This is a genomic window from Rhizobium sp. 25PS6, assembly GCF_032464655.1.
In the GTDB taxonomy this organism is placed as follows: Bacteria; Pseudomonadota; Alphaproteobacteria; order Rhizobiales; family Rhizobiaceae; genus Rhizobium; species Rhizobium laguerreae.
This window is the reverse complement of the sequence record NZ_JAWDIV010000010.1, coordinates 220,908-262,877: the sequence shown is the minus strand read 5'-3', so window position 1 is coordinate 262,877 and position 41,970 is coordinate 220,908. Positions and strand designations below refer to the sequence as shown.

The 41,970-nt window shown below is 61.2% G+C and carries 43 protein-coding genes, 1 tRNA gene and 4 pseudogenes (1 of these 48 cut by a window edge); 16 read left to right on the top strand and 32 right to left on the bottom strand.

Annotation, left to right across the window (positions count from 1 at the left end):
• Window positions 1–227: 227 nt before the first annotated feature.
• The 7 genes from RWK44_RS16910 to RWK44_RS16880 form a co-directional block, all read right to left on the bottom strand.
• Window positions 228–764: a glyoxalase superfamily protein gene (locus RWK44_RS16910; RefSeq protein WP_131663024.1), complete on the bottom strand. Its 537-nt coding sequence runs from the start codon at window positions 762–764 to the stop codon at window positions 228–230.
• Window positions 765–954: 190 nt separating this feature from the next.
• Window positions 955–2,133 (bottom strand): GGDEF domain-containing protein, encoded by a 1,179-nt coding sequence (locus RWK44_RS16905; RefSeq protein ID WP_316029128.1) that lies wholly within the window; start codon window positions 2,131–2,133, stop codon window positions 955–957.
• 172 nt (window positions 2,134–2,305) lie between these two features.
• Complete coding sequence (gene pyrC / locus RWK44_RS16900) at window positions 2,306–3,352, bottom strand: dihydroorotase (RefSeq protein WP_131663022.1); 1,047 nt, start codon at window positions 3,350–3,352, stop codon at window positions 2,306–2,308.
• Window positions 3,353–3,424: 72 nt separating this feature from the next.
• Complete coding sequence (locus RWK44_RS16895; RefSeq protein ID WP_316029127.1) at window positions 3,425–4,057, bottom strand: nucleoside triphosphate hydrolase; 633 nt, start codon at window positions 4,055–4,057, stop codon at window positions 3,425–3,427.
• On the bottom strand, window positions 4,054–4,836 hold the full coding sequence (locus RWK44_RS16890) for an ATP-binding cassette domain-containing protein (RefSeq protein ID WP_003556145.1): 783 nt from the start codon (window positions 4,834–4,836) through the stop codon (window positions 4,054–4,056). Before RWK44_RS16890 ends, RWK44_RS16895 begins: the two co-directional genes overlap by 4 nt.
• A 2-nt stretch (window positions 4,837–4,838) precedes the next feature.
• Window positions 4,839–5,903, bottom strand: a complete 1,065-nt coding sequence (locus RWK44_RS16885; RefSeq protein ID WP_077977436.1) for an ABC transporter permease — start codon at window positions 5,901–5,903, stop codon at window positions 4,839–4,841.
• Window positions 5,904–6,058: 155 nt separating this feature from the next.
• Window positions 6,059–7,078, bottom strand: a complete 1,020-nt coding sequence (locus tag RWK44_RS16880) for a sugar ABC transporter substrate-binding protein (protein ID WP_168283774.1) — start codon at window positions 7,076–7,078, stop codon at window positions 6,059–6,061.
• 228 nt (window positions 7,079–7,306) lie between these two features.
• Between RWK44_RS16880 and RWK44_RS16875 the strand changes: the two genes are divergently transcribed.
• Together RWK44_RS16875 and RWK44_RS16870 are read left to right on the top strand one after the other, a co-directional pair.
• On the top strand, window positions 7,307–8,554 hold the full coding sequence (locus RWK44_RS16875) for an ROK family transcriptional regulator (protein WP_222060428.1): 1,248 nt from the start codon (window positions 7,307–7,309) through the stop codon (window positions 8,552–8,554).
• Entirely contained in the window at window positions 8,538–9,008 is a 471-nt protein-coding gene (locus RWK44_RS16870; protein WP_168283772.1) for an RbsD/FucU family protein, read from the top strand. The genes RWK44_RS16875 and RWK44_RS16870 overlap by 17 nt, the downstream gene beginning before the upstream one ends.
• 112 nt (window positions 9,009–9,120) lie before the next feature.
• Here RWK44_RS16870 and RWK44_RS16865 read toward each other — a convergent pair whose 3' ends face one another.
• A complete protein-coding gene (locus tag RWK44_RS16865; protein WP_168283771.1) occupies window positions 9,121–9,603 on the bottom strand; it encodes a RidA family protein in 483 nt (160 codons plus the stop codon).
• A gap of 19 nt (window positions 9,604–9,622) precedes the next feature.
• Window positions 9,623–10,057: a cupin domain-containing protein gene (locus RWK44_RS16860; RefSeq protein WP_168283770.1), complete on the bottom strand. Its 435-nt coding sequence runs from the start codon at window positions 10,055–10,057 to the stop codon at window positions 9,623–9,625.
• Window positions 10,058–10,173: 116 nt separating this feature from the next.
• Here RWK44_RS16860 and RWK44_RS16855 point away from each other — a divergent pair, with 116 nt between their 5' ends.
• The 4 genes and pseudogenes from RWK44_RS16855 to RWK44_RS16840 all read left to right on the top strand — a co-directional run bounded on the left by RWK44_RS16855 (window position 10,174) and on the right by RWK44_RS16840 (window position 14,776).
• Window positions 10,174–11,706: a winged helix-turn-helix domain-containing protein gene (locus RWK44_RS16855; protein WP_168283769.1), complete on the top strand. Its 1,533-nt coding sequence runs from the start codon at window positions 10,174–10,176 to the stop codon at window positions 11,704–11,706.
• Between the two features lie 52 nt (window positions 11,707–11,758).
• Window positions 11,759–11,924, top strand: a pseudogene (locus tag RWK44_RS16850) (RbsD/FucU domain-containing protein); the annotation flags it as partial.
• A 249-nt stretch (window positions 11,925–12,173) separates the two neighbouring features.
• Window positions 12,174–12,848 (top strand): hypothetical protein, encoded by a 675-nt coding sequence (locus RWK44_RS16845; RefSeq protein ID WP_168283768.1) that lies wholly within the window; start codon window positions 12,174–12,176, stop codon window positions 12,846–12,848.
• A 383-nt stretch (window positions 12,849–13,231) separates the two neighbouring features.
• A complete protein-coding gene (locus RWK44_RS16840; protein WP_168283767.1) occupies window positions 13,232–14,776 on the top strand; it encodes a putative bifunctional diguanylate cyclase/phosphodiesterase in 1,545 nt (514 codons plus the stop codon).
• Between the two features lie 156 nt (window positions 14,777–14,932).
• Here RWK44_RS16840 and RWK44_RS16835 read toward each other — a convergent pair whose 3' ends face one another.
• The gene (locus tag RWK44_RS16835; protein ID WP_316029126.1) at window positions 14,933–15,835 is read right to left on the bottom strand and encodes an alpha/beta fold hydrolase; all 903 of its coding nucleotides are present in this window, start codon (window positions 15,833–15,835) and stop codon (window positions 14,933–14,935) included.
• Window positions 15,836–16,019: 184 nt separating this feature from the next.
• On the opposite strand from RWK44_RS16835, the gene RWK44_RS16830 reads away from it, so the two are divergent.
• Entirely contained in the window at window positions 16,020–16,601 is a 582-nt protein-coding gene (locus RWK44_RS16830; protein WP_131639857.1) for a TetR/AcrR family transcriptional regulator, read from the top strand.
• Window positions 16,602–16,627: 26 nt separating this feature from the next.
• On the opposite strand, the gene RWK44_RS16825 is transcribed toward RWK44_RS16830, so the two are convergent.
• From RWK44_RS16825 to RWK44_RS16805, 5 genes are all read right to left on the bottom strand, one after another.
• Window positions 16,628–17,722, bottom strand: coding sequence for an alkene reductase (locus RWK44_RS16825; protein WP_316029125.1), 1,095 nt, complete (start codon window positions 17,720–17,722; stop codon window positions 16,628–16,630).
• Window positions 17,723–17,748: 26 nt separating this feature from the next.
• Complete coding sequence (locus RWK44_RS16820) at window positions 17,749–18,147, bottom strand: DUF2147 domain-containing protein (protein ID WP_316029124.1); 399 nt, start codon at window positions 18,145–18,147, stop codon at window positions 17,749–17,751.
• A gap of 178 nt (window positions 18,148–18,325) precedes the next feature.
• Window positions 18,326–19,330 (bottom strand): NADP-dependent oxidoreductase, encoded by a 1,005-nt coding sequence (locus tag RWK44_RS16815; protein WP_316029123.1) that lies wholly within the window; start codon window positions 19,328–19,330, stop codon window positions 18,326–18,328.
• A 33-nt stretch (window positions 19,331–19,363) separates the two neighbouring features.
• Complete coding sequence (locus RWK44_RS16810) at window positions 19,364–20,227, bottom strand: alpha/beta fold hydrolase (protein WP_316029122.1); 864 nt, start codon at window positions 20,225–20,227, stop codon at window positions 19,364–19,366.
• 126 nt (window positions 20,228–20,353) lie between these two features.
• Entirely contained in the window at window positions 20,354–20,482 is a 129-nt protein-coding gene (locus RWK44_RS16805) for a hypothetical protein (protein ID WP_316029121.1), read from the bottom strand.
• A gap of 156 nt (window positions 20,483–20,638) precedes the next feature.
• Between RWK44_RS16805 and RWK44_RS16800 the strand changes: the two genes are divergently transcribed.
• The 3 genes and pseudogenes from RWK44_RS16800 (at window position 20,639) to RWK44_RS16790 (ending at window position 21,950) form a co-directional block, all read left to right on the top strand.
• Window positions 20,639–21,220 carry a TetR/AcrR family transcriptional regulator gene (locus RWK44_RS16800; protein ID WP_316029120.1) on the top strand — a complete coding sequence of 194 codons (582 nt, stop codon included), beginning with the start codon at window positions 20,639–20,641 and terminating at the stop codon, window positions 21,218–21,220.
• Window positions 21,217–21,576, top strand: coding sequence for a nuclear transport factor 2 family protein (locus RWK44_RS16795; RefSeq protein ID WP_131661724.1), 360 nt, complete (start codon window positions 21,217–21,219; stop codon window positions 21,574–21,576). Before RWK44_RS16800 ends, RWK44_RS16795 begins: the two co-directional genes overlap by 4 nt.
• A pseudogene (locus RWK44_RS16790) lies at window positions 21,573–21,950 on the top strand (TfoX/Sxy family protein). Before RWK44_RS16795 ends, RWK44_RS16790 begins: the two are co-directional and overlap by 4 nt.
• A gap of 150 nt (window positions 21,951–22,100) precedes the next feature.
• Here RWK44_RS16790 and RWK44_RS16785 read toward each other — a convergent pair.
• Complete coding sequence (locus RWK44_RS16785) at window positions 22,101–22,841, bottom strand: SDR family NAD(P)-dependent oxidoreductase (RefSeq protein WP_316029119.1); 741 nt, start codon at window positions 22,839–22,841, stop codon at window positions 22,101–22,103.
• A gap of 99 nt (window positions 22,842–22,940) precedes the next feature.
• On the opposite strand from RWK44_RS16785, the gene RWK44_RS16780 reads away from it, so the two are divergent.
• Complete coding sequence (locus tag RWK44_RS16780; protein WP_168258770.1) at window positions 22,941–23,591, top strand: TetR/AcrR family transcriptional regulator; 651 nt, start codon at window positions 22,941–22,943, stop codon at window positions 23,589–23,591.
• A 291-nt stretch (window positions 23,592–23,882) separates the two neighbouring features.
• Here the strand turns inward: RWK44_RS16780 and RWK44_RS16775 are convergent, their stop codons facing one another.
• From RWK44_RS16775 to RWK44_RS16760, 4 genes are all read right to left on the bottom strand, one after another.
• Window positions 23,883–24,920, bottom strand: coding sequence for a 4-hydroxyproline epimerase (locus tag RWK44_RS16775; RefSeq protein ID WP_020048267.1), 1,038 nt, complete (start codon window positions 24,918–24,920; stop codon window positions 23,883–23,885).
• 15 nt (window positions 24,921–24,935) lie between these two features.
• Entirely contained in the window at window positions 24,936–25,646 is a 711-nt protein-coding gene (locus tag RWK44_RS16770) for an SDR family oxidoreductase (protein WP_131663006.1), read from the bottom strand.
• 9 nt (window positions 25,647–25,655) lie between these two features.
• Window positions 25,656–26,906 (bottom strand): NAD(P)/FAD-dependent oxidoreductase, encoded by a 1,251-nt coding sequence (locus RWK44_RS16765; RefSeq protein WP_131663005.1) that lies wholly within the window; start codon window positions 26,904–26,906, stop codon window positions 25,656–25,658.
• 151 nt (window positions 26,907–27,057) lie between these two features.
• On the bottom strand, window positions 27,058–28,335 hold the full coding sequence (locus RWK44_RS16760) for an alpha/beta hydrolase (protein ID WP_316029118.1): 1,278 nt from the start codon (window positions 28,333–28,335) through the stop codon (window positions 27,058–27,060).
• 202 nt (window positions 28,336–28,537) lie between these two features.
• Here RWK44_RS16760 and RWK44_RS16755 point away from each other — a divergent pair.
• Window positions 28,538–28,920: pseudogene (locus RWK44_RS16755) on the top strand (hypothetical protein).
• Window positions 28,921–29,320: 400 nt separating this feature from the next.
• On the opposite strand, the gene RWK44_RS16750 reads toward RWK44_RS16755, so the two are convergent.
• From RWK44_RS16750 to RWK44_RS16725, 6 genes are all read right to left on the bottom strand, one after another.
• Complete coding sequence (locus RWK44_RS16750) at window positions 29,321–30,217, bottom strand: aldo/keto reductase (RefSeq protein ID WP_316029117.1); 897 nt, start codon at window positions 30,215–30,217, stop codon at window positions 29,321–29,323.
• 308 nt (window positions 30,218–30,525) lie between these two features.
• The gene (locus tag RWK44_RS16745; protein ID WP_131661733.1) at window positions 30,526–31,161 is read right to left on the bottom strand and encodes a TetR family transcriptional regulator; all 636 of its coding nucleotides are present in this window, start codon (window positions 31,159–31,161) and stop codon (window positions 30,526–30,528) included.
• Window positions 31,162–31,180: 19 nt separating this feature from the next.
• Window positions 31,181–31,852, bottom strand: coding sequence for a class I SAM-dependent methyltransferase (locus tag RWK44_RS16740; RefSeq protein WP_131661734.1), 672 nt, complete (start codon window positions 31,850–31,852; stop codon window positions 31,181–31,183).
• 295 nt (window positions 31,853–32,147) lie between these two features.
• Complete coding sequence (locus tag RWK44_RS16735; protein WP_017958775.1) at window positions 32,148–32,450, bottom strand: hypothetical protein; 303 nt, start codon at window positions 32,448–32,450, stop codon at window positions 32,148–32,150.
• A gap of 154 nt (window positions 32,451–32,604) precedes the next feature.
• A complete protein-coding gene (locus RWK44_RS16730; protein ID WP_131661735.1) occupies window positions 32,605–32,976 on the bottom strand; it encodes a cell surface protein in 372 nt (123 codons plus the stop codon).
• A 189-nt stretch (window positions 32,977–33,165) separates the two neighbouring features.
• On the bottom strand, window positions 33,166–33,486 hold the full coding sequence (locus tag RWK44_RS16725) for a hypothetical protein (protein WP_168337632.1): 321 nt from the start codon (window positions 33,484–33,486) through the stop codon (window positions 33,166–33,168).
• A 198-nt stretch (window positions 33,487–33,684) separates the two neighbouring features.
• Between RWK44_RS16725 and RWK44_RS16720 the strand changes: the two genes are divergently transcribed.
• Window positions 33,685–34,383, top strand: coding sequence for a class I SAM-dependent methyltransferase (locus tag RWK44_RS16720; protein WP_131661737.1), 699 nt, complete (start codon window positions 33,685–33,687; stop codon window positions 34,381–34,383).
• Between the two features lie 72 nt (window positions 34,384–34,455).
• Window positions 34,456–34,899, top strand: a pseudogene (locus RWK44_RS16710) (hypothetical protein).
• 186 nt (window positions 34,900–35,085) lie between these two features.
• Here RWK44_RS16710 and RWK44_RS16705 read toward each other — a convergent pair.
• Both RWK44_RS16705 and RWK44_RS16700 read right to left on the bottom strand, forming a co-directional pair.
• On the bottom strand, window positions 35,086–35,418 hold the full coding sequence (locus RWK44_RS16705; RefSeq protein WP_168337631.1) for a eukaryotic translation initiation factor eIF-2-beta/eIF-5 family protein: 333 nt from the start codon (window positions 35,416–35,418) through the stop codon (window positions 35,086–35,088).
• A gap of 29 nt (window positions 35,419–35,447) precedes the next feature.
• The gene (locus tag RWK44_RS16700) at window positions 35,448–35,630 is read right to left on the bottom strand and encodes a hypothetical protein (RefSeq protein ID WP_017958768.1); all 183 of its coding nucleotides are present in this window, start codon (window positions 35,628–35,630) and stop codon (window positions 35,448–35,450) included.
• Between the two features lie 202 nt (window positions 35,631–35,832).
• Here RWK44_RS16700 and RWK44_RS16695 point away from each other — a divergent pair, with 202 nt between their 5' ends.
• Both RWK44_RS16695 and RWK44_RS16690 read left to right on the top strand, forming a co-directional pair.
• Window positions 35,833–36,354 carry a hypothetical protein gene (locus RWK44_RS16695; RefSeq protein WP_316029116.1) on the top strand — a complete coding sequence of 174 codons (522 nt, stop codon included), beginning with the start codon at window positions 35,833–35,835 and terminating at the stop codon, window positions 36,352–36,354.
• A 177-nt stretch (window positions 36,355–36,531) separates the two neighbouring features.
• A complete protein-coding gene (locus tag RWK44_RS16690) occupies window positions 36,532–36,777 on the top strand; it encodes a DUF982 domain-containing protein (protein WP_012755837.1) in 246 nt (81 codons plus the stop codon).
• 308 nt (window positions 36,778–37,085) lie between these two features.
• Here RWK44_RS16690 and RWK44_RS16680 read toward each other — a convergent pair whose 3' ends face one another.
• From RWK44_RS16680 to RWK44_RS16665, 4 genes are all read right to left on the bottom strand, one after another.
• Window positions 37,086–38,957, bottom strand: a complete 1,872-nt coding sequence (locus tag RWK44_RS16680) for an adenylate/guanylate cyclase domain-containing protein (protein ID WP_316029115.1) — start codon at window positions 38,955–38,957, stop codon at window positions 37,086–37,088.
• Window positions 38,958–39,572: 615 nt separating this feature from the next.
• A tRNA-Arg gene (locus tag RWK44_RS16675) sits at window positions 39,573–39,649 on the bottom strand.
• A gap of 122 nt (window positions 39,650–39,771) precedes the next feature.
• Window positions 39,772–41,289 carry an ATP-binding protein gene (locus tag RWK44_RS16670; protein ID WP_168283751.1) on the bottom strand — a complete coding sequence of 506 codons (1,518 nt, stop codon included), beginning with the start codon at window positions 41,287–41,289 and terminating at the stop codon, window positions 39,772–39,774.
• 366 nt (window positions 41,290–41,655) lie between these two features.
• Window positions 41,656–41,970: the final stretch of a methyl-accepting chemotaxis protein gene (locus RWK44_RS16665; RefSeq protein WP_168283914.1), read on the bottom strand. It continues 1,683 nt past the right edge of the window; only the last 315 of its 1,998 coding nucleotides appear in the window; its start codon lies beyond the right edge, outside the window; its stop codon occupies window positions 41,656–41,658.

The window sequence follows — 41,970 nt, the reverse complement described above, 5'->3', positions numbered from 1 at the left end:
TGTCCAAGTCCTTGGGCACGGGAGACACTTGGAACGGCCGCAGAGTTATTCACCGCGCGGACGCGCGGTTGCTGGATTCCTGTGACGAGCACAGGAATGAGGGTGGGACATGGCGCCATCCCACGCCAGCGTCCCGGAGCGCCGGCAATCAAGAGAGCCTCATCCTTGTACATTGGAGGTGCCGCGGCTCTCATTAGCCGACGCGCGGTGAAAGGGGAGTTGACCGTCTACGTCTGCTGGCAAAAGGCGATGCGGTTGCTGAAGGGGTCGGTGACGGTCATCTCGAGGCCCCAGGGTGCTTCCTCGACGCCGGGCTTCATGTAGCGGTAGTCCTTGCCTGAGAGTTCGGCGTGATAGGCCCGCACATTGGCGACGCGGACGAAGGCCTTGGCGCCGGGGCTGGCGTCGCCGGAATGTTCGCTGAGGTGCAGCGCCATGCCGTCGCGCGAGACCTGGCAATAGAGCGGGAAGTTTTCGCCGAAGCGGTGCTCCCAATCGAGATGGAAGCCGAGGAAGCCGCAATAGAATTCCATGGCCTTTTCGACCGAGAAGATGCGGAAGATCGGCATCGGCGGTTCGATGCCGATCGCGGAGCGGGAGGTGCCTGCCTCTTCTATTTTCGCCGAGAGGATATTCCATTGATCGAGCCCGAACTGCCGGGCGACGATTTCGAGCGTCTCGCTGTGGGTCAGCGAAATATCGCAGTCGGCAAGGGCCTGCCGCAGTGTCTTTGCCATGAGCTTGGCATCGCGAAAATCGCGCATGATGTCATCCTTCCGTTGGCGGCAAACAGGAAGATCAGTGCCCGCGTCTGCTGACCCGTTCGCCATCGATCGCCAAACGGCAAGGGATGTGAAGGATGTTGTCTGGATGCATTCACCATAACGCAGAAGCGTCGCGGGGCGGCTGGCCGCATCCGGCCGAAGACGATAATATGAGAGGGTTTATCAGGAATCAAGACGCGGTGCGCGTTGCCTCGACAGGAACCGCCGTGAGGTAACTGGCAAGTTCGACCCGGTTGCGGCCGGCGCGCTTGGCGACGTAGAGAGCCTTGTCGGCGGCACTCAGCATGGCGTCGAAATCCAAGCTCTTCGAGCGGCCGGGGGCGACGCCGACGCTGACCGTGCATGTCAGCACCTCGTCGTCGATATGGATCTCGCGCGCTTCGAACGCCCGGCGGATGCGCTCGGCCGTGAGTTCCGCCCGGCCGGGCATGATCTCCTTCAGCACCAGCACGAATTCCTCGCCGCCGAACCGGGCAGCGGTATCGCCGGCGCGGCAATGGGCCGAAAGTTCGCCGGCGAAGACAGTGAGCACGCGGTCGCCGGCGGCATGGCCGAAGCGATCGTTGACGGATTTGAAATGATCAATATCGAAGACGATGACGGCCGTGGTCGTTCCCATCGGGCGCGTGCCGTATTGGTCGAAGAGGGCGCGGCGGTTCAGCAGGCCGGTCAGCGGGTCGGTGATCGCATCGAGACGGTGACGGGCAGCGAGCCGCCATTGATGCAGCGCCAGCGACAGCGCGCCGATCCCGGTCATGCCGGCGATGCAGACGGCAAGGCTCAGATCTTCGGCCCAGTTGCTGGGGGCTTTGCCGAGCACCAGCTTGCCGTCTGATATCAGCACGGCGGCGCAGAGAACGAAGGAGATCGCCGTCAACGTATAAAGCGCTGTGATGCCGAGGAGCGGTGCGGGTGCTTCGGCACGGGCGAGCCAATATTGCCGGGCGGTGGCAAAGAGCAAAAGGGCGATGGCGAGATTGTCGGCGATGAAGGCCAGGCCGTCATAACCTGACAACATCGGCACGACGGAGAAGATCATCGCCGCAAGCGCACGGATCCCGATGGCGATGAGAGACACGCGGCCGGTGAGGAATTGTTTGCCTGCCCCCCAGATGGTGGCAAAACCGGCATGAAACAGCACGAAACTGCCGATGCCGAGCCATTTCTCCGGCATGCTGACATAGGCGCTATAGACGAAAATGCCGCTGACGACGAGGACAAGGCCGACGGTGGCGGTCAACAGCACGGTTTCCGAACGACGGACAAGCCAGCTGCCCATCAGCGTCACCGCAAGGCAGGCCGCGGAGACGCCGAGCGCCATCAACAGGGAGTTATAGTCAAGCATCATGCTTTCAGTCTCCGCAGCTATTGTCGCTTCGAATGGCAGCTTATCGGTCCGCGAGGAGGAATGTCTTATGCATCCGTTAACAAATGATGCACTGCACAATGCAAATGCTACGCGTTTAACATCGCGTCGAACTTTTAAATGAATATTCTATTTAAAATTGAAAACTGAAAGCTTACGCCTGCTGCATCACCTGCCAATGCAGGGGAAACATCGGATCGAACACCGTCACGGGACCGGCGCCGGTTTCAATCCTCGCGGGAAAGGCGACCGGCTCGGCCTGCCGCGACAGGGTAATGCGCTCCTCGTTCGGCTGAAGCCCATACCAGGCCGGCCCGTGCAGCGACACGAAGGCTTCGAGCCGCTCGAGGACGCCCTCCTGTTCGAAGACATGGGCGAGGCAGCTCATCGTATTGACCGAAGTATAGATGCCGGCGCAGCCGCAGGCGCATTCCTTCAGCGGATCGACATGCGGGGCGGAATCCGTGCCGAGGAAGAAGCGCGGATCGCCGCTGACGGCCGCTGCACGCAGAGCCAGCCGGTGGTTTTCGCGCTTGGCGACCGGCAGGCAATAATAATGCGGCCGGATACCGCCGACGAGGATGGCGTTGCGGTTGATGATCAGATGGTGGGTGGTGATCGAGCCGGCGAGATTGCCCTTGGCCGCCTTGATGTAATCGACGCCATCGGACGTCGTCACATGCTCCATCGTCACCTTCAGTTCCGGCAGGCGCTGCCGCAGCGGATCGAGTACGGTCTCGATGAAGACGGCCTCGCGGTCGAAGATATCGACCTCCGGCGTCGTCACCTCGCCATGGACGCAGAGCGGCAGGCCGATCTTTGCCATGCGCTCCAGCACCGGCATCGCCTTTTCCATGTCGCGGACGCCGCCATGCGAATTGGTGGTGGCGCCGGCGGGATAAAGCTTGACGGCGGTGATGAGGCCGCTGTTCTTCCCCTCCTCCACGTCATCGGGACTGGTATGTTCGGTGAGGTAAAGCGTCATCAGCGGCTGGAAATGATCGCCTTCCGGCAAGGCCTTGAGGATGCGCTCGCGATAGGCCTTGGCGTCAGCAGTGGTGACGACCGGCGGCACGAGATTGGGCATGATGATGGCGCGGGCGAAGGTGCGGCTCGTATCGGCGATCACGCCTTCCAGCATGGCGCCGTCGCGCAGATGCAGGTGCCAGTCATCAGGACGGCGGATGGTGATCGATTGCATGGCAGGCCTCCGAAACGATGCGTCTGCCGTCTCGATAACACTATCTTTTACATGAAAACAATCGCCGCGGCATCACGCCAGCGCGATCTCCAGCGTCACATCGGCCGGGCGGCGGTTTTCGAGGATCAGCCGGCCGTTCGGCAGGTCATTGCCGTAGACCTTGGCGCTGGCGGCCTCCTCGCTGAGGTTGTAACCGCGCCAGCGCGCCCAGAGCCGCTCCTCGAGCACCTCGATCGGCGGCGCCAGCATGATCGAAAAGTCGAAGACGCCTTCGAGTTCGGCCCATTTGCCCAGAGAAAACAGCAGGTAATTGCCCTCGACGATGATGAAGCGGTGATCGGGGGAAACGGGACGGGCCGACGCAATGGCGAGTTCGCGGGAACGGTCGAAGACCGGCACCAGAACCTCCTGATCGGCCAGGCGGACGGCGCGGATGATATCGAGGAAACCGCGGACATCGAAAGTCTCGGGGATCCCCTTGCGTGCCAGCAGGCCGCGTTCGATCAGGATGGCGTTGTCCATGTGGAAGCCATCCATCGGCAGGACTTCGGCGCTTTCGCCCCTGGCCTTCAGCGCTTCCGCCAGATTGTCGGCCATGGTCGATTTTCCGGCACCCGGAGGTCCGGCGATGGCGACCAGGAAACGCCTGGAATGGCCGGCGCGGTCAAGCACCTCGCCGGCGATTTCATCGATGCGTGCGTTCATGCGGCGACCGGCTCCGTCGGCACCGCCTTGGCGCCGGTCATGAAGGCGACGGCGTCGGACATGGTGTATTCCTTCGGATCGATCACCGTCAGCCGCCGGCCGAGGCGGTGAATATGGATCCGGTCGGCCACTTCGAAGACATGCGGCATGTTGTGGGAGATCAGCACGATCGGCAGGCCGCGGGCGCGCACGTCGAGAATCAGCTCCAGCACGCGGCGGCTTTCCTTGACGCCAAGCGCTGCCGTCGGTTCGTCCATGATGATAACCTTCGAGCCGAAGGCGGCGGCGCGGGCGACCGCGACACCCTGGCGCTGACCGCCGGAGAGCGTTTCCACCGCCTGGTTGATGTTCTGGATGGTCATCAGGCCGAGTTCGGACAGCTTGTTGCGCGCCAGCTTTTCCATGGCCGGCCGGTCGAGCATGCGGAACATGGAACCGAGCACGCCCGGTTTGCGGATCTCGCGGCCGAGGAACATGTTGTCGGCGATCGACAGCGCCGGCGACAAGGCGAGATTCTGATAGACGGTCTCGATGCCAGCGTCGCGCGCTTCCATCGGCGAGCGGAACTGCACCTGCCGGCCTTCCAGCGTGATCACCCCCTCGTCCGGGGTGACGGCGCCCGATATCGCCTTGATGAGCGAGGATTTGCCGGCGCCGTTATCGCCGATGACGGCGAGGATTTCACCCGGATAGAGGTCGAAATCGGCATTATCGAGCGCGGTCACGCGTCCATAACGCTTGACGAGACCGCGGGCGGTGAGAAGGGGTTCGCGAGCCATGATTACACCGAAACCTTTCTGATCCACTGATCGATGGCGACGGCGGCGATGATCAGCACGCCTGTCAAAAGGACTTTCCATTGCGGGTCGGCGCCGAGCATGTTGAGGCCCATCGAGACGACGCCGACGATCATGGCACCGAAGAGCGTGCCGAGAATGGAGCCGCGGCCGCCGAACAGCGAGATGCCGCCGATCACCGTCGCGGTGATCGCCTGGAGGTTAAAATCGGTCACCGCCGAGGACGGCGAGATCGAGCCGTTGCGGCCGATCGAGACCCAGGCGGCCAAGCCGGCAATGACGCCTGATATGGCGTAAACGGTGAGCAGCACCTTCTTGGTCTGAATGCCGGAGAGCTTGGCTGCCTCCGGATCGTCGCCGACGGCATAGACATGCCGGCCCCAGGCGGTGTGATTGAGGACATACCAGAGCACCAAGACGAGCAGCACCATGGCGATGACGCCGAGGGTCAGCACGGCGCTGCCGAGCTTGAAGCTCACGGCGAAAAGATGCAGCAGCGGCGCCTTTTCGTCGACGTCGGTATCGCGGATCGTCTCATTGGCGGAATAGATGAAATTCGTCGCCATGACGATGTTCCAGGTGCCGAGCGTGACGATGAAGGGCGGCAGTTTCATATAGGCGACGAGGAAGCCGTTCAGCAATCCGCAAAGGCCGCCGACGACAAGCCCGGCGACCACTGCAATCGGCGTCGGTATGCCGTAAGTGATGGCGACATTGCCCATGATAACCGCCGAGATCACCATGATGACGCCGATCGAAAGATCGATGCCGGCGGTCAGGATGACCAGCGTCTGGGCGGCGCCGAGAATACCGACGATGGCGATCTGCTGCAGGATCAGCGTCAGCGTATAGGACGAGAAGAACCGTTCGCCGATGGTGAGCCCGAAGATGATGATCGCCAGCACCAGCACGATCAGCGGCACGGCGGCCGGTGTCGAGTGGAGAAAATGCTGCGCGCGCTTGATCAGCGAGATATTCTCGTGCTCGAAGGAGGCGACGCTCTTGTCGCTGTCGTCGAGGACGCGTTCAAATTCCTGTGTTCCGGTCATGGTTCCTCCTCCGCAACCGCGCGCCGAACTCGCGCGGGGGCCGTCACCGATATCCATCCGGTCTTTGCTGAGCCGGTTCGTGAGGCGACGGCACATCGTCCGTCGAAAACGGCCGGGGATCAAGCCCCGGCCGGTCTGCTTTCAACAATCAGGGCTCAGCCCCAGCACTTGTCGGTGCCTTCCTTGGTGTCGATCGACTTGACGCCGGAAACCGGCTTGTCGGTGACGAGCGAGACGCCGGTGTCGTAGAAGGACTTGCCTTCGGTCGGCTTCGGCTTTTCACCGTTGTCAGCGAACTTCTTGATCGCTTCGACGCCAAGGGCTGCCATCATCAGCGGATATTGCTGCGAGGTGGCGCCGATGACGCCTTCCTTGACCGACTTCACACCCGGGCAACCGCCGTCGACCGAGACGATCAGCACGTTCTTTTCCATGCCGACGGCCTTCAGCGCCTGATAGGCGCCGACCGCGGCCGGCTCGTTGATCGTGTGGATGACGTTGATGCTCGGATCTTTCTGGAGAAGGTTTTCCATGGCCTTGCGGCCGCCTTCTTCATTGCCGTTGGTCACGTCATGACCGACGACGCGAGCATCGTCCTCGTCGCCGATCTTGTTCGGGTCCTTCGGATCGATGCCGAAGCCCATCATGAAGCCCTGGTCGCGCAGAACGTCGACCGTCGGCTGTGACGGGGTCAGGTCGAGGAAGCCGACCTTGGCATCCTTGGCCTTGTCGCCCATCGTTTCCTTGGCCCACTGGCCGATCAGCTTGCCAGCGAGCAGGTTGTCGGTGGCGAAGGTGGCGTCGGCGGCATCGGCCGGCTCAAGCGGCGTGTCGAGAGCGATGACCAGCAGGCCGGCATCACGGGCCTTCTTGACCGAAGACACGATGCCCTTGGTGTCGGAAGCAGCAATCAGGATGCCCTTTGCGCCGTCGGCAATGCAGCTTTCGATCGCGGCCACCTGGCTTTCGCTGTCACCGTCGACCTTGCCGGCATAGGACTTCAGCGAGACACCGAGTTCCTTGGCCTTAGCCGTCGCACCTTCCTTCATCTTGACGAAGAAGGGGTTGGTGTCGGTCTTGGTGATGAGGCAGGCGGAAATGTCAGCCGCCATCGCCGGAGCGGAAAAGGTGACACCAAGCGCGAGCGCGCCGAAAGCGAGAACAGATTTCTTCATGGAACTCCTCCCAGAGTTTGCCGGCGCCGCCCCTGCGGGGCCGGAAGCTTAAGATATGACACTTCGCCGTGGATCGCTAATGCCTCCCAGCGGTCCCGTGCCCTTGACGACGGCAATTAAGAGCGAAAAGAAATTGGCTTGTCAATAAATAAATCCAATTGAATTATTAATTCGATGTGGCATGCTCCATCGAATTAGGGCATAGGCCAACAATCGGGAGGAGCGGCCATGTCGTCCTTGGATGGACCGGCAAACATACCGGTCCCGCCACCAATTCTGAATCCGGCCGGCGGTGCAAACCAGGTCAGGGTACGAGCCTATAACGAACGGCTCGTGCTGTCGCTGGTGCGTCTCTACGGCGCGCTGTCGAAGGCCGATATCGCGCGCCGCAGCGGGCTGTCGGCGCAGACCGTCTCCGTCATCATGCGGGTGTTGGAAAAGGAAGGGCTGCTGTCGCGGGGAGAACCGGTGCGCGGCCGTGTCGGCCAGCCGTCGATCCCGATGCATCTCAACCCCGACGCCGTCTATTCCTTCGGCCTGAAGATGGGCCGGCGCAGCGCCGACCTGGTGCTGATGGATTTCGTCGGCCGCATCCGCATGCAGCTGCATAAGACCTATGCCTATCCGCTGCCGGATGAAATCCTCGCCTTCGTCACATCAGGCATCCGCGAACTCGAAGAACGGCTCGACGACAAGCAGCGCGGCCGCATTGCCGGCCTCGGCATCGCCGCGCCTTTCGAGCTCTGGAACTGGGCCGAAGAGGTCGGCGCGCCGGCCGGCGCCATGGAGGTCTGGCGGGAGATCGACCTGCAGGCCGACATCGCCTCCCGCGTCTCCCATCCGGTCTTCATGCAGAACGATGCGACCAGCGCCTGCGGCGCCGAACTGGTCTTCGGCGTCGGGCCATCCTATCCGGATTTCGTCTATTTCTTCATCGGCTCCTTCATCGGCGGCGGCATCGTGCTCAATTCGGCGATTTTTTCCGGCCGCACCGGCACGGCGGGCGCGATCGGGCCGCTGCCGGTGCGGGGCAAGAACGGCGAGACGAAGCAGCTGCTCGAAATCGCCTCGATCTTCGTGCTCGAAAACATGCTGCGCGAGCGTGGCATCGATCCCGAGCCGCTCTGGTATTCGGCCGACGACTGGGTGGATTTCGGCGAGCCGATGGAAGCCTGGATCCAGGACAGCGCCAAAGCGCTGGCGCAGGCGATCGTTGCCGCCGCCTCGATCCTCGATTTCAGCGCGGCCGTGATCGACGGCGGCTTTCCCAGCTGGGTGCGCAGCCGCGTGGTGCAGGCCACCATCGACGAAGCGGCCAAGCTCGACCTGCAGGGCGTCGTCATGCCCGAAATCATCGAGGGCGCGGTCGGCGCCCAGGCACGCGCCATCGGCGGCGCCAGCCTGCCGATCTTCGCGCGTTACCTCACCGATCAGAACGTACTCTTCAAGGAGGTAGACCATGCTGAAAGGACTTGATCCGCTGTTGAGCCCGGAGCTGCTTTTGACGCTTCGCGCCATGGGCCACGGCGACGAGATCGCGATCGTCGACGGCAATTATCCGGGCGTCGAACATGCCCGCCGGCTGATCCGGCTCGACGGCCACCGCCTCATCCCGGTTCTCAACGCCGTGCTCAGCGTGCTGCCGATCGACGATTTCGTGGCGGAGGCGATCTTCCGCTCGACCGTCAAGGCCGAGCGCGACAGGCTCGACCCCGTGCATGAGGAGATGATCGACTGCTGCGCCCGCCACGAACCGCACCGGCAGGTGGTGCCACTGATCGGCCAGGATTTCTACGGACGAGTGAAGACTGCCCATGCGGTGATCCAGACCGGCGAGCCCAGGCTCTATGCCAATATCATCCTGCGCAAGGGCGTGATCTATCCGAAGGAGGCGGACGCCCATGCCGAGGTTGATCCCTTCGTCTACTAAAGCATGATGCCGAAAGTGTGAGCGGTTATCGGACGACATCATGCTCTAACTATAATGTAGAACAGATTCGGATTTTGGGCCGACCGGGCCTAAAACCATCCTGTTCTAGCGGTCACCCGTCTATTTCGACTTCCGCTTCACAGTTTACGGGCGCATTTAAAGGGATGGCCATGCCGATGGACGAGCGGGCGTGGGCGCCAACGCTGGGGCCGTACAGCTCCAGTATCAGATCGGAATAGCCGTTTGTGACCAGCGGCGTCTCATTGAAACCCGGAGCAACATTCACCATGGCGAAGACGCGCAGCCAAGCCGTGACCCGATCAAGGTCTCCGACAGCACGTTTGAGACTGGCGAGATGGGCCAGGGCAACGAGCCGGGCTGACGCGTAACCCTGCTCTGCCGAAACATCCGCTCCGACCTTGCCAAGCGGGTCTGCCAATGTCCCATCGCGGTTGCACGCGACGTGACCCGAGATGTAAGCGCGGCTGCCGCGCAAGCGAACCCAGGCGAAGGGCATATGCAGCCCCTCGCGAACTTTCAAAGGTTCGGGTAATTCCAGACCCATTTCGGCCAGACGTTGTTCGATGATGGCCATGGTGCACCTCCCGGTGTGGTTAAGGTACGATGTTGTCGAGCTCCGGCATCAGAACGACGCTCTCGTTGGCTGCGGGGTCGTTGCGGGCACCGAGGAACTCGGCGCTTTCGGTGCTGCGATTGACGGCCACGTGGGGAACGCCGGCCGGAATGAACAGATAGTCACCGGCGTGGACCAATTCGCACCGCTCGAGCTCCGGCCCCGACCAGATCTCGATTTCTTGGCCCGCAGTCATCAGAAGGGCCGTCTCGTGTCCCTCATGGCGATGGGCCTTGGTTCGTCTGCCTGCCGGTAGCGAAATCATCCCCAGCCACAGCATGCTTGATCCGACGCTTTGTGCCGAGATGCCCGAGCGATAGACCGACCCTTGCTCGGCGACATGGCTGCCGCTCCCGCGTACGACTTTCGCGGTTAATCCGTGGGGATTTTTCGGGTGCGTTGCTTCGTTCTTCATCGCTCTCACCACTTCAGCCGCTGCACTGGAACAGACTCTGCGCGCTCGGCCGGCGCAAGTCCTGAAGCGGGGCCGAAAAATTCCGAAAAGTTGCGAAATCGCGTATCATCTCGGCCATGAACACCCAGCACCTTGCCTTCGGCCACTTCGAGTTCATTGCCGAGAACGGATGCCTGTTTCGCGACAACAGGCCTGTCGCTATCGGCGCCCGAGGTGCTTCCCTGCTTGCCGCTCTGCTTTCGGCACAGGGAGGTGTCGTCTCCAAGTCGGCCCTGATGGATGCGGTTTGGCCGGGATTGATTGTTGAGGAAAGCAATCTTTCCGTTCAGATTGCCGCTCTTCGCAAGCTGCTCGGCCCTGCATCAGACGGCAGCGAATGGATCGTCACGGTTCCGCGGGTCGGATACCGATTTTCCGGTCCTGTGGAGAGCCGGACCGACGCAGCCGAAAGCGGATGGCATGCGCAGACCAGTTCGATGCCGGCGATTGCGGTACTGCCATTCGAAAATCTCGGCGGTGATGCTGAAAGACAGTATCTGGCCGACGGTATTACCGACGACCTGATCATGGCCCTCGTTCGCTTCAGATGGTTCCGCGTCGCCTCACGTGGGGCGAGTTTCACAAGGAAGGATGGCTCGAGGGATCCGCAATCTATCGCGCGCGAACTTGGCGTCGATTTTCTGGTGGATGGAGCTATCCGGTATACCCGCGATCAGATCCGGATATCGGTGCACCTCGCCGACGCAGTGAAAGGCGCCACCGTCTGGTCCGAACATTACGACCTTCAGGTGGCCGAGGTATTTGCAGTGCAAGACGCCATCGCCGAGCGGATCGCAGCAGCGGTGGAGCCCGAGCTGCTGTTGCGTCATGGGCTTCCGATGGCTCCGCACACCGGCAACATCACTGCCTGGAACCTTGTAAGGCAAGGTACATTCAATTTCCACAAGGTCACCCAGCCCACCCACCTTGTCGCACGGCGATTCTTCCGCGAGGCTGCAGAGCTCGATCCCATGCTTCCAGAGGCGCAGATCTGGCGGGCGCGGGTCAATGCGGGCCTCATTGGCTACGGCTGGACTGATAACCCCACCGCAGACGGGAAGGAAGGATTGGATGCGGCCCTTCGGGCGATCTATCTCGATGCGCGAAACCCGTACTCGCACTATGCGCTGGCGATTGTGTCGGCTTACACAGGCAGGGCTGACCAAGCGATCCTCGCAGCGGAACGGTCCATCGAACTCGGTTCGAGTTTCGCCTTGGGCTATCTCGTCTTCGGCATGGCCCGTCTCTTTTCGGGGGATGCGGCCGGCGCGCGGCAGCCCCTGGCTCGCGGCCTCGAACTCAACCCCCATGATCCGCAGAATGGGGTTTGGTTCAGCCTTCTGATGCTTGCACTGTTCTTTTCGGGCGACGTCGAGGGCGCACTCGAAACGGGACGTACGGCGCTAAAGGCGCGGCCTGACTGGCCGGCGCTTCTGCGCATTCAGGCGTGCTGCCATATGGCCGCGGGACATCGTGAACAGGCCCGCCGCTTTGCTGCGGCTGCCAGCGACCTTTCCGAATCCGCCGGCGATGCGCTTGGTCCGTTCAGGGATGACAACAAGGAATGGGCCACCCGCCTGAACGAGCTGCTGCGAGCGGCGGAACTTTAAAACGACCGATTGGCAAAACCCGTTCAGGATCGGCGCCGAAGAAGCCTGAGGCCTGCCGCTCGTCGGCCGGGACTCCGACGGCCGGTGAAGACCGCCTATGCGGTGATCCAGGCCGGCGGCCCAGGCTCTATGCCAACATCATCCTGCGCAAGGGCGTGATCTATCCGAAGGAGGCGGACGCCCATGCGGCGGCCGAGGTGGATCCGTTCGTCTACTAGCAATTCCAGCCAAAAGACGCAGCGTTTGGTCGTCGGTAGGCTTTGGCTTTCGGTCCGGCTGAAGGTCGGTCTTTCGCCATTCTTTGGATGGAGTTATTGTGCGGCCGGTGGATTGGTCCACCGCGCCGGCAAACCGCTTGTTAAGTCAAGCGCTGCGGAACGTCGCCTCACCACCAGGAGCCGACGTCGCGCGGCTGCAGGGATACGTGCGGAATCAGGCCGGTGAAGCGATGAGGACACGGATCTCACATGGCACCTGACATGAGCACTACTCCTCGTCGCAGCATCACCGGTTTGCGCAAGTTTCTGGATCCTGAGCAGCAGCGCGATTGGATAGAAGGCAAGGCGGACCTAATCGACGCCGAAGAGCGCTTGGAGTCCCTGGAACAGCGGTTCAAGTACGTCGCACGGTTTGAGAAGCTGCTTCGTCGCCCACAGGCGAAAGACGTTCTGGAAATTCTCGGGATATACGGGCAAACCTGCATCCCCATCCCGCGCAAGACCGAGCGTCACTACTGGTCGGCTTCCTGTCTGCCCTCGACTTCCGACAAGCCGCTCGTCCGCGTCAATGCGAGCTGGATGGAGCTTTTCACGCTCTACGCCGACGGCGAGGGCCTGCGCGCACGATTCCTGGTGCATCTTTCGCATTTCACCACCGATCACTCACCGGCGCAGGGCAATGTGGACGCGGCTTTTCTCGAGGACTGCGTCGCGACACCTGAAGACGTCAGTTACTTTTTTCCGCGCGGCGAGGACATTTTCGGCATCACTGTGAAGGGCTCGGCCTCGATCCGGAAATTCCTGGCGGAGCGCCGCATCCTGCGCGCCATCCGGACTTTCAATGTGACGCACATGAACCGAGGTCGGAACGCCTATCAGGCAAGCCACTGCTACAGCCTGGGGGATACCATGCTGGCGGGTTGATCGGCCCTGGGATGCGCCCTACCCTGGCGAGACTGCAGAGCCGGCTCGCGGTCGCCGGCGACGCGCGGATGCTGAAAAGACGCGGGGCGGCGACCGGCAGACACCATCGGATCGAAGCCTCATCCGATTTACGGGAAAGATATCCAATTCACGCAGCGAAACGCCCGCACCTTCGTCAATGCAAACGCGACATTAACCATCGAAGGTGGACGATCTTACGGACTTGTCGGTGCTGCGCAGCTTGATCAACGACTGCAATGCCCGACGCGGCATTTGATGACACGAGCATCAGCCATGTGGGCTGTTGATTGAAAGCATGTCGGGGACGATGCGGTCCTTCGAGCTGGCCATGACGGCTCTTCACACAACAGGAGCCTGTTCATATGCCTCGCATCCAACCAACCAGACCGCAGATGGAGATCGTTGCCTGGCTCGCGGTCTTCCTGGTTCTCTTCTGCCTATCTTGGTTCCTCCAATGGCATGAAGGGCTGGATCGGTTCATCGAGAAGCATCATGACTATCCGCTGGACCACGCCCTCCTCGCCCTCAATATCTCCGGGTTTCTCGGGCTCATTTATTCCGCGCTGAGAATCCGGGATCTTTCGAGGGAGGTCAATCGCCGGCTGCAGGCCGAAAAGAACGTAGACTGGATTGCCTGTCACGACACGCTGACCGAACTGCCTAACCGCAGGTTTCTGGATTCCGTGTGCGCGCAGGCGACGACCGATCAAAGGGAAGAAACCTACGCCGTTTTCAGCATCGATCTCGACGGCTTCAAGAAGGTCAATGACCTCCTGGGGCACGATCACGGTGATGCGGTGCTGAAGACTGTTGCTCAGCGGCTCTCTTCCCTCTTTCCCCGTGAACACGTTTTCCGCCTTGGTGGAGACGAATTCGTTGTTCTGGCGCGGCGCACCGGAAATCCCGATCTTGTCGCGTTGGGGAACCGCATGGTGACCGTGATCGGCAAGCCGTTCACATTCAATGGTGTCGCCGTCGACCTCGGCGCCAGTGTCGGCTTCGCGCTTTATCCGGAGAACGGCGATGACCTAAGCCAGGTCATCCGACATTCGGACTGCGCGATGTATGTCGCCAAAAAGCAGGGGCGCAATCTGGTGAAGCCCTTCGTGCCCTCGATGCAGGACGAGTTGGCGAAGCGGGTCCGGGTGGAAGCTGATCTGAGAGCAGCCATCAAGAAGGCTGAGATCGTTCCCTACTATCAACCGCTCGTGGACCTGAAAACGAATAGGATTATCGGCTTCGAGGCGCTGGCACGCTGGAAGACGGCCTCCGGCGAATTCATCCCACCGAACGAATTCATTCCGGTGGCGGAGGAAGCCGGTCTGATCGTCGAATTGACCGACCAACTGCTTCGCCACGCCTGCACCGATGCGCTTTCCTGGCCAAGTGAGCTCGTCCTGTCATTCAACCTTTCTCCGATCCAACTGAGCGATCGGTTACTGGGGCTCAGAATTCTCAAGATATTGGGCGATGTCGGTCTGCCCGCGCACCGGCTCGAGCTGGAAGTGACGGAGAGCGCCATCATCCAGGACGCCGTTACGGCACGAATCGTTCTCGATGATCTGGTGAATGCCGGGGTCGGGATTGCTCTCGACGACTTTGGAACTGGTTATTCCAGCCTCTCACAACTATCCAATTACCGGTTCGACAAGATCAAGATCGACAGGAGTTTCGTCTCTTCATTCGAAACCGACGATAAGCAAGACAAGGTGATCAGGGCGATCATCGCTCTCGGTGTGGGACTTGGCGTGACGATAACCGCCGAGGGTATCGAAGAGGAGAGCCAGCTTCAGCGGCTTCAGGACCTGGGTTGCGATATCGGCCAAGGTTATCTGCTTGGCAGGCCAGCGCCGGCCGAGGAGCTTGCCGCAGGCCAGGTCAGCGCCAGGATTTTGCAACACGGTTGATGCCTGCGGTATGTCGCCGTTGTCGAGCAAGCCCTGTCCACCCTGGCCGACCGGCCGTTCCACTGAAGCGTGATATCGCAGGCGCTCGGAGAGCTGCTCGAGGCAGCAGTCCAAAGTTTTACAGCGTGACGGCGCGGCGGTGCAATCGTCCGGACGTTACTCCGACACAGGGGTAAAAGGATGACGCCCAAGAAACGCAGCCACTTGTTCTGTAACTTCGACCGGCGCGGAGTCCGGGAAAAAATGTCCGCCTGGTACAGCGCGAGCGTCCATGGTCGTGCAGCGATCCGCCCAGGTGGCTGGGAGATCATAGAGTTTGGCCATCGCGCCGGCGGTGCCGTACAGGATCAGCGCAGGCGCCGATATACGTCTCCCTTGCTCCGCCAGATCGTCGGCGAGATCGACGGCCAGCGCCGCACGGTAATCGTTGCAGCCGCCGGCAATCGCCTTGGCATCATGCCATGAAGCCCGATAGGCCGCGAGCTGTTCGGCGTCGAAATCCTGCGGGCCTGCCGCGCCCCATCCAAACAGGCAGGTTTCATAAAAGAGATCGGGATTGGCTTCGATCATTCGCTCCGGGAACGGCGCGGGTTGAGCGAGGAAGAACCAGTGCCAATAGCTTTGAGCGACCTCGCGGCGCAGGTCGCCCAGCATCACGGCCGTCGGCACGATGTCCATCAGAGTGACGCTCGCCACAACAGCAGGATGGTCGAGAGCCAGCCTGTGCGCCACCCGGGCGCCGCGGTCGTGACCCGCGAGGTGAAACCGCTCGTGTCCAAGCGCTTTCATCAAACCGAGTTGATCGGCTGCCATGGCGCGGAAGCTGTAATTGGTCAGATCAGCGCCAGCCAGTGGTTTGTCGGAGGCGCCATAGCCGCGCAAATCTGCACAGATCACCCGATAGCCGAGCGCGACCAGCTCTGGTGCGATCCGTGCCCAAAGTGCCTTGGTCTGCGGAAATCCATGCAGCATCAGCAGCGGCTCCCCCGCACCCGCGGCGACATAAGCGATCTCCACGCTATCGACGGCAATCCGGCCGCTTTCAAAACCCTCAAACATACTTCGCTCCCCGTTTCGCGACGATTGTGACGCCTCTGCAGCGGGTTGGATGCCGTGAGGTCCGTCTTGCCCTGATGTAATCCTTATATTGGTTGACATTATTAATGATATACGTCATCAATAAGTCAAGCTATAATGACGCACGACATCATAGTTTGGGCATGGCCGTCGAAAGGGCTGCGAAGTGCGGATCACCAAGGAAAAAAAGCAGGAAAACTACGAGCGGATTATCACCATCGCTTCCGAACTGTTTCGCGAGCGCGGGTACGATGGCGTGGCGGTGGCGGAACTGATGGAGCGTGCCGGGCTCACTCATGGCGGCTTCTACAACCACTTCCGATCCAAGGAGGAGCTGATCGCAGCGGCGACCGCCAGGGGTTTCGGCGAGACCGCGGAACGCTACGCAGGATATGATGCGCTTGCCGCCATCGAAGCCTATATCTCGCGCGAGCACCGGGATGCGCGCGGCCAGGGATGCTCCGCTGCGGCACTAAGTTGCGAAGCAGCACGGCTGCCGGATGAGACGAGATCGGCTTTTGCCGCAGGAATCGAAAACCTGCTCAGCACGTTCGAGGGCGACATGGCGCGCGATCACGCCTCCGGCGCCGGATCGCGCGCGCTGACCATCAGCCTCCTTGCTCAGGCCGTGGGCGCCATCGTCCTTTCGAGAGCCTGCCCGGACAATTCTTCCCTGGCGGATGAAATCCTGGATGCCTGCCGGGCCGACTGCCGTGACGCCATCGGAAATCACGCGCGCAAGCAATAGGGCCGCGCATGCGCGGCCCTATGCAGTCAGGCGTCGACCGGCGCGGCCATGGCGGGATAGTCGGTGTAGCCCGCAGCACCTCCGCCATAGAGCGTCGCCATATCGAGATTGGCCAGCGGTGCACCGGCCTTCAGGCGTTCGACAAAATCCGGGTTGGCAATGAACGGCCTGCCGAAGGCGAACAAATCCGCCAGTCCCTGCTCCAGCCTTGCCGTCGCGAGTTCCAGATCGTAGCCGTTGTTGGCGATGTAAGTGTTCTTGAACCTGCGGCGAAGCGCCTCATAGTCGAACGGTGCAACGTCGCGCGCCCCGCCCGTCGCGCCTTCGACGACATGGAGGTAGGCAATGCCCATCTCGTCGAGCTGCTCGACGATGTAGTTGAACTGCGCCTGCGGATCGGTTGCGGATATCCCATTGGCCGGCGACACCGGCGAAATCCGAACGCCGGTTCGCTGCGCTCCAACTTCCTCGATGACCGCGGCCGTCACCTCCAGCGTCAGCCGGGCGCGGTTTTCGACCGAGCCGCCATAAGCGTCGGTTCGGGTGTTCGATCCATCCCTGGCGAACTGGTCGAGCAGGTAGCCGTTGGCGCCGTGAACTTCGACGCCATCGAAACCGGCGGCGATCGCATTGGCGGCGGCGCCACGGAAATCCTTGATAATGCCGGGGATCTCGCCCGGTTCGAGCGCCCGAGGTGCCGACACATCCACGAAGGCGTTGTTCGCAAACGTCTTGGTTGCGGCCCTGATGGCGGAAGGCGCCACCGGGGGCTGCCCATCCGGCTGCAGGTCGACATGCGATACCCGACCGACATGCCAGAGCTGCAGGAAGATGTGGCCGCCCTTGGCATGCACCGCGTCGGTCACCTTACGCCAGCCGTCGATCTGCGCCTCTGTGTAGATGCCGGGCGTGTCCTGATAGCCTTGACCCTGCTGCGAAATCTGGGTCGCCTCCGAGATGATCAGGCCTGCCGAGGCCCGCTGCGCATAATATTCGGCAATGAGATCCCCCGGCACAAATCCGGCGCCCGCTCTGTTGCGCGTCAATGGCGCCATGACGATGCGGTTGGAGAGCGTGAGGGAGCCGAGTACCGAGGGCTCAAAGAGTGTCTTGCTGGTCATGTGTCACTTTCACAAAGAGTTAGAAATTATTGCTGACGTTCCCAGACCTGTGAACGTCCGAGCAACGACACGCCGATAAAGCCACGCACGTTGAGCTTCTTGCCGCCGTTGGTGACGGAAATCTTGCTGCTGTAGACCTTGCCATTGTCCGGATCGAGAATCTGGCCACCGGTATATTCGTTGCCGTCCTTCTTCAGGCCGCTCAGGATGACCAAGCCAACGACCGGCGCGTTCTTGAGCGCGCCTTCGCATTTCGCGCAGGTCGGGCTTTCGTTCGCGGCGAGAAAGACTTTTTCGATCCTGCCCTGCAATGTGCCATTTGACTCGATAATTCGGATCAAGGCCCTCGGCTTGCCGCTGACGTCATCGACATTCCGCCACAAGCCAACAGGCGAGCTATTGTCAGCCCATGCCGCCGATGACATGAGGGCCGCAACGGCGGTGAGTGCGAAAACGGTGGACCTTCTTAATATATGCAATGCTGTCAGCTCCTTGAATTGCGTTGAACGCGTGTGTTGCTGGATAGGCGTAAAGTCGGCTGGGAAGGGGCCAGCGTCGCAGAGGTCATGAAAATCCGGTGAGCCGCTGAGCTCTCCAAGGGTTCTAGTCTGCGACCGTGATGACCACCTTGCCCTTCGCACGCCCGGTCTCGACATAGGCCAGCGCATCCCCGGTCTTCTCAAACGGGAACACCTTGTCGACGACCGGGCAGATCGCGCCCGATTCGATCAGCGAGGTGATTTGACCCAATTGCTGCCCTTCGGCGCGCATGAACAGGAACGAGTAGCGAATGCCGAGACGCTTGGCCTTTTTCCGAACCCCTCGGCTCAGCAGGCGGAGCACCAGTTTCAGGAACAGGTTCAGGCCGAGTGCTCCGGCGAAAGCGGGATCGGGTGGACCGGAAATGGAAATGAGCTGGCCGCCCGGCTTCAGCACAGCCAGGGATTTTTCGAGCGTCTTTGGATCCTGGCTGTTCAGCACGAGATCGTAACCCGACAAGACCTTCTCGAAATCCTGCGTCTTGTAGTTGATCACCACATCCGCCCCAAGACTTCTGGCCAGCTCGGCATTGCCAGCGCTCGTCGTCGTCGCGACGGTCGCGCCAAGATGTTTGGCGAGCTGAATGGCGAAAGTCCCGACCCCGCCGGAGCCGGCCTGAATGAAGACCTTCTGGCCGGGTTTTACCTTGCCCACCTCGACCAGCGCCTGCCACGCGGTCAGCCCCACCAACGGGATGGACGCCGCTTCCGTCATGCTGAGGTTGTTCGGCTTCAGCGCCACGTCGGCTTCAGCGACGGCGATGAATTCGGCGAAGGTACCGACCCGATGATCGCGCGGCCGTGCATAGACCTGATCCCCCACCTTGAACCGCCTGACCCCGGATCCGGCTTTGACGACCGTTCCGGCAACGTCGTGCCCCAGGACGAAGGGTGGGCGATAGGGAAGGATAAGCTTGAACTCTCCATCCCGGACCTTGGAGTCCAGGAGGTTTACGGCCGTGGCCTGAATCCGGACCAGGACATCATTGTCCTGCAATTCCGGTTCGGGCAGGTTGGCCAGACGCAAAGCGCCCTTCTTCTTGTACTTATCAACGACGAATGCCCTCACGAGGCTTTCTCCAATTCGAAGTCTATTGTGGTATCAGGCGCCAAGGAAGGACAAAGCCTTCGACACGAAATCGGCGTAGTTCTGGAAAATCCCGCCATGCCCGGCGTCCTTGTAGACAACCAGCTCCGCTCCGGGGATGCGCTGAGCCATATCGGCGCTGTTGACGGTCGGAACCATGATGTCATCGTCGCCATTGGCGATCAGGACCGGGATAGTGATACGGCCGAGATCCTGAGGCGCCTGCCGCCCCCAGGCTTTGATCGCCTGGAGTTGGCGCAGGAAAGCCCTTGGAGTTGGCCCCTTGTCCCTTCCCGCCTTCCGCTCTTTCAGCCGATCCAGAAAGGCTTTCGCGGCTTGGCGACCATTGGCGGTGGACGTGAAGAACAGATAGGTTTTTGGATCGCGCAACGTCAGCAGACCTTTGATAATGAGGGGCCAGGATATCGCTCCCACCTTCTCGATGCCCCGGCCTCCGGCGGGACCGGTACCGGCTAAAATAAGTTTGCGCACGAGATCGGGGGCTTTCAGCGTGATGTCCTGCGCGACAAATCCCCCGAGAGAAAATCCAAGCAGATCGACTTTTTTGAACCCAAGCGTTCGGATCAACGCGATCGTGTCGCGTGCCATCTCGTCGATGGTCAGAGGGGCCGTACCGCCTGAGGCGCCGATACCCCTGTAATTGGTGGCGATTACGTGATGCCTGGTGGCGAGACCATCGACAATCCGGGGATCGAAATTGTCCAGCACCGCGCCCCAATGATTGAGAAGAATGACCGGCACGCCACCCTGGGGGCCAAGATCGCGATAGGCAAAGGGGGTTTCCCCAACATTGATCCAAAGATTTGGCGCCTCGGCATAACACGTCGCAGACCGAAGATATCTTACAGAAGTGTTCATCGTTTACTCCAATATCCGGCCCGAACCGGCAGGGTTGAGTCAGAGGGAAATCACGCGGCTTCGGTCGCCCTACCTTTTAATGACAACTGTCATCATAATGATTAATGATACTCGTCATCAAAGTTGTCAAGCGGAATTTTTCTCAGCCGAATCAAACGCCATCTCCCGCAGGCTGGTACGCGGGTCGTTCCAGCCAGGAAGGGTGCAAAGATCACCACGGTCGGAATGGTCTATTCTCACTTCAAACTTCGTCATGAGACCGAGTCGCTCCTCGCTACATGCCGATCCCGCGCTCGCCGGCGATGACCGAACTCGACCGGGCCGAGATTTTTCGCCGAAAGTCACGGAGACCGTTGCATTTCCATTCTTGATCAGTCATTCTAGAACAATTGATAAAGAATCGGGGCGACAATGGGCCGAACGCGGGAATTCGATGAGGAGGCGGTGCTGAAGGGGGCGATGCACATCTTTCGCAAGCACGGCTATCAAGGGGCGTCGATTCGGGATCTCGAGGAGGCGACCGGGCTCAAAGGCGGAAGCATCTATCACGCTTTCGGCGACAAGGCCGGCCTCTTCGACGCGGCGTTCGGGCATTACAACCGGACGGTGCTGGAGGGACGGATCGAGCGGTTTGCGCCGCCGGGAACCGGGCTTAAAGGCTTGCGCGAATTGTTCCTTTCGCTCCTGCATGAGCCCGACGATGGCTCGCTCGGCTGCCTGATCACCAATATGGCTGTGGAATTCGGCGGTAGTGCCGATCCGCACCCCCGTGTCGAGGCGGCGCTCGGCCTCCTTCGCACCACATTCCGCTCAAGGCTGACCGAGGCATCGACCTTCGTTCAGGACGCCGACGGTGCCAAGGCGGACAGGACAGCCACCCGCCTTCTGGCCTTCTATCAGGGCCTTCTGGTGCTCATTCGCGGCGGCGACGACAAGGCCGGCCTGCGGCAGGCGATAGAAGACGAATTCAATCAATTGGAGACGATGTTATGACACCTGAGGCCCTCTGGAATCGATATGCAGCCATCTGGTCGCTGGATGCTTCCGCTCGTGAGCCGGAAATGCTGGCTTGCCTCGCTGACGATGTGACCTATTGCGACCCGAATGGAACGATCGCCGGGCGCGCCGGTCTCTCGGCTTACATGGCCGGCTTCAAGGAGAGCATGCCGGGAGGCCGGTTCAAGATATTGAGCGTCCTCCACCATAATGACCGTTCGCTGGCGCGCTGGGTACTGCGCCAGGAAGACGAGAGGGTCTTGCAGACCGGCGCGAGCTTCGGGGTGATTTCCGATGGCCGGCTCGGCGCGATCACCGGCTTCTTCGATCCTCTGGCGGAGCAGCACCCATGAATAGCGAGGCGACACGCGGGCTGGCGCTCGACTTTGCGAGCCAGATCGCCCCAGCCGGATGCATCGATATCAGGCGCTTCTTCGGCGGCTCCGCCCTGATCGAAACGGCGCGCAGTTCGGGTTCGTCATGAAGGGCACTTTGTATCTCCGCGTCGACGCAGCGATGCGCGCGGAGTTCGAGGCAGATGGCTCAGAACCGTTCAGCTACCGCGCTGCCGGCCGGACGGTCACGGTTCGCCGCTACCACGCCGTTCCCGCACATGTGATCGATGATCCCGCGCTGCTGCACAGCTACGCGGAGCGTGCATTGCACGCAACCGCCACGCCCGGCCACCGGCTCGCCGATACGATCTAGCGTCACCCCGTGCGGCTAGTGCGTGGGCTGGCGGGTCCGTCACTTCGTCGATTGCTCCAGACCACGGATACGGCTCGATATCCCCCAACCCCTGCCCCCTGCGCGAAAGAAAAGGACCGATATCTGTCGATCCCTGTCTTTTCGCAGCCCCGCGGCAACATGTCCCGGTTCAGGTATTCAAGCCGCCATCCACCGTGAGGATGGTTCCGGTGATGTGCCTTGCAGCAGGGCTTGCGAGGAAAGCCACGGCCGCCGCCACATCTTCCGGCTCGCCGTAACGTCCAAGTGGAATGAGGGCACGCTGGAAATCGGCGAAGTCGCCATTGGCGGGATTCATATCGGTGTCGGTCGAACCCGGCTGGACCAGGTTTACGGTGATATCGCGAGATCCGAGTTCCCGCGCGAGGCCGCGGGTAAATGAGTGGAGCGCGGATTTTGTCATGAAATAGACCGTGCCGGTGTCACCGACGATGCGTTCGGCGCCGACCGAGCCGATCGTAATGACGCGGCCTCCCGCCTGCAGATAGGAAATGGCGGCCTGCGAAGCGAGCAGAGGCGACCGCACATTGACATCAAGCAGCGCGTCGATCTGCTCGACGCTGACATCGGCGATCGCACTGTAAAGTGCGATTGCTGCATTGTTGACGAGAATGTCGAGACCGCCAAGTGCCCGGGCCGCCTCGTCGACCGAGCGCTTCACGGCCGCCGGATCGGCGCTGTCGGCCTGAATGGCAAGTGCTTTCCGGCCCTTGCCCTCGACCGCCTGCACGACTTCGGCGGCGCGATCGGCCGAACGCTCATAGGTGATGGCGACATCAGCCCCCTTGTCGGCAAGCGCCAATGCGATGGCGGCGCCAATGCCACGCGAGCCACCGGTGACGAGGGCACGCTTTCCAGCCAGTTCTGTCATGATCTTCTCTTTCTGTAGTGATCGACACATAAATAGCTAGGCACGTTGCGGTGGGGTGTCAATGGGTTTATATAATGATCGATGCAAAAATCGGATGAGATGTCGAACGTCAACGAAACCCCTGCCCGCAGTCGCGGGCGGCCGCGGGCGTTCGACCGGGAAGCAGCCTTGGCGCAAGCGACCCGGCTGTTCTGGATCAAGGGCTTCGAGGCGACTTCGATTGCCGATCTCACCGAGGCGATGGGGATCGGATCACCGAGCCTTTACGCGGCATTCGTGTCGAAGGAGGCGCTCTATGCCGAGGCGCTGCGCCACTATCGCGATAACAACGAGGCGCTCGTCTGGGCAGGCTTCTTTTCCGCGGGCACGGCGCGCGAAGCGGTGATGTCGTTGCTGATGGATTCGGCCGCTGCCCTGACCGGCTGTGTCGCGGATATTCCCCGCGGCTGCATGGTGACGCTCTCCTCGGTCGGCAGCGAAGGCCATGTGGAACTTGGCGAACTCGTGCGAACTGCCCGCGCCATCACGCTCGACCGCCTGAAGGCGCGCCTGAACCAGGCGATATCAGCAGGCGAAATTCCAGCCTCGACCGACGTCCATGCGCTCTCCCGCTTCGTCCAGACCGTTCAGAACGGCATGTCGATCCTGGCCCGCGACGGAGCGACCCGCGGCGAACTGGAGGCAGTGGCCGAGCTGGCCATGCTGGGTTGGGACACACGAACCGGGGCTGCTGAGCACAGGCGAGGCTGATCGCGTTTCGAGAATATCGTTACGCGGATGCTCCTGTGTCACCTTTGGTCAGTTGGTCGCGGAAGCTTGATAGGATCGCTGGAGCGTGTAGCTGCCCCTCATCCGGCTGCCGCCACCTTCTCCCCGCAAGCGGGGCGAAGGGGATATGCCGCACCCTCTCGGTTCCTCGCCAGCCTCTCGCGGGGCACGTCCCCTCGCCCCGTTTACGGGGAGAGGGTTAGGGTGAGGGGCAGCCATTCGCGCGAACCGTCCGGAAATCGTTCGCACTTTCCGGCATCATGTCCTGAACGTTCAAATCTCGCCGGCAGCCGGCCCCCAGACATCCGTCAGCGCAAAACCGTTCGGATGCGGGTCGAAGGGGTCGAGGGCCACTTGGGTCAGGCCGAAGGTGAAGCCGCGGCCGGTGATGGTGGGGATGACGGCGGGGCGGCCGGCCACCTCGGTTACTGCCTGGAGGCCGACCTCGAATTCGGAGCCGATGATCGATTTCGAGGTGAAGATATCGCCGACCTTGGCCTTGCCGCGGGCATAAAGCGTGGCGAGATTGGCGGAGTTGCCGGTGCCGCAGGGCGAGCGGTCGGCCCGGCCCGGCCACATGGTGGTGCAGGTGCGCACCGTGCCGTCGGCTTCGGTATCACGGAACATGACATAGGCGACGCCCGATATCGCCGGGATCTCGGGATGGACGACCTTGATGTCGCGGTTGATCAGCTCCTTGAGGATCATGCCGGCCTGGACGAGGCCGGCGGCATTGGCCTTCTCGATCGTCAGACCGATCTGGCCGACATCAACAAGCGCATAGAAGATGCCGCCATAGCAGATATCGGCCTTGATCCTTCCCCAATGCGGCGTGTCGATCCCGACATCGAGCTCATGCACGAAGGAGGGCACCATGGTCAGCCTGACCTTCTCGCAGCGCCCGTCGCGGCAGGTTGCCGTCGCCTTGACAAGACCGGCGGCGGTTTCGAGCGTGACGATCGTCTCCGGCTCCTTCATCTCGACGATGCCGGATTCGAGAAGCGCCGTGGTGACGCAGATCGAGTTCGAGCCGGAACTCGCATGCGCCTGGTCGGGCTGCAGGATGATGAAGGCGGCGTCCGCCTCCGGGTGCCGTGCCGGCAACAACAGGTTGACCGAGCCGATGGGCGCGCCGCGCGGCTCCAGGCAGAGGAAGCGGCGCAGTTCGTCGCCCTTCGGATCGGTGTTCAGCCAATGCAGCTGGGCGGCGATGGTATCGCCGGGGATCTTCGGCACGCCGCCGATAGCGACGCGGCCGATCTCGCCTTCGGCATGGACATCCAACAGCTGGATCGTGCGCTTCCATCTCATATCGAAAACTCCAGATCAGACGTGACGGGTGACGCCGCCATCAACGCGAATATTCTGGCCGGTGATATAACCGGCGCCATCGGAGAGCAGGAAGGCCGCGGTCTTGGCGATCTCCTCCACATGGCCGATGCGCTTCATCGGGACCGTCTCGGCGGTCCCGGGCTTGTGGTTGAGGCTGTCGATATAACCCGGCAGGATGCAGTTCATGCGGATATTGTCGGCCGCATAACGATCGGAATAAAGCTTGGTGAAGGCGCCGGCAGCGGCGCGGTAGGTGCAGGAAACCGGGAAGACCAGCGTCGGCTCGTAGGCGGCGAAGGTGGTGATGTTGACGAAGGCGCCCTTGCCCTGTTTCAGCATGACCGGCGTCACCAGCCGCGCCACGCGCACCAGCGACAGGATCATCATGTCGGAACCGAGCGTCCAGTTCTCGTCCGAAATATCGAGCAGGTCGCCCTTCGGCGGATGGCCGCTCAGGTTGACGACGGCATCGATGCGACCATAGGTCTTCATCGTCAGGTCGAAGATCGCCTTGAGATCCTCGGCCTTTTCGGCCACGCCGCGCGAGGCGACGCCGCCAAGTTCGGCCGCGAGCTTTTCACAGCTCTCCGACGGCGACATCAGCGCCAGCTGATAGCCCTGGGCGGAGAGCTCGCGGGCGATCGCCTCGCCCATGCCGCGGCCGCCGCCGGTGATCAGCGCTACGGGTTTGGTGGTTTCGGACATCGGGACCTCCTAATAACGGTCTATGCGGAACGGGGTCATATCGACGGATGGTTTGAGCCCGGTCACCATATCGGCGATCACCAGCGCTGTCGTTGCCGAAAAGGTCAGGCCGAGATGGCCGTGGCCGGTCGCATAAAAAACGCCCTGCAGTTTCGACGACGGCGAAATGATCGGGATCGTATCGGGCAGCGCCGGACGATGACCCATCCATTCCGTCGTCTCCTCGACCTTGAGGCCGGGCAGCGCGCGCTGGGCATGGCGCACCAGCACCCGCGGACGGCGGAAATCCGGAGCAGCATCAAGGCCGGCGAGTTCGACATTGCCGCCGACCCGGATGCCGCCCGCCGTCGGCGTCACCATGAAGGCGCGATGCGGCCAGATCACCGAATAGCGCATCGCGATGCCGGGCTTCATGATCTGCGTGTGATAGCCGCGCTCGGTTTCGAGCGGGATCGGCTCACCGAGCTTTTCGGCGAGGAAGCGGGTGTGGACGCCGGCGGCAAGCACGACCGAACCCGCCTCGATGCGGCTGCCATCATCGAGGAGAACGACGGCGGTGCCGTCACCCCTGCGCTCGATATTTCGCACAGTGCCGGAAACGAAAGTCGTGCCGGCAGCCTTTGCGGCGTCGGTGAGTTTCACCACCAGCTTGTAGGGATCGCGGATCGACTTGTTGTCGGGAAGCAACACGGCTTTGGCGATCGCCGGCGACAGAGTGGGTTCGTAATATTGGATGGCGCCATTGCTCAAAACCTCGAATTCGAGGCCGTAGCGCCGCATCATGGCGAGATGGCCGCGATCGGCGGCAAATTCCGCCTCAGTCTCGTAGATCGCCAGACAGCCCTCCTCGGTCATCAATTCGGGTGCGCCGATCGCCTCGAGCATCTCTCTGAAGTCACCGAGCGCCCGGTGCGACAGGCTCATGCCGGCATCCTCGATCTCTCGGAGACGCGAGGGCCGACCGGCGGCGAGGAAGCGCAGGAACCAAGGCAACATCCTGGCCGCATAGGAAGGCCGCAGCCAGACCGGACCTTCCGGATCGAGCAGCCAGCCGGGAATCTTCTTCCAGGTCGAAGGGCCGGAGCCGGCGGCAAAATCGAGCGCGATACTTGCCATGTTGCCGAAAGAGGTGCCGCGACCTGGTTCGCCCTTGTCGATCAGCGTCACCTCAAACCCGCGCCGCTGCAACTCGAAAGCGATCGAGGCGCCGATCACGCCCGCGCCGACGACCGCTACCCTCTTCTTCGTCTCATCCGCCATGCCATCAACCCATCGCACGGCAGACAGAAGTGCCGTCGTGAATCTGATATATCACATCAAGATGCAATGCCTAGAGAATTTCCGTTTTCTCCGAATCACGGAAATTCTCTATTTCTTTGTGCACTTTTGCTGGAATTGCTCTGTGGAATTTTTACTGGCTTTCCGGCAGGCCGGCGCCGACGCTGTCGCCGACCGAACCGACGGTGTTGTTCATCGACTGGCCGAGACGTTTCAGCTGGGCGTCGTAGTTGCGCCGGGTGCGCGGATCGAAGATCGCAATCGGCGTGCTGACGGCGACACTGACAGCACTTCCGGCGGTCTGGGCAGCGCCCATCGCCACCGCGCCGACGGCCTCGCCGAGACCGACATTGGAATCGGTGATCGTCTGGCCGGCAATCAGCCGGTCGCCGATCAGCTGCACCACCTCCGGGCTTTCGGCGAACTTGCCGTGGTTCAGCCGGTCGCCGCCCTTGAGCTTGGTAAGGTCGAGCACGGTGATGCCGGCCGCCTCGAGCTTGCTGCGGTAAGGTTCGGCAGAGGGATCGATCTGGCCCAGCCGGTCGACATTGCCGGAGATGCGCCGTGACAGCGCCAGAGCCCGGTCGTCCTGCGAGACGAAGATGGTGAAGTGCGGCCTTTCCTTGCCGAGGCTGGCGAACTGGCGGCCGAAGACATCGACATCGAGATCCGGCGAGGCAAGGATAACATTGTTGATCTTCGGTGCGACATGACCTTTGCGGATCGCCATCTGCCTGAGCGCTTCGACCGTCAGCCACGTGCCCATCGAATGGGCCATGATGGTGATGTCGCTGACAGCCGGATTGGCGGCGGTGCGGGTCAGCAGCTCCTCCAGCGCGTCGCGGGAATAGTTGGTGCTTTCCTTGTCGTAATTATAATCGAAGATGCTGCCGCGCGACGGCCAGGTGAAGACGACGGGGGCGACGTCGGCATGCGAATCGTGGACGATCTGCGCAAAGCGGTAGACGGCATCCTCATAACGATTGTTGAAGCCGTGGACGAAGACCAGTACCCGGCGGCTCTTCGGCATATGGGTCTTCAGCCAGGTCTCGCCGGCCCGCTCGCCTTCCAAGGGATCGACCGAAACGGTGACGAAATCGCGTAGCGGATCGGCCGGCAGGCGGCTTGGCCATTGCACCTGGCCGACCTTGCGATTGGCTTCCGGCGGGATCGAGACGTCGACGGCATTGACGGCGAGCCCGGTGCCGCGTTCGCCGGAGAAAAGCACGGCAGGATTGTCGTCGGCAGCGCGCGTCGTCGCGACGAGAAGATCGACCTTCGACGTGCCGGCCGGCACGGTGCCGGCCGCCTGCATGACACCGACCGGCCTGCCGCCGCAGCCGGCGAGCGCCATCGTTGCAATCAGAAGACCTGTCAGAGCCGCGGGCAAGCCGCGTCTTTTGCAGATCATGACCAAACTCCAATCGGTTCACCCACCGGACAGGCGGCGCCCGTCCAAATAGTCCGACGAGGCTTGCCGAGTCAAACCTCGGGAGATGGACAAGAGCAATCCCCTGCGAAAACCACTGCGCGCTTTTGCTGGAATTGCGCCTGAAACTTTTCCGCTATCCGCGGCGTTTTGCCCGATCAGGTTCAATCGATGGATCACGGTGATGAAATTGCTCGGGATCACATGCTTATCGACATTGATGCTGATGCCTTCGCTCGGCTCGACGGAGACGCTTGGCGAGGCCGATATCCGCCGCGACATCATCGGCAAGACGGTCTACCTCTCCACACCGCTCGGCGTGAACTGCCGCTGATCTTCCGCTCGTCCGGCAAGGTCGACGGCAACGGCCAGGCGATCGGCCTTGGCCGCTATGTCAAACCCAGCGATACCGGCCAATGGTGGATCGACGCCAACCGCCTCTGCCAGAAATTCCAGAGTTGGAACAAGGGCAAGCCGATGTGCTTCGAACTCGAACGCGCCGGCGCCAACACGATTAAATGGACCCGAGACAACGGCAGGACCGGCGTTGCCCGGATCGGCAATTGATCGATTTCGACTTGGAGAGATTGGGGAAAAGAAAAAAGCCCGACGCGGGAGGAGGTGCGCCGGGCTCTTGATCCTGACTGACAACTGGGAGGAGGAGTGTTGTCAGTCCGATGTAAGAGCGCTGGGAGGAGGAGTGCGCTGCTTACGAAGATAGGTATAGCCAATTCTTTTGATTCGGAATAGCGAAAATACCGCAATGCAGCAATGCGCTGAGCGCAATGCTTGCCTCCTAAGCGGCACGCCACCGCCTCATTTTGCAGCATGTTTGACCAGATGGTCAAAATTATGCCGAAAATTGCGACCTCGGGGATCGCGATGGGCTTGCCCCTCATCCGCCTGCCGGCACCTTCTCCCCGAGGGGAGAAGAGGATATGCCGCAATCTTTCCGCTCCTCGCCTCGTCAAGCAGCCTTGAAGACCTTGCTGCCCTCGGCGTCGAGGGCGGAGAATTCTTCGTTCGAGAGGGTGATGTCGACGGCGGCGACGTTTTCCTCAAGATGCTTGACCTTGGAGGTGCCGGGGATCGGCAGCATCACCGGGCTGCGCTTCAGCACCCAGGCGAGCGCGATCTGGCTGGGGGCTGCATTGTGCTTTTTGGCGATGGTATCGAGCAGCGAGCCGGGTTTGGCGAGGTCGCCGGCGGCGAGCGGGTACCACGGGATGAAGCCGATATTGTGCTTGGCGCAATAATCGAGCACGTCCTCGCTGGTGCGGTCGACGAGATTGTAGCGGTTCTGGACGGTCGCGACCTTGAAATGCTTCGAGGCGGCTTCGATATCGGCAACGGATACTTCGCTCAGGCCCGCATGGCGGATGAGGCCGGTATCGAGCAGCGATTTGATCGCATCGAATTGTTCCTTGGCCGGCACCTTCGGATCGATCCTATGCAGCTGCCAGAGATCGATCTGCTCGACGCCGAGATTGCGCAGGCTCTTATGCACTTGCTGGATCAGATATTCCGGACGTCCGACGGGCAGCCAGATATCGGGGCCGTGGCGGGTCAGGCCGCCCTTGGTGGCGATGACAGACTCGCCGCCATAGGGATGCAGGGCTTCCTTGATCAGCCATTCGGAGACATCGGGGCCGTAGGAATCGGCCGTATCGATGAAGTTGACGCCGAGTTCCGGCAGGCGCTTCAGCGTGCGGATGGATTCGGCATGATCGGAAGGCTCGCCCCAGATGCCCTTGCCGGTGACGCGCATGGCGCCAAAACCGAGGCGGTTGACCTCGATATCGCCGCCGATCTTGAAGGTGCCTGACTTTGCTGCGTTGTATTGGGCTGCGTTGTGACTGGACATGGTCTTTCCTCTCTTATCAATCAAATATTGAAATCGGTGGAACGGTCGGAGGCGGTTGAACAGCCGCGGCACGGATGCCGAGGCTTTCGGAGATGCCTTCGAGCGCGAATGTCTGCCCTGATCGAAAGCGATGCCCGGCATGGTGAAGATCTGCTCGCTGGGATCATCAGAATGTGGCCGCTACGACGCTTGCAGATATAGGACGGCCCGGTTCCGATAACAGGGCCTGATCACAGGGATGGAGCGGAAACATCGACATCGAGCTGATCTGGTCGGAAGTGCACACGGAGGCGCAGGCGGCCCCCGCGTCAACGCCTGGTCTTTGCCTCGTCGCCGAATTCCGCCAGCATCTTCCAAAGGTCGGTGAAAATCTCCCGGGCGAAATCCTGCGGCGAAACGCTTGACGGGCGCTGCTGCCAGAGCTCAGCCCCGACGCGCAGCGCACCGATGACGATGGCCGCAAGGACGCGCATGCGGGGCCGCTCAAGCGGATCACCTCCCTTGCGCAGCAGCAGCGCCTCGGCGAGCTTCTGTTCGAGCTTGGCGTATTTCAGCTGGTCGCGGGCCTTCAGCGCCGGCGTGCGATGGATGAGTTCGCCTAACGCTAGGCCAGGCTCATCGACGGACGCGATGACGGTTGCGGTGATCGCCGCCTCGACCGCCGCAACGGAGGGTTCTTCCGCCGGCCTTGCGGCGATTGCAGCCATCAGGCGATCGGCAAAGGCATCCTGCCAGGCGAAAACCACCTCTTCCTTGGAGGGGAAATAATCGAAGAAACTGCGTTTGGAGACATCGGCCGCCTCGGTGATGTCCTCGATCGTCGTGGCCTCGAAGCCGCGCTGCAGGAAGAGGGTCATCGCCGCCTGCTCGATGCGCTCGCGCGTCTGCCGCCGCTTGCGTTCCCGCCTGCCTTCCGTCGTTTCCGCCCGCTTGTTCTTAGCCATTCCGGCCCGGCATCATCGTTCAGCCGCCGGTTTCGTTGGAAAAGGCGGCGACGTCGTCGATGTCAGCCGCGCTCTGGCGATAACTGAAGCGCTCGCGCGACAGTTCCAGCGGCTTGCGGCGCGAAATCCGGTAGACCGAGGCCGGCGGCAGGTTGCGCACCGTGCCGCCGATGCGCACTGCCTTCAGACCGAGACGGTCGAGGATCGGCCGCGGCACCGGGCAGCGCGGACCATAGGTAAACTGGTAGACGGCGCCGCCCGGACGCATATAGGCAAAGGCGCCGGCCAGGATCGAGGCGATCTTGCGCGGCGACATGGACAAAAGTGGCAGGCCGCTGACAACCGCGCCGACCGGTTCGCCTTCGAAGATATCGGCATGGGCGAGATGGGCGGCGTCCATCTGCAACACACGCGCGGTCGGAAAACGCGTCTGCAGCGATGAGATGAACTCCGGACCGTACTCGATCAGGGTCAGATCCTCTTCGCTGACCCCGCGCGCCAGCAGTGCCCGGGTGAAGACGCCGGTTCCCGGGCCGAGCTCGATGATCGGCCCGTCGAGTGCGGCAATTTCACTGGTCATGATCCTGGCAAGCGAATCCCCCGACGGCGCGATGGCCGCGACCCGAAGCGGGTTGCTGATCCAGGAGCGGAAAAAATGCAGGAAATCGGTGCATGCGGCCTTTGCAGTCATGACTATCCCACCTGTCTGAAATTCGATTGAATATGAAAAGCGACCATCGCGGCGAGCATGGCAATTCCAAGGCAGAGGCGTCAATCGCCCGTCGCTGCGGCTTTTCGCAACACCCACTGTCACCGGTTTGCTTGGTTTTGTACTTATTGCATTTTTGCATTCAGCGCAACATTTTCCAGGCGGGAGACAATCGACCCAGCGCAACCAGTCACCCCGCATGCGAAAGGGCGACCCTGAGGCCGCCCCTTCAGCCCATTGCGGGCCGCTCATGATCGCGAAAACACCGAGCGTCTCGTCAGTAGTTGCAGCTGGAGCCGCTCCCCGGGTTGAAGCCGAGTTTGCAATCCCTCTTGAGGGGCTTCTTCGGATCCATCATGTAAGGCGTCGAACCCGTGGTTTCCGAGGCGCGATCGCCAATCGAACCGGTCGTACGCCTGTCGTGCCGCACCGTGGTTTCTTGTTGCGCAACCGGACGCTCGGCTGCACCCTGTTCTGTCGCGCTCGACTGAAGGGGAGCTGCCGTGGCCGAGAAGGCCGAAAGGCCGAGGATTGCGCCGAAGGCAGCGGCCATCAGGCCGTTCTTGAAAGTCGTGGTCATAATCGTCTCCTTGGGAGGATTCGTGGAATTTACGCCCCGGAGTTAAGAAACGGATCTGTCACATACTACGGCACCGCAACGGCCATCACAGACATGTGAGCAGTGGCCCGATCAAGAAAGAGGCGGCTCATCGCCGCCTCTTTCATTTGCCGGCTCAATAGCCATTATCACAGGGCATGCTGCCGGGACCGATCGATCCTGTAAACGTAGGGTTGCACATTGGCGGGGCTGCCGCCCTGTTGACCGGGTGGCGGACGATGGAGCCCGTGGTATTGGCCTCAATGCCAAAGGCGGCAAGCGGATACCAGTAGCCATCGGAATGGCGGCGGGTGCCGACGTGCTCCGTGCGAAAGCCGCGATAGCCATGCCACCTACCGGCATGTGGTTTATATTGCACCATTTTCACGTCCGAAGCAGCAGGCGGCCGAGTCGTCTGAACGGGTGCCGCCTGCGCGGGGATGATCGACGCGAGGGCGAGAAGGGCGCCGAGCGCGGCGGCGGATGGGGCAAGTCTGAACATCTTCATGATAAACCCTCCTTATGGATTTATCTTGGAAGAATGCCGTTCAGACCAGCGGAGTTCCGCGACTCGACCGCAATTCCAAAACTCATGATTGCAGGCGATCCGGCGTGACTAAATCGCCAAAAAACGTGAAAAGTCGCAATCAGGAAAGGGCTCCAACGGCGCTGGTGATGAAACCTGAATTCTCTGTTCTCAATTCGCGTATAATGTCCGGTAACCCTGGCCGGAGAGGCAAGCGACATATTGCCGGTGGGCGGCAGCGCGCGCCGTGGTTTCGGCTTCCAACTCATCGGCCCCGGCATAGCCGGTCAGCTGGGCGCGCAGCTGGTACTGCTTCCTCGCCTCGTCATACATGGCGTTGCCGTCGGTCATGCAAAGGCCGTGCGCAACGACCGGCGGATTGACCGGCACGCCGACCGCCAGGAGCACGGGATCATTGGCATGGTCGATGCAGCCGCCAAGACCCGTCATCATCGCCAGGGCAGCCAGAACCCGAAAAATTCCCACCGTCATGCATTCCTCCGGCTGAAACGCCTCAAAGATCATCAGACCTGCGGATACATCAGGAAGGTTGCGCGAAACTAGGCTGGGGGGCTTGCCTGCCATTCCGGCCGGACGCGCCACTTGACTAGTCATGTTGAAATATTGCTAAAATATTATATTAATGCTTACTTATAGTCGTAAACACTAATCTTTCGGGAGGGAAAGATTATGGCTTCGCCGTGGGTAAACGACGCGCTCTCGCACGCACAAACAGCATTTTCCAGCAAGACTGATACAAATATCCTTGAGGTCGGAGGCGGCTCTCGCACGCATATCCCCTTGAAAGGAGCGCGATATACGGTTGTCGACATCTCCAAAGAGCAACTCGAAAAGAACCAGGACGCCGCTGAGAGGATCCTCGGCGATGCTCAGACCATCGACTATGGAGATCGTCACTTCGACGCCTGCGTCTTCTGGGACGTTCTCGAGCATCTGGAAAGCCCACGCTCTGCCTTGCTGAGAGCCCATGACACCCTATCTCCCGGCGGCCTGGTGTTCGTCAAGGGGCCGATCCTGAACTCGGCCAAGGGGATCTTCACCGATCTCACGCCCTGGTGGACCCACGTCTTGTTCTATCGCTATGTGTTGAGGCAGAAAAACGCCGGAAAGCCGGGCTATGCCCCATTCCGCGTCGAGCACGCCGCAGAGGCATCCCATTCGGAGATTGCCGGGACATTAAAGGAACTCGGCATGGATGTGGTCTTCGTCGGCGAATATGTGTCGACGCAGGTGCATGCGCTCAAGGACCGAATTCCCCCGCTGTATTGGCTCTACGAGGCTTTCGGCCTGCTGCTTCGCACGACTTCGGGTGGAAAGATCGGAGGGCGGGAGACAGAGTTCCTGATCGTGGCAAAGTGCCTTCGTTAGGCACTCCCCACCAAGATCTATATAGCACTTCGGAATGCCGAAATTGCAGGCCCTTCTGCTAGGATCGCTGCAATGAATCTCGGGGTAAAAGTGCAATGCGAATAAGCGGTATCGGGGGAGAAGAGCGTGGTCGTTTGCTTCCGGCGATTGCCGCCATTGTTTTCGATCTTACTGGCAAGCGCCGTCCAGGCTTTTTCCTGCGACCAGCCGATCATGATATCCAACTAGTCGTTCTGTGCGATCTCCAACGTGACCGATGAGGGCGGCGACACTGATTGGAAAGTCGTGCCTGCTTGGACTCGCGAAAAAGCCATAAGTGCGTTTTTCGGAAACGATTCGCGGCTACTGGCAAACCACGGACTTGCAACGCCAAATTCCATCGCGTTGTACTCTGCCAGCCGGGTGGCAAACGGGCAACCCGGATGAGTGCTCATATCTGGTTTGCAGCGGCTTTTACTCCTCTTTGGTTGGGAAGGAAGGGAAGACTATTTGAGAGACCACCCGACCGCTCAATAGTTTTCCCTTCGCTGTCTTGGGCCAGAGACTGGAGCGGCCGATGAGAAGTGCTTAACCTTGATCTCCCGATCTCGATCTTGAGAACCTGAAGCAGTTTCGGGCAAAACGGTTATCGCAGCCTCGGCACTACCCATCCTCTTCATCAGAAAATATGCTCGCGACGGCGGCCGAACGGCCCCACAACCTTCAATGTTCAGAGGCGCTGGGTGAACGACGCGGGGCTTCAATCCTTGCTTCAGGGATCAGACGTATCAGAGTTCCGTCACGCGCCGCGGCGCTGATTGCCGTTGCGATCTGCCGGAGCGGTCCACGCGCGACGAGCGTCTCTGGCGGAGGGTGTTTTCCGGGACCCGGATCGATAAAGGCTGAGCACTCATGATCCGAGTCGAGCATCGCCATGAAGGATGTCGCGACAATCATTTCGCCGCAAGCGGCGCATCGAAGAATGTAAGAACCGCGGTGGACGATCGATTCTGTTTTGTCCAATCCGCACGACGGACAGGCCAGCATATTGGTCATTGCTTCACCCCTAGCATGAGCACGCGCCTCTAGGAGGCGGCGGCCAGAACGATGGCGATGGCGAGCAGCAAGGGACCCATCCACTTGAAATGGCGAACCAATGGCGGCCGGCTGGCTGGCTTGCCTGGATATGGCAGATAACCAAAGCCGACGGATGTCATCCATAGGCCGGCGCAAAACATGATGATTTCATCGATATAGGCTGCGATCATGACTTTCCTGCCTTCGGATCGGCGCTACGATATCTCCGTCTCCGCGTCCGATGCCACTCATCCTACCCACCAGCACGGCCAGACGGAAGAGAAGAGTGGATCTGAGAGATTAAACTTTGGGTAGCATAATTACCTCGAATCCACTAGTCATTCGAACTCGTACACACGAATCCGCTAGAGCCACTTTTCTCGGGAATGTTTCATGCACAACGCCAAATTCATTCGTTACGCCGCCTTCTCTGCGTGCGTCGCTTTTGCGGCATTTCAGGCCGGACAGGTTCTGGCCGATTCGGCCGATGACAAGTTCTTTGACGCAGCCCTTTGCAAGCCACCCCATACGATGACATCGGCAATGAAGATCTATGATGTCGTGGAAGCTCTGGCCAAGCCGGACACGTCGTCTTTGGGCGCGGCGATCTACAAACTCCCGAACCAGATAGGCCGCGACGGCTTTAAGTCGACCGAGATTTTCTTTGCTAACAACGCTGTTGGCGTCTTGATCGAGGGCGAACGCGCCGACGATCTGGCCGCGAAATACGGTTTGAAGCCGGAGACCTCGGACCTGCTCGGCACATCTACCAAGGGCTATTCGCTTGAACTTCCCGCAGATCTGCAGCCGGAACCCGGAATGGCCGGGCCTGGAAAAGTCTCTATCATTGCTCGCCAAGGCAACGCCCTGCCCGGCAAAACCTTGCTGGCGTGTGAATTCGTGCAGGAGTTCTAAGAGGCGTCGCATAAGCGCGCAAAACGGCGGCACGAAACCCCTTTTCGAAAAGCACATCCCAGCAGTTCGCTGACCGAGAAAGGCATCTCGTTCATACTGCGCCTCGCCACGCCGGATGAATCGCCCTATGTGTGCAGGCTGCAACGGCAGAGAGCACGCAGCGGAGGTCCTGAGATCATGCAAACCATTTGGAAGAAGCCGGTAACGCTCGCCCTTGAAGGCCCGGATCAGTGGGTGGTGATCCAGACGACCCAGGCCGCGACATGGGCACTGGTCGAAGACTGGCCGACCGAAGAAGGCCCCGCCTTGGATAGGGCCTGCGCGGTTTGCGCGGATGTGATGTCGGGAAAACGAAACCGGGAAGAGGCGCGACAGGCGTTCATCGACGCTGCAATCGAAGCCGGAATCCCGATTAAGGAGTAAGCCACGACCCGTGCGGCGCCTATTTGGCGCTGGACGGCGAGCGGTCATCTCGGCTCGCCATCCAGCGTGATGACGCAGAGATTATACGCAATCAGCCATCATAATGGCCAGACAATGCTGCCTCCGCAGACTTGACAACCACGGCCAGATTGAAGCCCTTCGTCACAAGTGAAGGTCGGTCACCGCTTTCAGCCAGCCCGACTTGGGAGACGGAAGAGGCACGACCGTGCCGGCGTGCAGATCAGCGACCCAGAGATCATGTCGCCTTCAGTCCACGAACTTCTAAAACCGCGACGCTGACAGCAACGTCAAGCCGTCTCCGGGGCTTTGGCTCTCGCCAGGTCTTGCAGGAACTCTTCCATCAAGGGTTCGTCGCCGAACCGGCGATAAGCCCTTTCCGCTTCCAGCGAGAATGCCGGATGGGCTTCAACAAGGCTCGCCATGGTAGCCTGCGCCTTTTCAAGCTCTCCGCTTCCACCCTGCAACGCGGCTTGGATGAGAAGGCAATTCGCGTCGCGGGGCGCTCTGACAAGGCACTCGCTGATGACCGTGGCCGCCTCTTCGCGGCGGCCATCGGCATAAAGCGCCTGACCATGCACGTAGGCATAGTATTCCGGTGCCATGGGGTGCAGTCGGCGCGCCCGCTCCGCATTGGCGACAGCGTCCGGATAGTCTCCGAACCGGACCTGCGCTTTGGCCAGCGCAATCATACTGTCGGGATCGTTGGGGTTCAGTTCGACCGCACGCTGCGCCGCCTGAAGTCCGCCGGAATAGTCCGCCTGCAGCGCAAGTCCGAAACTGATTACCTGATATCCAAAACCGAGATTGGGATCGAGCCGCACGGCCTGCCGCGCCTCACTGAGACCCAGATCCAGTTCGGGCGCGTCGACCTGACCGCCGGGCCTTTGCGCCACTTCGCCGATGTAGGTCAACGCAAGGCCTGCGCGGGCTGCGGCATAAGCCGGGTCCATTTCGAGGGCGCGCTGATACAGGCCACGGGCATCGAGTATAGCGTTCTGGTCAGCGGCGCCGTGCCGGTAACGGTCGCGGGCCTGCAAGACGAGATCATAGGCCTGCAGACTATCCGTCGGCCGCAGCGCCGCCGCTGCCGCTTCGCTTCGGCCGATATAGGGCGCGAGTTGCGCGACGATTTCCGTGGTGAGCTCGCTCTGGACGGTGAAAACGTCAGCAACCTTCTTGTCGAAGCTGCGCGACCATAAGTGCGCGCCCGTGCCTACATCAATGAGCTGTGCCGAAACGCGGAGCTGGTCGCCTTCCCGGCGCGCGCTGCCTTCAACCACGTAATCGACGCCAAGCTTTGCCGCGAGCTTACGCACATCCGTCTCCTGACTGCGCACGGCATAAGTGGAATCGCGGGCGATGACCTGAAGCTCGGGATTACGAGCGAGCGCCGTGGTCACGTCCTCGGTCAGTCCGTCCGCAAAGTAAGGCTGGTTGCCGCTGCCGCTCATGGTTGCGAACGGCATGACGGCAATCGAGGGCCTGGGGTCTGCACGGATCTGATCTAGAGAGAGTGCAGCCGGGATGCCGCTCACCATCGCTGCCAGCGGAAGAGGTGAAATCTGGGTGCCGATGAGAATGAGAGCGATGGCAGCAACGCCATAAGACCAGCGCGCCGCGCTGCAGCTCAGGACATGCGGCACCTGCCGCCAGATCGACCAGGAAGAGCCCACCCGCCTTACGCGGTACACTTCAAGCAGCTCGGGAATATTCTTGGCGCGCCTGCGGCCGACTCGGGCGAACAGATCACCGCGGTTGCGCTCGGCGGCCATCACCACAGCGCCGCTGACGAATATCTGGCCGGGCTCGGCCATGGCCTCAAGCCGGGCCGCAACGTTCACCCCATCGCCATAGACATCGCCATTATCCTCGATGACATCACCGAGATTGATGCCGATACGCAGCTTGAAAGGCCCGTCGTCAAAACCTTGTTGGATGGCAAGTGCCGCATCAACGGCCGCGTTGACGCTCGGGAACATCGCAAGGAAGCCGTCACCTGTCGTTTTGAAGGTGGCTCCGCCATGGCGGGCGACAGTGGGCTCGATCAGGTTGTCAAAAACAGTGCGCAGCTCTGCATAGGTAGAAGACTCGTCCTCGGCCATCAGCCGGCTATAGCCGACGATATCAGCGGCCATGATTGCAGCGAGCTTGCGTTGCATTTCAGTCTCCCAACGGAGTGGCTTGGCACACAGCCGGCACTGCCAAAATTAGTGTGCAGCGATCCTTCAGACTAGTCCTGAAATTGGGAAAGCGGTTATCACTACAGCTCATAAATGCGTGAATATTGAGACGGTCCGTCAGTTGGCGGTCCGCCGGCCTCCACTTCGTCTGGAGCCGCCCCATCGCCTCACCGATGAGAGCGACGGCAATACAGACGGGCAGCCCTTGCTTTAGTGGGTATATTCCAGAGGCCCGCTTCTCTTCGTGCAAGCGATCGTCACTCTGAAGATGCTATTTGTGAGGGCGGCTGACGGTTCTCAAAGGGCCGCCTCGCTTCGCTGAAGGACGAGCGCGGTCACGCGAAGGCCGCGCTGGAGCGAGCGCTGGCCGAGTTGCGCCCCGACACGCGCATGACTGAGGAGAAGATCGACGCGTTCGCCCCGCCTCATGCGGGAGAAGGCAACGCAAGGACGATATCTTTCTGCCTATCTTCGCTCCGTTATCGATCAGGTCGAAGTCGATGAAATCCGCACCCGCGAAAGGCGGGACGTTCTGGAGCGTCTCGATGAGCGGAGCGGCTGCGGCAGGAGTGCCCGGTTTTGCATGGAAAAGAATGGCGCACCCGAAGAGATTCGAACTCCTGACCCCCAGATTCGTAGTCTGGTGCTCTATCCAGCTGAGCTACGGGTGCGTGCAAAATGCGGCGGTGCCGCTTGCGTGGCGATCCTCTAAAACGTCCTTCAGGACAATGCAAGAGCATTTCTGAAAAAATCGCGTCTTTGTCTGCCCGCGGCCGCGCCTTGCCAAACCCCGTCACTTTTCAATATGCGTCCGGCTGCGGTAATCCTCCAGCGAAACCGGGCGATCGGGGATCTCGATGCGGAACTGCGTGCCGACCGTCGGTTTTTCCACCAGCGCGATCGTGCCGCCATGGGCGAGCACGAGCTCGCGGGCGATGGTGAGGCCGAGGCCGGTGCCGCCGGAACGGGCGGAGCCGCGGAAGGCGGCAAAGAGGTTCTGGCGCGCCTTCAGCGGCATGCCGGGGCCGGTATCATCCACCGTGATGCTGACGACGCTGCCGACGCGCTGGGCGGAAACGGTGATGCGTCGGGCACTGCCGGCAGCGCCCTCGCCTGATGTCAACGCCTGCAGCGCGTTGCGGCAGAGATTGTGGATGACGCGGAAAAGCTGCTCGCCATCGGCATCGACCTCAAGCTCGGCGCCGATCTGCTCTGCGAATTCGATGCCGCTTTGCGGATCGATCGCCAGCATGTCCTTGACGTCCTGGGTGAGTTCCAACAGGCGGATATGGCGGCGGCGCGGCGCGGATTCGCTCGCCTTTCCGTAGGACAGCACCTCGGTGGTGTAACCGACGGCGCGGTCGATGGTACGCAAGAGTTTCGGGGCAAAGCTTTTCACCATCGGGTCGTCGACATCGACCAGCCGATCTGACATCAGCTGCGCAGAGGCCAGGATATTGCGCATGTCGTGATTGATCTTGGAGACCGCGAGGCCGAGAGCGGCAAGGTTCTTCTGCTGCTTCAGCGTCTTTTGCAGCTCCATCTGCATCGAGGTGAGGTTGCGGCCAGCGACCGCCAGTTCGTCGCGGCCGCCGTCGCCGATATAGATATGGGCGGGGTTCTCGGGATCGGAGGAGAATTGCTGCATGCTGCCGGTCAGTCGGCGGATCGGGCCGATGAGGATACGGTTGATCGCAAAGAAGATCAGCGTCGCCGTGAACAGCGAGATCAGCACCGAAAGCAAGAGGACGTTGCGGGAATAGGCGAACATCGCCGTGCGCAGCGGCCTGTCCTTCATCACCACCTCGACGCCGGTGTTGGTGTCACCGACGGGGCCATAGACCCGAATTATCCTGCTGCCGCCGAAGATCAATGTGTCGAGCGCGTCGCGTATCGCCGTCACCGGCGGCACGTCGGTGAGATCATAGGCTTCATCGACGGAGGCCGGCATATCGGTCGTCGCCAAGAGCCGCGAGGTGCCCTCCTTGCGCAGCACGATGGCCTTGGTGCCGGTCGCCTCCAGCGTCTCCTTCTGCAGCGCCCGCGGCAGCTCGACGGGCTGCAGCCCATCGATGACGATGGCGGCGGCAGCGGCGGTGTTCAGCCTGTCCTGCAGCCAGCGCAAGCGCATGCTGGCAACCGAGGGAAAGAAGATCAGGATTTCGGCGAGCATGATAAAGAAGACGGTGAGCCAGAGCAGCTTGCCGGAGAGGCCGCCGAACATCCGGGCAGGCGGGCACCGCGCCCTTACGGCCTCGCCGGCCGCCGGGATTTCCGCCGAAGGATTGTCGCCCTGGTCTCTTATCGGCATTCTCGTCTCGCCCGATCGGCAGCACTTCAGCCGCCCTTACCGTTGAGCTCTATATTAGACCAAGATGCTCCGCTTTCAAATCTTTGCGAGCAGCGTTACGTCGTCACAAAGAAACGCCGCCCGAGAGGAGGAAGGCCCCTCCCCAACCCCTCCCCACAAGGGAGAGGGACTAATTTGCGGCGCCCGCGCAGCAAATATCAGCCTTTCCGCGGATGAAACGACGAAGTGGGATGCGCCAGTGCGACAGGTTAAACCCCTCACCCTTGGGGGGAGGGGTTTGGGGAGGGGTCTTTGCCCGGCGCGGACCGGGCAGAAAAAACCAACGCCGCCCGGAGGCGGCGTTAAAAGGCGCGTGATCAGTAAAGCTTAGAACTCTTCCCAGCTCTGTTCGGCCGGAGCGGCATTGCCGCCGAAGGCGCGGGCGACCTTGGCGATCGCCCGGCGGGCGGGCGAAGCAACCGGCCTTTGCGGCTCGTTGCGGACGAGCGCCACAGGTGCCGGCGCATCATCGGACAACTTGAAGCGGGCAATGAGGCGCACCAGGCCACCGGCTTCGGCTGAAAGCCTGTGCGTGGCGGCGGAGGTCTCTTCCACCATCGCAGCATTCTGCTGGGTCACCTGGTCCATCTGGTTGACGGCGGTATTGACTTCCTTAAGGCCCGTCGACTGTTCGGTCGCAGC

Coding starts and splice junctions, on each gene's coding strand:
- RWK44_RS16910 (WP_131663024.1), bottom strand. CDS start 764: ATGCGCGATTTTCGCGATGCCAAGCTCATGGCAAAGACACTGCGGCAG.
- RWK44_RS16905 (WP_316029128.1), bottom strand. CDS start 2,133: ATGATGCTTGACTATAACTCCCTGTTGATGGCGCTCGGCGTCTCCGCG.
- pyrC (WP_131663022.1), bottom strand. CDS start 3,352: ATGCAATCGATCACCATCCGCCGTCCTGATGACTGGCACCTGCATCTG.
- RWK44_RS16895 (WP_316029127.1), bottom strand. CDS start 4,057: ATGAACGCACGCATCGATGAAATCGCCGGCGAGGTGCTTGACCGCGCC.
- RWK44_RS16890 (WP_003556145.1), bottom strand. CDS start 4,836: ATGGCTCGCGAACCCCTTCTCACCGCCCGCGGTCTCGTCAAGCGTTAT.
- RWK44_RS16885 (WP_077977436.1), bottom strand. CDS start 5,903: ATGACCGGAACACAGGAATTTGAACGCGTCCTCGACGACAGCGACAAG.
- RWK44_RS16880 (WP_168283774.1), bottom strand. CDS start 7,078: ATGAAGAAATCTGTTCTCGCTTTCGGCGCGCTCGCGCTTGGTGTCACC.
- RWK44_RS16875 (WP_222060428.1), top strand. CDS start 7,307: ATGTCGTCCTTGGATGGACCGGCAAACATACCGGTCCCGCCACCAATT.
- RWK44_RS16870 (WP_168283772.1), top strand. CDS start 8,538: ATGCTGAAAGGACTTGATCCGCTGTTGAGCCCGGAGCTGCTTTTGACG.
- RWK44_RS16865 (WP_168283771.1), bottom strand. CDS start 9,603: ATGGCCATCATCGAACAACGTCTGGCCGAAATGGGTCTGGAATTACCC.
- RWK44_RS16860 (WP_168283770.1), bottom strand. CDS start 10,057: ATGAAGAACGAAGCAACGCACCCGAAAAATCCCCACGGATTAACCGCG.
- RWK44_RS16855 (WP_168283769.1), top strand. CDS start 10,174: ATGAACACCCAGCACCTTGCCTTCGGCCACTTCGAGTTCATTGCCGAG.
- RWK44_RS16845 (WP_168283768.1), top strand. CDS start 12,174: ATGGCACCTGACATGAGCACTACTCCTCGTCGCAGCATCACCGGTTTG.
- RWK44_RS16840 (WP_168283767.1), top strand. CDS start 13,232: ATGCCTCGCATCCAACCAACCAGACCGCAGATGGAGATCGTTGCCTGG.
- RWK44_RS16835 (WP_316029126.1), bottom strand. CDS start 15,835: ATGTTTGAGGGTTTTGAAAGCGGCCGGATTGCCGTCGATAGCGTGGAG.
- RWK44_RS16825 (WP_316029125.1), bottom strand. CDS start 17,722: ATGACCAGCAAGACACTCTTTGAGCCCTCGGTACTCGGCTCCCTCACG.
- RWK44_RS16820 (WP_316029124.1), bottom strand. CDS start 18,147: ATGTCATCGGCGGCATGGGCTGACAATAGCTCGCCTGTTGGCTTGTGG.
- RWK44_RS16810 (WP_316029122.1), bottom strand. CDS start 20,227: ATGAACACTTCTGTAAGATATCTTCGGTCTGCGACGTGTTATGCCGAG.
- RWK44_RS16805 (WP_316029121.1), bottom strand. CDS start 20,482: ATGACGAAGTTTGAAGTGAGAATAGACCATTCCGACCGTGGTGATCTT.
- RWK44_RS16800 (WP_316029120.1), top strand. CDS start 20,639: ATGGGCCGAACGCGGGAATTCGATGAGGAGGCGGTGCTGAAGGGGGCG.
- RWK44_RS16795 (WP_131661724.1), top strand. CDS start 21,217: ATGACACCTGAGGCCCTCTGGAATCGATATGCAGCCATCTGGTCGCTG.
- RWK44_RS16785 (WP_316029119.1), bottom strand. CDS start 22,841: ATGACAGAACTGGCTGGAAAGCGTGCCCTCGTCACCGGTGGCTCGCGT.
- RWK44_RS16780 (WP_168258770.1), top strand. CDS start 22,941: ATGTCGAACGTCAACGAAACCCCTGCCCGCAGTCGCGGGCGGCCGCGG.
- RWK44_RS16775 (WP_020048267.1), bottom strand. CDS start 24,920: ATGAGATGGAAGCGCACGATCCAGCTGTTGGATGTCCATGCCGAAGGC.
- RWK44_RS16770 (WP_131663006.1), bottom strand. CDS start 25,646: ATGTCCGAAACCACCAAACCCGTAGCGCTGATCACCGGCGGCGGCCGC.
- RWK44_RS16765 (WP_131663005.1), bottom strand. CDS start 26,906: ATGGCGGATGAGACGAAGAAGAGGGTAGCGGTCGTCGGCGCGGGCGTG.
- RWK44_RS16760 (WP_316029118.1), bottom strand. CDS start 28,335: ATGATCTGCAAAAGACGCGGCTTGCCCGCGGCTCTGACAGGTCTTCTG.
- RWK44_RS16750 (WP_316029117.1), bottom strand. CDS start 30,217: ATGTCCAGTCACAACGCAGCCCAATACAACGCAGCAAAGTCAGGCACC.
- RWK44_RS16745 (WP_131661733.1), bottom strand. CDS start 31,161: ATGGCTAAGAACAAGCGGGCGGAAACGACGGAAGGCAGGCGGGAACGC.
- RWK44_RS16740 (WP_131661734.1), bottom strand. CDS start 31,852: ATGACTGCAAAGGCCGCATGCACCGATTTCCTGCATTTTTTCCGCTCC.
- RWK44_RS16735 (WP_017958775.1), bottom strand. CDS start 32,450: ATGACCACGACTTTCAAGAACGGCCTGATGGCCGCTGCCTTCGGCGCA.
- RWK44_RS16730 (WP_131661735.1), bottom strand. CDS start 32,976: ATGAAGATGTTCAGACTTGCCCCATCCGCCGCCGCGCTCGGCGCCCTT.
- RWK44_RS16725 (WP_168337632.1), bottom strand. CDS start 33,486: ATGACGGTGGGAATTTTTCGGGTTCTGGCTGCCCTGGCGATGATGACG.
- RWK44_RS16720 (WP_131661737.1), top strand. CDS start 33,685: ATGGCTTCGCCGTGGGTAAACGACGCGCTCTCGCACGCACAAACAGCA.
- RWK44_RS16705 (WP_168337631.1), bottom strand. CDS start 35,418: ATGACCAATATGCTGGCCTGTCCGTCGTGCGGATTGGACAAAACAGAA.
- RWK44_RS16700 (WP_017958768.1), bottom strand. CDS start 35,630: ATGATCGCAGCCTATATCGATGAAATCATCATGTTTTGCGCCGGCCTA.
- RWK44_RS16695 (WP_316029116.1), top strand. CDS start 35,833: ATGCACAACGCCAAATTCATTCGTTACGCCGCCTTCTCTGCGTGCGTC.
- RWK44_RS16690 (WP_012755837.1), top strand. CDS start 36,532: ATGCAAACCATTTGGAAGAAGCCGGTAACGCTCGCCCTTGAAGGCCCG.
- RWK44_RS16680 (WP_316029115.1), bottom strand. CDS start 38,957: ATGCAACGCAAGCTCGCTGCAATCATGGCCGCTGATATCGTCGGCTAT.
- RWK44_RS16670 (WP_168283751.1), bottom strand. CDS start 41,289: ATGCCGATAAGAGACCAGGGCGACAATCCTTCGGCGGAAATCCCGGCG.